This is a genomic window from Synechococcus sp. HJ21-Hayes, from assembly GCF_024345835.1.
Classification (GTDB): Bacteria; Cyanobacteriota; Cyanobacteriia; order PCC-6307; family Cyanobiaceae; genus Vulcanococcus.
In genome coordinates, this window is record NZ_JAGQBW010000005.1 from 56,171 (window position 1) to 109,804 (window position 53,634).

General features: G+C 67.9%; 57 protein-coding genes and 1 pseudogene (2 of these 58 only partly in view). 36 read left to right on the plus strand and 22 right to left on the minus strand.

The genetic code is table 11. From position 1 onward, the window contains the following. On the plus strand, positions 1 to 306 hold the 3' portion of the coding sequence (gene rplL / locus KBZ14_RS05385) for a 50S ribosomal protein L7/L12 (protein ID WP_255117282.1). Its footprint begins 78 nt before the window's first position; the window shows 306 of its 384 coding nt (coding positions 79-384); its start codon lies off the left edge, out of view; its stop codon occupies positions 304 to 306. Positions 307 to 583: 277 nt separating this feature from the next. Here the strand turns inward: rplL and KBZ14_RS05390 are convergent, their stop codons facing one another. After that, positions 584 to 1,279, minus strand: a complete 696-nt coding sequence (locus KBZ14_RS05390; protein WP_255117283.1) for a DUF3747 domain-containing protein — start codon at positions 1,277 to 1,279, stop codon at positions 584 to 586. A 62-nt stretch (positions 1,280 to 1,341) separates the two neighbouring features. On the opposite strand from KBZ14_RS05390, the gene KBZ14_RS05395 reads away from it, so the two are divergent. The 6 genes from KBZ14_RS05395 to KBZ14_RS05420 all read left to right on the plus strand — a co-directional run bounded on the left by KBZ14_RS05395 (position 1,342) and on the right by KBZ14_RS05420 (position 7,989). Further along, on the plus strand, positions 1,342 to 2,121 hold the full coding sequence (locus KBZ14_RS05395; protein ID WP_255117284.1) for a ribonuclease H family protein: 780 nt from the start codon (positions 1,342 to 1,344) through the stop codon (positions 2,119 to 2,121). Further along, positions 2,114 to 3,274 carry a quinone-dependent dihydroorotate dehydrogenase gene (locus KBZ14_RS05400; RefSeq protein WP_255117285.1) on the plus strand — a complete coding sequence of 387 codons (1,161 nt, stop codon included), beginning with the start codon at positions 2,114 to 2,116 and terminating at the stop codon, positions 3,272 to 3,274. Before KBZ14_RS05395 ends, KBZ14_RS05400 begins: the two co-directional genes overlap by 8 nt. Before the next feature lie 46 nt (positions 3,275 to 3,320). Next, the gene (pilM, locus tag KBZ14_RS05405) at positions 3,321 to 4,256 is read left to right on the plus strand and encodes a type IV pilus biogenesis protein PilM (protein ID WP_255117286.1); all 936 of its coding nucleotides are present in this window, start codon (positions 3,321 to 3,323) and stop codon (positions 4,254 to 4,256) included. Beyond that, the gene (locus tag KBZ14_RS05410) at positions 4,253 to 4,963 is read left to right on the plus strand and encodes a PilN domain-containing protein (RefSeq protein ID WP_255117287.1); all 711 of its coding nucleotides are present in this window, start codon (positions 4,253 to 4,255) and stop codon (positions 4,961 to 4,963) included. The genes pilM and KBZ14_RS05410 overlap by 4 nt, the downstream gene beginning before the upstream one ends. Then, the gene (locus KBZ14_RS05415) at positions 4,960 to 5,664 is read left to right on the plus strand and encodes a hypothetical protein (RefSeq protein ID WP_255117289.1); all 705 of its coding nucleotides are present in this window, start codon (positions 4,960 to 4,962) and stop codon (positions 5,662 to 5,664) included. Before KBZ14_RS05410 ends, KBZ14_RS05415 begins: the two co-directional genes overlap by 4 nt. A gap of 72 nt (positions 5,665 to 5,736) precedes the next feature. Further along, complete coding sequence (locus KBZ14_RS05420) at positions 5,737 to 7,989, plus strand: type II secretion system protein GspD (protein ID WP_255117290.1); 2,253 nt, start codon at positions 5,737 to 5,739, stop codon at positions 7,987 to 7,989. Here KBZ14_RS05420 and KBZ14_RS05425 read toward each other — a convergent pair. Further along, on the minus strand, positions 7,986 to 8,804 hold the full coding sequence (locus KBZ14_RS05425) for a pentapeptide repeat-containing protein (protein ID WP_255117291.1): 819 nt from the start codon (positions 8,802 to 8,804) through the stop codon (positions 7,986 to 7,988). The genes KBZ14_RS05420 and KBZ14_RS05425 overlap by 4 nt on opposite strands. 95 nt (positions 8,805 to 8,899) lie before the next feature. Between KBZ14_RS05425 and KBZ14_RS05430 the strand changes: the two genes are divergently transcribed. After that, the gene (locus KBZ14_RS05430) at positions 8,900 to 9,997 is read left to right on the plus strand and encodes a pyridoxal phosphate-dependent aminotransferase (protein WP_255117292.1); all 1,098 of its coding nucleotides are present in this window, start codon (positions 8,900 to 8,902) and stop codon (positions 9,995 to 9,997) included. 249 nt (positions 9,998 to 10,246) lie between these two features. Here KBZ14_RS05430 and KBZ14_RS05435 read toward each other — a convergent pair whose 3' ends face one another. Further along, positions 10,247 to 11,317, minus strand: a complete 1,071-nt coding sequence (locus tag KBZ14_RS05435; RefSeq protein ID WP_255117293.1) for a UDP-N-acetylglucosamine--N-acetylmuramyl-(pentapeptide) pyrophosphoryl-undecaprenol N-acetylglucosamine transferase — start codon at positions 11,315 to 11,317, stop codon at positions 10,247 to 10,249. 54 nt (positions 11,318 to 11,371) lie between these two features. Here KBZ14_RS05435 and KBZ14_RS05440 point away from each other — a divergent pair, with 54 nt between their 5' ends. Then, the gene (locus tag KBZ14_RS05440) at positions 11,372 to 12,118 is read left to right on the plus strand and encodes a DUF8623 domain-containing protein (RefSeq protein ID WP_255117294.1); all 747 of its coding nucleotides are present in this window, start codon (positions 11,372 to 11,374) and stop codon (positions 12,116 to 12,118) included. Here KBZ14_RS05440 and KBZ14_RS05445 read toward each other — a convergent pair. Next, on the minus strand, positions 12,108 to 12,977 hold the full coding sequence (locus tag KBZ14_RS05445; RefSeq protein ID WP_255117295.1) for an NAD(P)-dependent oxidoreductase: 870 nt from the start codon (positions 12,975 to 12,977) through the stop codon (positions 12,108 to 12,110). The genes KBZ14_RS05440 and KBZ14_RS05445 overlap by 11 nt on opposite strands. 13 nt (positions 12,978 to 12,990) lie before the next feature. Beyond that, positions 12,991 to 13,464, minus strand: coding sequence for an EF-hand domain-containing protein (locus KBZ14_RS05450; RefSeq protein WP_255117296.1), 474 nt, complete (start codon positions 13,462 to 13,464; stop codon positions 12,991 to 12,993). A gap of 132 nt (positions 13,465 to 13,596) precedes the next feature. Between KBZ14_RS05450 and KBZ14_RS05455 the strand changes: the two genes are divergently transcribed. From KBZ14_RS05455 to KBZ14_RS05465, 3 genes are all read left to right on the plus strand, one after another. Beyond that, entirely contained in the window at positions 13,597 to 14,322 is a 726-nt protein-coding gene (locus tag KBZ14_RS05455) for a response regulator (protein WP_255117297.1), read from the plus strand. Further along, positions 14,300 to 15,577 (plus strand): ATP-binding protein, encoded by a 1,278-nt coding sequence (locus KBZ14_RS05460; RefSeq protein WP_255117298.1) that lies wholly within the window; start codon positions 14,300 to 14,302, stop codon positions 15,575 to 15,577. Before KBZ14_RS05455 ends, KBZ14_RS05460 begins: the two co-directional genes overlap by 23 nt. A gap of 100 nt (positions 15,578 to 15,677) precedes the next feature. Continuing rightward, positions 15,678 to 16,088, plus strand: a complete 411-nt coding sequence (locus tag KBZ14_RS05465; protein WP_255117299.1) for a hypothetical protein — start codon at positions 15,678 to 15,680, stop codon at positions 16,086 to 16,088. A gap of 10 nt (positions 16,089 to 16,098) precedes the next feature. On the opposite strand, the gene KBZ14_RS05470 is transcribed toward KBZ14_RS05465, so the two are convergent. Continuing rightward, positions 16,099 to 17,307 carry a phosphoglycerate kinase gene (locus tag KBZ14_RS05470; RefSeq protein ID WP_255117300.1) on the minus strand — a complete coding sequence of 403 codons (1,209 nt, stop codon included), beginning with the start codon at positions 17,305 to 17,307 and terminating at the stop codon, positions 16,099 to 16,101. A gap of 146 nt (positions 17,308 to 17,453) precedes the next feature. On the opposite strand from KBZ14_RS05470, the gene KBZ14_RS05475 reads away from it, so the two are divergent. Genes KBZ14_RS05475 through KBZ14_RS05485 form a run of 3 tightly spaced genes read left to right on the plus strand, consistent with a single transcriptional unit; the run spans position 17,454 to position 19,782 of the window. Next, positions 17,454 to 17,831, plus strand: a complete 378-nt coding sequence (locus KBZ14_RS05475; protein WP_255117301.1) for a universal stress protein — start codon at positions 17,454 to 17,456, stop codon at positions 17,829 to 17,831. Further along, positions 17,831 to 18,808: a ribosome biogenesis GTPase YlqF gene (gene ylqF / locus KBZ14_RS05480; RefSeq protein ID WP_255117302.1), complete on the plus strand. Its 978-nt coding sequence runs from the start codon at positions 17,831 to 17,833 to the stop codon at positions 18,806 to 18,808. Before KBZ14_RS05475 ends, ylqF begins: the two co-directional genes overlap by 1 nt. Continuing rightward, positions 18,805 to 19,782 (plus strand): RluA family pseudouridine synthase, encoded by a 978-nt coding sequence (locus KBZ14_RS05485; RefSeq protein WP_255117303.1) that lies wholly within the window; start codon positions 18,805 to 18,807, stop codon positions 19,780 to 19,782. The genes ylqF and KBZ14_RS05485 overlap by 4 nt, the downstream gene beginning before the upstream one ends. On the opposite strand, the gene KBZ14_RS05490 is transcribed toward KBZ14_RS05485, so the two are convergent. Then, positions 19,736 to 21,331, minus strand: a complete 1,596-nt coding sequence (locus KBZ14_RS05490; protein ID WP_255117304.1) for an ABC transporter ATP-binding protein — start codon at positions 21,329 to 21,331, stop codon at positions 19,736 to 19,738. The two genes, KBZ14_RS05485 and KBZ14_RS05490, sit on opposite strands and share 47 nt — an antisense overlap. Before the next feature lie 98 nt (positions 21,332 to 21,429). Between KBZ14_RS05490 and KBZ14_RS05495 the strand changes: the two genes are divergently transcribed. From KBZ14_RS05495 to KBZ14_RS05535, 9 genes are all read left to right on the plus strand, one after another. Next, positions 21,430 to 23,739: a RelA/SpoT family protein gene (locus tag KBZ14_RS05495; protein WP_255117305.1), complete on the plus strand. Its 2,310-nt coding sequence runs from the start codon at positions 21,430 to 21,432 to the stop codon at positions 23,737 to 23,739. Positions 23,740 to 24,057: 318 nt separating this feature from the next. After that, entirely contained in the window at positions 24,058 to 24,252 is a 195-nt protein-coding gene (locus KBZ14_RS05500; protein ID WP_255117306.1) for a hypothetical protein, read from the plus strand. Between the two features lie 29 nt (positions 24,253 to 24,281). Further along, entirely contained in the window at positions 24,282 to 25,637 is a 1,356-nt protein-coding gene (mnmE, locus tag KBZ14_RS05505) for a tRNA uridine-5-carboxymethylaminomethyl(34) synthesis GTPase MnmE (protein ID WP_255117307.1), read from the plus strand. Between the two features lie 229 nt (positions 25,638 to 25,866). Further along, positions 25,867 to 26,724 carry a carboxylating nicotinate-nucleotide diphosphorylase gene (gene nadC / locus KBZ14_RS05510; protein ID WP_255117308.1) on the plus strand — a complete coding sequence of 286 codons (858 nt, stop codon included), beginning with the start codon at positions 25,867 to 25,869 and terminating at the stop codon, positions 26,722 to 26,724. A gap of 62 nt (positions 26,725 to 26,786) precedes the next feature. Then, on the plus strand, positions 26,787 to 27,737 hold the full coding sequence (gene grrP, locus KBZ14_RS05515) for an extracellular substrate binding-like orphan protein GrrP (RefSeq protein WP_255117309.1): 951 nt from the start codon (positions 26,787 to 26,789) through the stop codon (positions 27,735 to 27,737). A gap of 33 nt (positions 27,738 to 27,770) precedes the next feature. Continuing rightward, on the plus strand, positions 27,771 to 28,169 hold the full coding sequence (gene grrA / locus KBZ14_RS05520) for a GrrA/OscA1 family cyclophane-containing rSAM-modified RiPP (protein ID WP_255117310.1): 399 nt from the start codon (positions 27,771 to 27,773) through the stop codon (positions 28,167 to 28,169). Beyond that, the gene (grrM, locus tag KBZ14_RS05525; protein WP_255117311.1) at positions 28,169 to 29,362 is read left to right on the plus strand and encodes a cyclophane-forming radical SAM/SPASM peptide maturase GrrM/OscB; all 1,194 of its coding nucleotides are present in this window, start codon (positions 28,169 to 28,171) and stop codon (positions 29,360 to 29,362) included. Before grrA ends, grrM begins: the two co-directional genes overlap by 1 nt. Positions 29,363 to 29,433: 71 nt before the next feature. Beyond that, entirely contained in the window at positions 29,434 to 31,269 is a 1,836-nt protein-coding gene (gene argS, locus KBZ14_RS05530) for an arginine--tRNA ligase (protein WP_255117312.1), read from the plus strand. Continuing rightward, positions 31,269 to 32,408 (plus strand): pyridoxal phosphate-dependent aminotransferase, encoded by a 1,140-nt coding sequence (locus KBZ14_RS05535; protein WP_255117313.1) that lies wholly within the window; start codon positions 31,269 to 31,271, stop codon positions 32,406 to 32,408. Before argS ends, KBZ14_RS05535 begins: the two co-directional genes overlap by 1 nt. Here KBZ14_RS05535 and KBZ14_RS05540 read toward each other — a convergent pair whose 3' ends face one another. From KBZ14_RS05540 to prfB, 6 genes are all read right to left on the minus strand, one after another. Next, entirely contained in the window at positions 32,409 to 33,149 is a 741-nt protein-coding gene (locus tag KBZ14_RS05540; RefSeq protein WP_399210501.1) for an MBL fold metallo-hydrolase, read from the minus strand. Between the two features lie 26 nt (positions 33,150 to 33,175). After that, complete coding sequence (locus tag KBZ14_RS05545; RefSeq protein WP_255117314.1) at positions 33,176 to 33,781, minus strand: anthranilate synthase component II; 606 nt, start codon at positions 33,779 to 33,781, stop codon at positions 33,176 to 33,178. A 23-nt stretch (positions 33,782 to 33,804) separates the two neighbouring features. After that, complete coding sequence (locus tag KBZ14_RS05550; RefSeq protein WP_255117315.1) at positions 33,805 to 34,278, minus strand: diacylglycerol kinase family protein; 474 nt, start codon at positions 34,276 to 34,278, stop codon at positions 33,805 to 33,807. A 36-nt stretch (positions 34,279 to 34,314) separates the two neighbouring features. Then, positions 34,315 to 34,893 (minus strand): rRNA maturation RNase YbeY, encoded by a 579-nt coding sequence (gene ybeY, locus KBZ14_RS05555; RefSeq protein ID WP_255117316.1) that lies wholly within the window; start codon positions 34,891 to 34,893, stop codon positions 34,315 to 34,317. A 3-nt stretch (positions 34,894 to 34,896) separates the two neighbouring features. Then, positions 34,897 to 35,085, minus strand: a complete 189-nt coding sequence (locus tag KBZ14_RS05560; protein WP_255117317.1) for a DUF3285 domain-containing protein — start codon at positions 35,083 to 35,085, stop codon at positions 34,897 to 34,899. Beyond that, positions 35,078 to 36,203 (minus strand): peptide chain release factor 2 gene (gene prfB / locus KBZ14_RS05565; protein ID WP_255117318.1). Its coding sequence is split into 2 segments (ribosomal slippage): positions 35,078 to 36,127 and positions 36,129 to 36,203, totalling 1,125 coding nucleotides; the frame shifts between segments, so codons are not numbered across the junction. Before prfB ends, KBZ14_RS05560 begins: the two co-directional genes overlap by 8 nt. Positions 36,204 to 36,282: 79 nt before the next feature. Here prfB and grxC point away from each other — a divergent pair. Together grxC and gshB are read left to right on the plus strand one after the other, a co-directional pair. Beyond that, positions 36,283 to 36,543, plus strand: a complete 261-nt coding sequence (grxC, locus tag KBZ14_RS05570) for a glutaredoxin 3 (RefSeq protein ID WP_255117319.1) — start codon at positions 36,283 to 36,285, stop codon at positions 36,541 to 36,543. 2 nt (positions 36,544 to 36,545) lie between these two features. Then, a complete protein-coding gene (gene gshB / locus KBZ14_RS05575) occupies positions 36,546 to 37,538 on the plus strand; it encodes a glutathione synthase (RefSeq protein WP_255117320.1) in 993 nt (330 codons plus the stop codon). Here gshB and KBZ14_RS05580 read toward each other — a convergent pair. Then, the gene (locus KBZ14_RS05580) at positions 37,513 to 38,940 is read right to left on the minus strand and encodes an isochorismate synthase (protein WP_255117321.1); all 1,428 of its coding nucleotides are present in this window, start codon (positions 38,938 to 38,940) and stop codon (positions 37,513 to 37,515) included. The two genes, gshB and KBZ14_RS05580, sit on opposite strands and share 26 nt — an antisense overlap. 26 nt (positions 38,941 to 38,966) lie before the next feature. Between KBZ14_RS05580 and menA the strand changes: the two genes are divergently transcribed. Genes menA through KBZ14_RS05595 form a run of 3 tightly spaced genes read left to right on the plus strand, consistent with a single transcriptional unit; the run spans position 38,967 to position 42,132 of the window. Further along, positions 38,967 to 39,947, plus strand: a complete 981-nt coding sequence (gene menA / locus KBZ14_RS05585; protein ID WP_399210496.1) for a 2-carboxy-1,4-naphthoquinone phytyltransferase — start codon at positions 38,967 to 38,969, stop codon at positions 39,945 to 39,947. Next, positions 39,947 to 40,912, plus strand: a complete 966-nt coding sequence (locus KBZ14_RS05590) for an o-succinylbenzoate synthase (RefSeq protein ID WP_255117322.1) — start codon at positions 39,947 to 39,949, stop codon at positions 40,910 to 40,912. The genes menA and KBZ14_RS05590 overlap by 1 nt, the downstream gene beginning before the upstream one ends. After that, positions 40,909 to 42,132, plus strand: coding sequence for an AMP-binding protein (locus KBZ14_RS05595; protein WP_255117323.1), 1,224 nt, complete (start codon positions 40,909 to 40,911; stop codon positions 42,130 to 42,132). Before KBZ14_RS05590 ends, KBZ14_RS05595 begins: the two co-directional genes overlap by 4 nt. Here KBZ14_RS05595 and KBZ14_RS05600 read toward each other — a convergent pair. The 4 genes and pseudogenes from KBZ14_RS05600 to KBZ14_RS05610 form a co-directional block, all read right to left on the minus strand. Beyond that, positions 42,107 to 42,556: an acyl-CoA thioesterase gene (locus tag KBZ14_RS05600; RefSeq protein WP_255117401.1), complete on the minus strand. Its 450-nt coding sequence runs from the start codon at positions 42,554 to 42,556 to the stop codon at positions 42,107 to 42,109. The genes KBZ14_RS05595 and KBZ14_RS05600 overlap by 26 nt on opposite strands. A gap of 88 nt (positions 42,557 to 42,644) precedes the next feature. Further along, positions 42,645 to 42,800 (minus strand): hypothetical protein, encoded by a 156-nt coding sequence (locus KBZ14_RS15915; RefSeq protein ID WP_399210494.1) that lies wholly within the window; start codon positions 42,798 to 42,800, stop codon positions 42,645 to 42,647. Positions 42,801 to 42,836: 36 nt separating this feature from the next. Continuing rightward, positions 42,837 to 43,052, minus strand: a pseudogene (locus KBZ14_RS15920) (DUF2752 domain-containing protein); the annotation flags it as partial. Between the two features lies 1 nt (position 43,053). Next, complete coding sequence (locus KBZ14_RS05610) at positions 43,054 to 44,238, minus strand: NAD(P)H-quinone oxidoreductase subunit H (protein WP_255117324.1); 1,185 nt, start codon at positions 44,236 to 44,238, stop codon at positions 43,054 to 43,056. A 67-nt stretch (positions 44,239 to 44,305) separates the two neighbouring features. On the opposite strand from KBZ14_RS05610, the gene rsmH reads away from it, so the two are divergent. Continuing rightward, positions 44,306 to 45,187, plus strand: a complete 882-nt coding sequence (rsmH, locus tag KBZ14_RS05615) for a 16S rRNA (cytosine(1402)-N(4))-methyltransferase RsmH (protein ID WP_399210530.1) — start codon at positions 44,306 to 44,308, stop codon at positions 45,185 to 45,187. 3 nt (positions 45,188 to 45,190) lie between these two features. Here the strand turns inward: rsmH and KBZ14_RS05620 are convergent, their stop codons facing one another. Further along, complete coding sequence (locus KBZ14_RS05620; RefSeq protein WP_255117325.1) at positions 45,191 to 45,967, minus strand: hypothetical protein; 777 nt, start codon at positions 45,965 to 45,967, stop codon at positions 45,191 to 45,193. A 68-nt stretch (positions 45,968 to 46,035) separates the two neighbouring features. On the opposite strand from KBZ14_RS05620, the gene KBZ14_RS05625 reads away from it, so the two are divergent. Beyond that, positions 46,036 to 46,587, plus strand: coding sequence for a DUF456 family protein (locus tag KBZ14_RS05625; RefSeq protein ID WP_255117326.1), 552 nt, complete (start codon positions 46,036 to 46,038; stop codon positions 46,585 to 46,587). On the opposite strand, the gene KBZ14_RS05630 is transcribed toward KBZ14_RS05625, so the two are convergent. Beyond that, the gene (locus KBZ14_RS05630) at positions 46,559 to 47,713 is read right to left on the minus strand and encodes a cysteine desulfurase family protein (RefSeq protein ID WP_255117327.1); all 1,155 of its coding nucleotides are present in this window, start codon (positions 47,711 to 47,713) and stop codon (positions 46,559 to 46,561) included. The two genes, KBZ14_RS05625 and KBZ14_RS05630, sit on opposite strands and share 29 nt — an antisense overlap. 41 nt (positions 47,714 to 47,754) lie before the next feature. Between KBZ14_RS05630 and KBZ14_RS05635 the strand changes: the two genes are divergently transcribed. From KBZ14_RS05635 to KBZ14_RS05645, 3 genes are read left to right on the plus strand one after another with little or no spacing between them, the layout of a single operon-like run. Beyond that, positions 47,755 to 48,276: a hypothetical protein gene (locus KBZ14_RS05635; RefSeq protein ID WP_255117328.1), complete on the plus strand. Its 522-nt coding sequence runs from the start codon at positions 47,755 to 47,757 to the stop codon at positions 48,274 to 48,276. Positions 48,277 to 48,312: 36 nt separating this feature from the next. Further along, the gene (locus KBZ14_RS05640) at positions 48,313 to 49,062 is read left to right on the plus strand and encodes a response regulator transcription factor (protein ID WP_255117329.1); all 750 of its coding nucleotides are present in this window, start codon (positions 48,313 to 48,315) and stop codon (positions 49,060 to 49,062) included. Between the two features lie 5 nt (positions 49,063 to 49,067). Next, a complete protein-coding gene (locus tag KBZ14_RS05645) occupies positions 49,068 to 50,132 on the plus strand; it encodes a pseudouridine synthase (protein ID WP_255117330.1) in 1,065 nt (354 codons plus the stop codon). Here KBZ14_RS05645 and bchM read toward each other — a convergent pair. Further along, complete coding sequence (gene bchM / locus KBZ14_RS05650) at positions 50,096 to 50,809, minus strand: magnesium protoporphyrin IX methyltransferase (protein ID WP_255117331.1); 714 nt, start codon at positions 50,807 to 50,809, stop codon at positions 50,096 to 50,098. The two genes, KBZ14_RS05645 and bchM, sit on opposite strands and share 37 nt — an antisense overlap. Positions 50,810 to 50,851: 42 nt before the next feature. Then, positions 50,852 to 52,003 (minus strand): N-acetylglucosamine-6-phosphate deacetylase, encoded by a 1,152-nt coding sequence (locus KBZ14_RS05655; RefSeq protein WP_255117332.1) that lies wholly within the window; start codon positions 52,001 to 52,003, stop codon positions 50,852 to 50,854. 64 nt (positions 52,004 to 52,067) lie between these two features. On the opposite strand from KBZ14_RS05655, the gene purE reads away from it, so the two are divergent. Further along, positions 52,068 to 52,610, plus strand: coding sequence for a 5-(carboxyamino)imidazole ribonucleotide mutase (gene purE / locus KBZ14_RS05660; RefSeq protein WP_255117333.1), 543 nt, complete (start codon positions 52,068 to 52,070; stop codon positions 52,608 to 52,610). A 93-nt stretch (positions 52,611 to 52,703) separates the two neighbouring features. Then, a protein-coding gene (locus tag KBZ14_RS05665; protein WP_255117334.1) for an AI-2E family transporter crosses the window boundary here: on the plus strand, positions 52,704 to 53,634 show its 5' portion. The gene runs 152 nt beyond the window's last position; only the first 931 of its 1,083 coding nucleotides appear in the window; the start codon lies at positions 52,704 to 52,706; its stop codon lies off the right edge, out of view.

Consider the following 53,634-nt stretch of genomic DNA (forward strand, 5'->3'; position numbering starts at 1 on the left):
ATCGAAGAGGCCTTCGGTGTCTCCGCCGCCGCTTCTGCTGGCGTCGTGATGGCCGCTGCTCCTGCAGCTGCCGCTGAGGCTGTTGAAGAGAAGAGCGAGTTCGATGCCATCCTCGATGGTTTCGACGCCGCCGCCAAGATCAAGGTGCTGAAGGCCGTCCGCGAAGCCACTGGCCTCGGCCTGGGCGAAGCCAAGGCCCTGGTGGAAGGCGCTCCCTGCCCCATCAAGGAAGGTGTGTCCAAGGCTGACGCCGAGGCCATCAAGAAGGCCGTTGAAGAAGTGGGCGGCAAGGTCACCATCAAGTGATCGCCAGGGCGGGCCGCTCCGGCAGCCCGCCACCACGTCGTTCACCAGCCGGCTCCTGCGGGAGCCGGCTTTTTTGTGCTTCGGTCTGCCCAGCGCGGCCAATAAAAAAGCCCCGCCGACGGCAGGGCTTTGAGCAGGAACGCTTCTGGGAGTCTGTCCTCGTTTCGACCCCGGAAGTGGTGTCCCTCACTCCTCACACTCACAGATCATACCGTGAGAGAAAAACAACCAGCAAGGGGGGCGCATGCCGCAATCGCAACTGTCCGTGCCGGTTGGCTTATTCCCGGAAGGGGATCACCTCGAGGGCGATCGGGCCCTGGCTGATGCGGCCTGTGTCGTCGTTGTTGTTGCTGAGTGGCGGCGTGAGCGGGCGCAGCGGCACGCTGTTGGCGTTGGTCCTGCTTTGGCTGGCGGCAAGCAACTGGGCCAGGGGGGTGCCGTTGGCAAAATAGATGTGGCTGAGGGTCTGGCTGCCGTACACCCGGCGCTCCAAGGTCCAGCCGGGTTCGAGGCTGATGGGCACGAAGCCATCACGATCCCGTTGGTTCACGGTGCCGCGGCCCACCACCATCTCGTTGGCCTGGCTGGGGCTCATGGCCAGCAGCCGAAGGCTGGTGCCCTGCTGCTGCAGCCGCAGCCTGTAGCTGGTCGCGAGATCTTCCTGGCCGATGCGTAGTGAATAGCCGTTGCTGTCTAGGTAACGGCTACAGATGCCCGTGAAGTCGAAGCGGTTGAGGCTGGGATCCACCAGGCCGTCGGGCCGGGGTTCCCAGCAGCGCGGTGCGGCAGCGATTTGCTCGAGCACCAGCAGGGTCCAGTCGGTGCGGCCCACGGGCTTGCCCAGCACCGCGAAGCGCGTGCCATCCAGGCCCTGGCTGCTGAACAGGCCAGCCGCCAGGGCCTGGGGCTGCAGGGCCGCGGCCGTGATGCCGGCGAGGGAGAGGCCCAGGGAGGCCAGGTAGGTTCGCTTCATGGAGTGGTGTCCTCGACGCCGCCGGAGTAACGCGTTGTACCGGATTTTGTTGGAGCAGCCCAGTGGCGTCTAAGCCGCAATCCCCGCGGGTGGTGGCCGCCGCCTGTGATGGCGCCTGTAGTGGTAATCCGGGGCCCGGCGGCTGGGGATGCCTGCTGCGCTTCGAGGACGGCTCAGTGCAGGAGTTCGGGGCCCACGATCCGGCCACCACCAACAACCGCATGGAGCTCGCTGCCGCCCTCACGTTGCTGGAGAAGCTCAAGACGCTTCCCCGCCATCCGGATCTGACGATCCGGACCGACAGCAAATACCTGATCGATGGCTTCAGCAAGTGGATCAGCGGCTGGAAGCGCAAGGGCTGGCGTACGGCCTCTGGCAGCCCCGTGCTCAACCGCGACCTGTGGGAGGCCCTTGATGCCGCTCGCATCGCCGGTTTGCCCTTCACCTACGTGAAGGGTCACAGCGGCGATCCCGACAACGACCGCTGCGATGCCATCGCCGTGGCCTTCTCCAAGGGTGGCAAGCCCCAGCTGGCCCATGGGGAGTATGGCGGCCTGGTGCTGCCAGAGCCTGCGGCCACGGCCGATCAGGCGCCGCCGGCCCTGCAGCAGTTGCTCAGCCGCCTGGAGGTGGCCGATCGGTTGGCGGCCGGTGGCTACGGGCTCAGCCTGGTGGAGCTTGCCCAGCTGGTGGGGATGCCGCTCAAGAAGCTGGAGGTCAAGCAGGGCCCCTGGCCCTGGCGGGATTGGACTGTGGTGCCCTCGGCTGACGGCCGCTGGCGCTTGGAGCGTGGCGCGGCAGGATCGGGTGACGCGAGCAGCGGGGATGAAGGCCATGGCTGAGGCTGGAACCGGCGCCCTGTATCAGCGCTTCGTTGGGCCGCTGCTCAGTCGTGATGATGGCGCTGACGCCGAGCAGCTGAGCCAACTCACGCTCACCGCCTTGGGCCAGGCCTCGCTGCGGCGTCACTGGCCCCTGGTGAGCGGCAGCCTGGCCGGGCTCGGTGCCCAGCTGCAGCGCCGCGATCTGCGGCTAGAGCAGACCCTGTTCGGCTGCCGCTTCAGCAACCCCGTGGGACTAGCGGCCGGATTTGACAAGAACGCCGTGGCGGCCGGCATCTGGCATCTGTTCGGCTTCGGTTTTGCCGAGGTGGGCACCATCACCTGGCATCCCCAGACGGGTAATCCCAAGCCGCGCCTGTTTCGCCTGGCGGCGGAGCGGGCCGCCCTGAATCGGATGGGGTTCAACAACAACGGGGCCGAGGCGGCGCGTCGCACCCTGGAGCGCCAGGGGTTGCCCCCCGCCGGCCAGCGGCCGGCCGTGCTGGGCATCAACCTGGGCAAATCCAAGATCACGCCCCTGGATCTGGCGCCCGACGACTACGCCTCCTCCCTGGAGCTGCTGGCGTCGCTGGCCGACTATGCCGTGATCAACGTGAGCTCGCCCAACACCCCAGGACTGCGCGAATTGCAGGACGAGAGCCAGCTGCGGCGGCTGGTGGAGCGCCTGCGGCGGCTGCCTGCCTGCCCGCCGTTGCTGGTGAAGATCGCCCCCGACTTGGAGGATGAGGCCATCGATGCGATTGCCCGCCTGGCCTACGAGGAGGGCCTGGCCGGGTTGATTGCTGTGAACACGAGCCTCAACCGCCTGGGCCTGGAGGGGCGCCGCATCGCCCAGAGCGGCAAGACCCTCGGCGAAGAAGCCGGTGGCCTCAGCGGAGCCCCCCTGCGGGCCCGGGCCCTGGAGGTGATGCGTCGGCTGCGGGTCACCGCTGGGCCTGGCTTGCCCCTGATCGGCGTGGGCGGGATCGATTCCCCGGAGGCGGCCTGGGAGCGGATCACGGCCGGGGCTTCGCTGATTCAGCTCTATACGGGTTGGATCTATACCGGCCCCGAGCTGGTGCCAGCGATTCTTGAGGGCCTGAGCCAGCAGCTCGATCGCCATGGTTTCCGCAGCATCAGCGAGGCGGTGGGCAGTGGTGTGCCCTGGCAGTAGGTGATTTCGGCGATAACTTTTCGGTAGACGGGAGTCAAGGGCGTTGTTGCTCGCTGGAGTTCAGGAGCGTCTGGCCCCCTTTCAGGCCTGGTTATTCCCCAGGCGTGTGCTCCTGGAGTTGAGTGATCAGGCCATCACGGCCATGGCGCTGCGTCACGGCCAGGTGGTGTGGCTCGAGCGCATTCCCTTGCCTGAAGGCCTGTGCCAGGGGGGCGAGCCCCAGCAGCCCGAGGCCCTTGGCGACCTGATCGGCGATCTGCTGATTGAACGGGGGTGGGCCCTGGCCCATGTGCGGGCCCTTTTGCCAGCGGCGGCAAGCCATTGCCGCCTGGTGCAATGGCCAGACGGCCAATGGCCTGCTGATCCGGAGGCCGTGCTGCTGGAGCGCCAGGCGCAGCTGGCCCTGCCGGTTCCCCTGCAGGAGGCTGATCTGCGCCTGGTGCCGCTGGCGTTGGAACCGCCCACCTCACTGCTGGTGGCGGTGCCCGCCGATCTGCTGGAGGCCTGGATTGCGGTGTTCGCCACGGCGGGGGTGGCGTTGGATGGGCTGGAGGCTGCGCCCCTGTGCCTGTGCCGCGGGGTGGAGCCACTGTTGCGTGATGCTCCCGGTGATCAGCTCACCGCTTTGGTGGAGCTGGGCGCCCAGGGCAGCCAGCTGCTGCTGGTGCGCCAGGGTCTGCCGGTGTACGAGCGGCGCTGGCCCGCTGCCCTGGAGCCCGCAGAGCTGGCTGCTCAGATCCGCCAGTGTCTGAGCTTCTGGCGCCAGCAGGATCCCGGAGCGGCTCACTTGCAGGTGCTGCTGCATGGCCCCCGGGCGGCCGCCCCTGGCTTTGCCGCGGCCCTGCAGACTCCGGCCAGCGTGGTGGATCCCCTGGCCCTGGGGTGGTTGCAGCCCGCAGAGAGGGCCCGATCCAGTGCAGCGCCGGCTGGCGTGGAGTTGCTGGGGCTCTGGGGGCTGGTGATGGCGGAGCAGAGCCCATGAGCGGGATGCTGCCGGGTTCTCTGGATCTGCTGCACCAGCGGCGCCTCGAGCGGGGTCTGCCGCCTGAGGGCCCTGCCCTGGTGTCGGCTCGGCGGTTGCTGCTGATCGGCGCCGCTGCGGGCCTCGGGGCTGTAGCGGCGGCCCTGCTGGTGTGGGCCTTCCTGGGGATGCGCCAGGGGCAGGTGTCGGCGGAGCTCGATGGCCTGCGGGCCATCCCTGCCGCCGTGCGCGGCCTGGAAGCCAAGGCCCAGGCGTCGCGGCTGCGGCTTCGCAAGTTGCAGGCCAGCAATGGGGCCCTGGCCAAGGGGCTGGTGGCCGTCTCCTCCGGTTCAGCCCTGGTCACGGAGCTGGCGGCGATCACCCCCGAGGGGGTGCAGCTCACCGAGGCGGTGGTGACCGGTTCGGCCCTGCAGCTCAAGGGCGTGGCCCGGGATCCGGAGGCGTTTCGGCGGGTGAATGCCCTGCAGCTGCTGCTGAAGCAATCGCCGTTGTTTGTGGCCGAGAGCGTGCAGGTGCTCAAGTTGGCGCGGGAGCAGGAGGCGGGAGGCACAGCGGCGAAAGGGGCGGTGCCGCTGGTGGCCTGGGAGCTGGCAGCTGAGTTTGCCCAGCTCAGCCCCGCGGCCCAGCGGAGCCTGCTGCAGCGGCTGGACGCCGATGGCATGGCCAGGCGCCTGCAGGTGTTGGCCCGGGCGGGGGTGCTGCCATGACCAACCTCACCCCCGGAGCCCAGCTCCGGCCCAGCCGGAAGCAGGTGTTGCTGGCTGCCCCGGCCCTGCTGGGGGTGCTGCTGGCCCTGGGTGTGGCTGCTGGCCTGGTTTGGCCGGCCTGGCGGCGCTTGCAGCAGGATCAGCGGGAGCTCAGTCAGCTGCATGAGCAGCAGCAGCGCCTCCCCCTGCTGCGCCGCCAGATCGCCAAGGCCCTGGAGAACGAGGAGCAGGGCCAGGCCATGAGGGAGCAGATCCTGGGGCTGATTGCCGGCAGTGGCGAGATCTCCACCTTCATGACCCAGCTGGCCGTGGAGGCCCAGAGCAGCGGAGTGCAGTTGGATGGCTATGAACCCGTGGTGATCCAGGCGGAGGCCCAGCCGAAGGGGGGTGCAACGCAGAGCCGGGAGCAGCAGAAGGAGGTGCCCAGGCCTACGGATCCGCTGCTGGCACCGGGCCTTGAGAAAACCACCCTGCTGCTCACGGCCCGGGGCACGGCTCCCCAATTGCAGGATTTCCTGAGGCGCCTGGAGGCCCTGAGCCTGCTGGTTGTGCAGAGCGATCTGAGCCTGAAGGCGGAGAGCCCAGAGCCGGGGGCGAAGACGTCCCAGACCAGGCGTGGGCAAACCAGCTTGAAGCTCAACCTTGGCCTCTATGCCAAGGGCGGTGAGCCCCCTGCGTTTCGGGCCGCCACACCGCCCTGAGCCAGGCACGCTCGCACTGGTGGCCAGCGGTGAGCACCGGTACCATCCGCCAAAACCCTGGTGTTCTCAAGCGTGGTGGTTCGTGGTCGTCACCGCCTGATCCTGGTCTTGCTGGCGGCAGGCGTTGCGATCAACCCGCTGCAGGCGGCGCCCCTGTCGGTGCAGCCGGCATCTGCCGCTGGGAGTGGCCCTCTGGCCCTCAGCCTGCGCCGTAGTACCGGGGCTGTGGAGATTGTGATTGAGGGCACGGGGCTAGCACCCGTGCTGCAACAGGGCACCACGGCCGGTGGTGGCTGGGCAGGGCAGTTGCGCACGGCCACGCCCTCTGGCCTGCGGCTGGGGCCCCAGCGCCTTTCGCTGCCGGAGGCGGGGCTGCAGCTGGTGAGCTTTCAGGGTTCTGGCAATACCTTTCAAATTCAAGTGGAACCGATGCCAGGTGCACCCTTGGGCCGGCCCGTGGTGAGTGCCGATGGTCGCAACCTGGTGATCACCTTCGCCACGGTGTCCCAGGTTTCTGAACAAACCGCGCGCCTGGATCTGCGTACACCGGGCGCCGTGCCGCAGCCCAGTTATGCACCGCCGCTGCAGCCCCGAGCCGTGGCGCCACCGCTGGGCGATATGGCGGTGGGGAGCATGGTGCTGCGCAATCGCAGCTTCCTGAATGTGAGTGGCCCGGCTGTCTCGATGACGATGCGCAATGCCCCGGCCCGTGATGTGTTGATGGCCTTGGCCCAGATGGGTGGCTATGGGTTTGTCTATGTGGATGATGTCGCGTCCACAGGCACCTCGCCGGCAGCTGGAGCGACAACGGGCACCGGATCCGCCATGCCACCGCAGGTCCGTCTAGTGTCCATTGCCTTTCGAGGGGAAAGTTATGCCAGAGCCCTGAATTCCGTATTGCTGGCGGCTGGCCTGCAGGGCAAGATGGAGGGGAATATGATCCTGGCCGGACCATCGGTGCTGGGTAAAACTTTCGGCGCTCAGCTGTCCAAGGTGTATCGCCTGAATCAGGCCACAGCGGCCTCGGCGGCAGACTATCTGGCCAGTCTCGGGGCCATGATCACGAAGGTGACACTGATCACCAACACGGTGAGCCAGGGACAGTCTCAGGCTAACCAGGTGGCCGGGGCACCCGACTCACAGCAGACGCAGACCCAGCGAATTACCACCACTGAAACCTATGGCGCCAGCGCCGGTCCATTGAAGGGGGTAACGGGTACAACCGATTCACGCCTGCAGACCATCACGTTGGTGGGAGATCCCCAGGTGGTTGCGGTGGCTGAGAGCTACCTCAGGCAAATTGATCTCCGCCAGAGGCAGGTGGCGTTGTCGGTGAGAATTTTGGATGTCACGCTCCGAAATGATGCAGATATTAAAAATAGTTTCGCCTTTCGCTATGGTAACAATTTTATTGTGAGTGAAGAGGGTCGTCTAATAGGCGCGTTCAACGATCGGCTGCCTCCGGCATTGGGTCAGTTTGATGCGATGAGTGGTGGGGCTTCAAGTGCTAAGCCTGTTTATGTTGGCAAGGATGAATCTAGCGTTGCTCGGTCTCCTTTGGCCCCCTCGCCCATCAATCCTTCGGCGGCATACTCGCCGAACAACTTTTATGATTTAGTTCGAGCCCAGGTGCAGTCAGAAAGCACGAAGGTTTTGGCTAGCCCAACGTTGATTCTCAGTGAAAATCCGGAGCCGATTCAGGGTGGTCAAGCCGTGGCTGCTGGCTCCGCTGGCGGTGATAATGCCGTCCTAAATACGGCATCCATTGGGCGACCATTTGCCAACGAATCCTTTGTGACTGTTGGAACCCAGGTGATTACGGATTACGCCGTCCAGGCGGGCCAAAACGGTGCTCCAAATACCTGCCAGCCTAAATTCGGCACTTCCGGCCTCACTTTCGGGGCGAAGGTCTCTAAGATTGATGATAATGGCTTTGTAACTTTCTCTCTGTCCCCGGCTGTTTCTGCGGTGGCTGATACCCCGCAGCAGATCCAGGGTTGTGGCAATGTCAGTATCCTAAGGGTCCGTCGTCTGGATACGGGCGATGTGCGTGTTCGTGATGGCCAAACACTTATCCTTACGGGTGTGATTGCCGATGAAGATAGGCAGGCGGTGACCAAATGGCCGGTTCTGGGAGATATCCCTTTTGTGGGTCAGTTCTTCCGCTCTTCTTCCAATGCTCGTCAGAAAAATGAGCTGGTGATTATGGTCACCCCGCGTATTGTTAATGATGGGGATGGCGGTGTCTATGGCTATGGCTATCGGCCGGCAACTCTCGACTCGCGCAGATTTCTGGCGGGGCCCCCTGCGGGTTCCGCTTTTTAGAGGCCTGTTGGTACTAAGGCCTTGGCGGCGATCGGAGCCAGAAATTGGAAGGCTGCCATCGCCCCGCCCAGGAGTTGAGCTCCTATGCCATTGCCCCCCTTGGCTTGTTTCGGAGGAGTTATGAGCTGTTTGGACGCCTTCTCAAGCTCGCTGGCTTGGGCGAGATCACCTGCTTGCCGGTAGAGCAAGGCGGCGTAGTTGAGATCCTGGGCTGCGAGTTGGTTGTTGCCCTGTTCGCTGCGGGTGATGCCTCGGGCTACCCAGCTGATGGCGGCATCGGGTTGTTTGCGGATTGCCTCACCGAAGAAGGTCTCTGCTTCGGGATGGCGTCCCTGTTGGGCGGCGGCCACGCCGGCGTTATGGAGCTCGGCGTAGCTCTGCTGGCTTGGGTTCACTCCACGGGCCTGTTGCCAGTGGCTGCGGCTCAGGGCCTGGGGATCCATGCGGGCGCCACTCAGATCGGAACGGCGGAGATCAGTGCCCTCCAAAGTGCTGCCGCGTAGGTCTGCCCCTCGCAGCGAGGCTCCTTCCAGGCTGGTGAAACTGAGATTGGCGCCCCGCAGATCGGCGCCATCCAGCTGGGCTCCACTCAGGTTGGCACGTTGCAACTGGGCGCCATTCAGCTGGGCATCCCGCAGATCCGCGTGCACTAGATCCGCATCCTGGAGCTTGCAGTTCTTGCAACTCCGCAGCTCCAGCAGTTGGATCAGCTGCTGGGGATTGGCCGCCACGGCAGGCCGGTTGAGCATCGCCCCAACGCCGGTTGCCAGGGGCAGCGACAGGGTCAGGGGGAGCAGGCGATGCAGCCGCGGCATCAGTTGGTCAAGGGGTACGCCGTTCTAACGGTCTTGGCGGTTGACGTCGATCCGGCACGATCCATCAGGCTGGTGTCCACTACAAGGCGTCGCCTGTGCCCGAGCCCCACGGCGGCAACCTCGATGCGGTGGCGCGGCGCTTGGGCTGCCGGCCCGATCAGCTGCTCGATGCCAGTGCCTCCCTGGTGCCCTTCGCCCCGCCACGGCTGCTCCGGCGGGCTCTGCGCCAGGCGGCTCTCAAGCCCTACCCCGATCGCAGCTACCGGTCCTTGCGAGCGGTGATCGCCACCCTGCATCGGCTGGATCCGGACTGGGTGCTGCCTGGCAATGGTGCGGCGGAGCTGTTCACCTGGGTGGCCCGTGATGCTGCTGCCGTTGGCCCAAGCCTGCTGCCGCAGCCGGGGTTCGCCGACTACCGGCGGGCCCTGCGCTGTTGGGAGGGCGCGGTGGAGCCCTGGCCGTTGCCGTTGGATTGGCGCGCTGCGGCTTCTGAAAACCTGACGCCATTGCCGCCGGCTGGCCCCGGCTCGGCCCGGGCCGTGTGGATCACCAATCCCCATAACCCCACCGGGCAGCTCTGGAGCCGCGCCAGCCTGGAGCCACTGCTCCGGCGCTTCGCGCTGGTGATCTGTGATGAGGCCTTTCTGCCCCTGGTGCCGGGGGGTGAGGCGCAGTCGCTGGTGCCGCTGCTGGCCAATCACCCCAACCTGGTGGTGATCCGCAGCCTCACCAAGCTGTTTGCCATTGCCGGTCTGCGGTTGGGCTATGCCCTCGGCGATCCGCAACGGCTGCGGTGTTGGGCCGCCTGCCGCGACCCATGGCCCGTGAACAGCCTGGCGGCCGCGGCTGGGGAGGCCCTGATGGGCCAGCCGCACCTCTATGACCACTGGTGCGCTCGCGTGCAGGCCTGGGTGGTTGGTGAGGGCGTCTGGTTGAACCAGCAGCTGCAGGCCATCCCTGGGCTGGAGCCGCTGCCGTCTGCCGCGAACTACCTGCTGGTGCGAGGTGGGAGGGACGCTCAGCCCTGCAGCCTGGAGCCCCTGCGCCAGCGGTTGGAGCAGCGCCATCGCATCCTGCTGCGCGATTGCCGTTCCTTCGAGGGGCTCGGCGAAAATTGGCTCCGCATCGGTTACCAGAGCCGCCGGAATAACCGCCGCATCATCCGGGCTCTACGCCAAGAGCTGGCCTGCTGAGGGGAAGGCGACTGCTGCGCCATCACGAGTCTTGGCCCATGGCCACGCCTGCACCTACGGGTTTCGTGGTGCCGGCCACTCCCTGGCTGGAGCCTCAGCGCTTGCCGGATGCCGTTGATCTGGGCCCGGGGTTTGACGCGGGGCCGCTTCAGTAGCGGCGGGCGGCGTTGTTGAACCAGCCTGATGTGTAGGCGTTGCTGGCCTTCGGGTCCTGTGGCCGCGGCGAGGCGGACATCACGGGCAACGGCATCACAGCGCCATCAGCAACCCTGCCAAAAGCTGATCCGCATCGCGCACGGCCAGTCGTTGCATGCCGGCCTGCAGCTTGTTCAGGGGATCCACGCTGGCGCCTGAGCCCCGCAGCTTCGGGCCCAGCAGTCGCCAGATGGCCTGCTCCAGGGCCGGATGTTCTGGCGGGTGCTGCCACACGATCACGGCGGCCCCCAGGGCGGCCGCAGCGCCGGCGTTGGCGTCCTGGTGCTGGTCGGCGGCCTGGGGGAAGGGCACCAGGATCGAGGGGCTGCCGCACACCGCCAGTTCGCTGAGGCTGCCGGCCCCGGCGCGGCTGATCACCAGATCGGCGTGTTGCAGCAGTCCAGCCATCTCCTCGCTGAAGGGTCGCTCTGCGTAGCCCGGGTGGTGTGGCTGGCCGTTGTCGGGGTCGTTGCTGCCGCTCAGGTGCACCACGCGCACCCCCGCCGCCAGCAATCGGGGCAGCAGCGGCCGCACCATGCGGTTGAGCCCCACGGCGCCTTGGCTGCCGCCCATCACCACCAGCAACGGGCCCGCGCCCGTGGGCACCCAAGTGGGCAGCAGCGCGGGTTGCAGGAAGGTTTTGCGCACCGGGGTGCCGGTAACCCGGGGCTTGCCATGGGACAACTGCTCGGCGGCCTGGGGCAGCCCCACCGCCACGTGGGTGCAGAGCCGACCCAGCAGGCGGGTGACCCGGCCAGGGATGGCATTCGATTCATGCAGCACCACCGGGACGCCACACCAGCGGGCCGCCAGGATTGCCGGGGCGGCGATGTAGCCGCCGGTGCTGAACACCACCCGGATGCGCTCCCGGCGGATCAGCTGCCGCACGCTCACGGTGGAGCCCAGCAGCCGCGCCAGCTGCCAGAGCTTGTGCAACCCCTGGCCCTGCAGGCCGCCGGCGCGGATGGTGTGGAGCTGATAGGTCTGCGGCACCAGCTGGCGCTCCAGCCGGTCGGGCACCCCCAGCCAGTGGATGGTCCAGTCCGGTGGCAGGGCCTCGGCCACGGCCAGGGCCGGGAACAGGTGCCCGCCGGTGCCGCTCGCAGCAATCAGGAGCCTGGACATGGGCAGCGGCGGCAAGCGGGCCTAACTTAAAAGCCAGATCCCGCTTTGCCTGTCGTGCGCTTTCGCCCTCTCCTGCCGGCAGTTCTTGTGCTGGCGGGTGTTGTGGTTGGCGGAGTGCAGCCGGGGGCTCTGCGGGCTGCCCCCAGCCTGGAGGCCCTGCAGACGGCCCTCAACACACCTGGGCCAGGCGCGCTGGGGGCGGTGCTCGAGGCCGGCCCGGGCCTCAATCCGCAGGAGGTGGAGGCTCGCCAGGCTGCCCTGCGCCAGCGCTTCCCCGATGCCCGTTGGACCGTTCGCCCTGGCACCCCACTGCGTGATGGCCGCTCCACCACGGAGGTGGTGGTGCAGGGCACACGCCAGTTGGGGGCCTACGCCTTCCGTTTTGAGGCGCGTCAGCAGCTGGTGCTGGGCGGCAGTGCGGCCCGCTTCAATCGCCAGCAGGTGATCCGCGAAAGCTCCATGCTGCGTAGCGGCGATGCCGATCTGGGCGTCAGCCTGCTGATTCCCGATGCCGTGCTCACGGGCCAGCGCTACGACCTGGACGTCATCTTCGATGACCCCCTGGAGGGCTCCGTGGCGGCCGGAGCGATCAAGTCGGTAAGCGGGGCTGAGCTGATCAGCTTGGAGACCCCGAACCTGGAGTTGGAGGCCCTCGGCGGCGGTGGCCTGTTCAAAACCGTGCAGGCGCCCTACCAACCCGGCACCCAAACCTGGGCCGTGCTGTTGGTGCACCCCAAGGGGATCGTGAGTGCCACCAAGCAGGTGCGGGTGGTGGCCGACCAATCAGGCCTCAATCTCTAGGCTGAAACCAGCGGGCTAGGGCGGACACATCTTCATCGCCATGGCCGGCGTCCAGTAGGGCTGCTTCCATGGCCGCCACCTGGGCGGTGATGGGCAGGTCTAGTTGCTGTCCCGCGGCGGCCTCCAGGGCGATGGTGAGGTCTTTGTGGTGTAGGGCCAGGCGGAAGCCAAGCGGGTAGGTGTTCTCGATCATCTGGCGGCTGCGGTGCTCGAGGGCCCAGGAGCCGGCTGCCCCCTGCCTGAGAGCTTCCACTAGCTCGGCCTGGGGAAGCCCCAGGCGTTGGGCCAAGGCCAGGGCTTCGGCTACGGCGGCATAGCTGCCTGCCACCAGCACCTGGTTCACCGCCTTGGCTTCCTGGCCACAGCCCACCGACCCGAAGTGGCTGATGCTGCGACCAATCACCTCCAACAGGGGCCGTGCCCGTTCCAGATCCGCCGCGCCGCCGCCCACCAGCACCGAGAGGGTGCCGGCCTTGGCGCCCTCGGTGCCGCCCGTGACCGGCGCATCCAGATAGGCCACCCCCTGCTCCTGCAGCTGCTGGGCCAGGCGGCGGCTGGTGGCAGGGCCGATGGTGGAGGTGTCGATCACCAGGGCCCCTGGGCGCAGGGGCGCCGCCGCTAGCACCTCCACCACGGCGGCGTCATCGCTGAGGCAGAGCATCACTACCTCGGCCTCGGCCACCGCGGCGGCGGGGGTGGCCGCCCGCTGGGCCCCCTCGGCGGCCAGGGCCTCTTCCTTGACCCGGGTGCGGTTGTGCACGGTGAGGTGGACACCAGCCCGTAGCAGGTTGGCGGCCATCGGTTGGCCGAGGCATCCCAGCCCCAGGAAGGCAACGCTGGGCAGGCTTGGGGCCGGCATGGAGGCATGGGGCTCAGGAGCCGCCAGCTTGCCGCCTGCGCAGATTCATCAGTTCTTCGCGGCTGATGCCGCCATCACCATTGCTGTCAATGGCGTTGAAGCGCCGCTCCAGCCAGGGGTAGCCATCGGCTTCCTGGTGATCGATCACGCCGTTGCCGTTGCGGTCGGCCGCGGTGAAGAACTGCCGCGCCCGCTCTCCGTAGGCGGCGGGATTGGCTGGAGTGAGGTCGCCTGGCACCAGGTAGCCCCGCCCCTGGCGATCCAGCCGTTGGAAATGGCGCTGTAGGTAGGGATGGCCCTGCACCTCGCTGGGGGTCAGGCGTCGATCACCATTGCGGTCCAGCCGCTCGAACAGCCGTTCCAGTCGCCGTTGGTAGCTCTCCAGTTCGCCACCGGTCTGTGCCTGCATCGGCCTGCACCACACCAACAGCAGTCCAAAAGCCAGCACCGCAGTGAGCCTGGAGGCGATCACGCTTGGCTGCAGCACCCCCATGCCCCAAGGCTATGAGTGCCCGGCCATCGTCGACAGCCCTGAGGCGCTGAACCGATGACTGGATCCTTCTGCCGCTGACCCGGCGCCCGGATCTCCATACAGTCGGACCAGCGGCCGGTTGCCCGGATGGGCAAGTCACAGCACATCTGGGTGGTGGACGACGATCCCGAACAGCGGCGTTTGCTCGGCACCTACCTCACCGACCAGGGCTACGACGTGCGTTGCCTCTCCACCGGCGAGCAGCTGATGGCCCGGCTGGAGAGCCAGAGGCCCGATCTGGTGGTGCTTGATGTGATGCTCCCTGGCGAGGATGGCCTCACCCTGCTGCGGCGTCTGCGTGACGGTGGCGACGACCTGCCGGTGGTGATGCTCACCGCCAAGGGGGATGCCGTGGATCGGATCATCGGCCTGGAGCAAGGGGCCGACGACTACTTGGGCAAGCCCTTCCTGCCCAGGGAACTCACGGCCCGCATCGAGGCCGTGTTGCGGCGCCGGGTGGCCCTGCCTGCTGGCACCCCCCTGGCGGAGGGCCAGCAGGTGGCCTTCGGCGACAACGTGCTCGATCTGGCGGCCCGGGTGCTGCAGCGCGGCGGGGAGCCGGTGGTGATGACCAGCGGTGAGTTCAGCCTGCTGCTGGCCTTTGTGCAGCACCCCCACCGGCCCCTCTCGCGGGAGCGGCTGATCGAGTTGGCCCGTGGCCCCGGTTCCGACACCGATAGCCGCAGCATGGACGTGCAGGTGTCACGCGTTCGACGACTGGTGGAGCCCGATCCCACTCGGCCTCGCTACCTGCAGACCGTCTGGGGCTATGGCTACGTGTTCGTGCCCGATGGCCAGCCCCGCACCCGTTAGGTATGCCCTGGTGGGGGCTGGGGTGTCGGCCCTCAGCCTGGTGCTGCTCCAAGCCCTGCTCGCTCAGCGCTTGGAGCGGGCCCAGATCGCCCAGATGGGCCCCGAGGTGGCGTTCAACCTGCGGCTGGGGGAGCTGGCCCTCGAGCGCCTGCCGCCTGCTGCCCTCTCCCGTTTAAGTGGCCTGCCCCTGCGGGTAGGGGAGCTGCCCCCCACCGGTGGGGATGGCCGCCTGGCGGTGCAGGCGGAGCGTCTGCAGCAGGCTCTGTGCCGGCAGCTCTCCCACTGTCCTCCCGTGTTGCCCGCGGCTGGGGATCCCCGGGGTGTGTGGGTGGCGTTGCTTTCGCCTCTCGAGCCGGTGTGGCTGTTTGCGCCGATGCGCTCACCCCAGCGCTGGCCCCTGGATCCGCTGCTGCTTGGTCTGGCCTTGCTGGGGGGCAGCGTGTCGGCCTCGTTGTTGTTCCTCTGGGTTGAGGTGCAACGGCCTCTCCAGCGTTTGGAGCAAGCCCTCAGCCAGGTGGGGCTGGCGGCACGGCCGGCTCCGCTGGCGGCCCAGGGCACCGGCGCGGTGCGGCGGCTCACGGGGCGGTTCAACGCCATGGTGCAGCGCTTGGACCAGACTGAGCGAGAGCGCGAGACGATGCTCGCCGGCATCGCCCACGATCTCAAGAGCCCCATCACGCGTTTGCGCCTCCGGCTCGGGTTGGCCCGGCCGGATCCGGCCGATCTTCAGCGCTCTGAGGCGGATCTCGATGCCCTTGAGCGCATCACGGCCCAGTTCCTGTTGTTTGCCGGCGGCGTGGATGCGGAGCCGCCGGTGGAGGTGCCCTTGGAGCAGCTGTTGGCAGAGCTGAGTGCCGCCATTGATCCCTGTGAGCTGCAGCTGGATCTTGAGCCGATGCAACGCTGGGTTCAGCCCACTGCGCTTGGCAGGGCCGTGGGCAACCTGCTGGATAACGCCCTAAGCCATGGTCAGAGGCCGCTGCGGTTGCTGCTGCGCCCAGGGCTGCCGGAGGGGGAGGGGTTCCGGATTGCGGTGTGGGATTGCGGTGCGGGGATCGCGCCCGATCAGTGGGGCCAGGCCCTGATGCCCTTCCAACGGCTGGATCGCGCCCGTGGGGGCCTGGGCCATTGCGGGCTGGGCCTGGCCATCGCTGCACGGGTGGCGGCAGCCCATGGCGGTGGGCTGGAGGCCCAGCGCAGCGAGCAGGGCTTTGCCGTGGTGCTGCAGGGGCGCTCGCTGCAGCCAGCAGCGTGAGCGGTGCTCAGTTAGTTCTGGTCATCGATCAGATCAGCGGCAGTCAGGTTTGGGTTAGATCCGCTGCTGAACCTGGGGGAGTCGCCTGTTGAGCGTTCCCATGCCTTCCCGTCTCCGTTCCTGGCCCGCCCTGGCCGCCCTTCTGGTGCTGAGCGGGGGCAGTGTTCTGGCGCAGCAGCCGGCACCACCATCCCAACGGCAGGAGCGTTGGCAGGGCCGGCAGCGCCAGCGGGTCGAAGCCCTCACCAAGCTCAGCCCCCAGCAGCGCCGCGACTACGTGAGGGCCCAGCGAGACCTGGAGCAGCGTTTCCACAGCCAGCGGCTGACGCTGCTGGATCAGAGCGGCACCTGTCTGGAGCAGGCCCAAGGCCAGCTAGCAGTGGAGCGTTGTCTGGAGCGCCTGCAAAGCGGTCGCCTGCAGCTACGTCGTGAGGAGATGACGCTGATGCAGGAGCTGCACCAGCGTTTCGGCCTGCCCGTTGGCAAGGGAGGCCGGCAACCCGCGGGCTGAAGGCGGAGGTTCAGGCGGCTTCGTCGAGGGCGGCCACTCCGGGCAGCACCTTGCCTTCCAGCAGCTCCAGGCTGGCGCCACCACCGGTGGAGATGTGGGACATCTTGTCGGCCACGCCCACCTTCTCCACGGCGGCCACGGAGTCACCGCCGCCGATGATCGTGCAGCAGCCCTTGGCGCTCAGGTCGGCCAGGGTGTGGGCGATGCCATTGGTGCCGGCGGCGAACTTGTCGAACTCGAACACGCCCATGGGGCCGTTCCAGATCACGGTCTTGCAGTCGGCCAGTGCTTCCTGGAAGGCCTTGATCGAGTCGGGGCCGATGTCCAGGCCCATCCAGCCATCGGGGATGGCGTTGATGGATACGGTCTGGCTGTTGGCGTCGGGGGCGAAGTTGTCGGCCAGCACCACATCGGTAGGCAGCAGCAGCTGAACGCCCTTGGCGGCTGCCTTGGCCTCCAGTTCCTTGGCCAGCTCCAGCTTGTCCTCTTCCACCAGGCTCTTGCCCACCGCCAGGCCGCGGGCCTTGTAGAAGGTGAAGATCATCCCGCCGCCGATCAGCACCTTGTCGCACTTGTCGATCAGGGCCTCGAGCACGCCGATCTTGGAGCTCACCTTGGAGCCGCCCACGATGGCGGCGAGGGGGCGCTTGGGCTCATCGATGGCGCCCTGCAGGTACTGCAGCTCCTTCTCCATCAGATAGCCGGCCACGCTGGGGCTGAGGTATTGGGTCACGCCCTCGGTGGAGGCATGGGCGCGGTGGGCGGCGCCGAAGGCGTCGTTCACGTACACATCGGCTAGGCCGGCCAGCTGCTTGGCGAAATCGCCCTCGTTCTTCTCTTCTTCGGCGAAGAAGCGCACGTTCTCCAGCAGCACCACATCCCCTTCGGCCATGGCGGCCACCTTGGCTTCGGCATCGGCGCCGATGCAGCTGTCGGTCTTCACCACGGGCTTGCCCAGCAGCTCAGCCAGGCGGGCCGCCACGGGGGTGAGGCGCATGGCCTCGTTCACCTGGCCCTTGGGGCGGCCGAAGTGGGCCGCCAGGATCACCTTGGAGCCCTTGGCGGTGAGGGCATTAATGGTGGGCAGAGCAGCCCGGATGCGCGTGTCATCGGTGATGGCACCGGCGTCATCGAGAGGAACGTTGAAGTCAACCCGGACCAGCACGCGCTTGCCGCGCAGGTCATCAGCGGAGAGGCTGGCCAGGGAGCGCTTCGCCATGGGGTCGAAAGGGGGATTCGGTCGGGCGAATTTAGCGGGCGGGTCAAGAGGGGCAGGCTGTAGGGCTCTGGCCTCGTTGATCCCCTCCACACGATGAGCGCGGCCTTGCCAGGGCGCTAGACAGAGGGGGCACCGGCCGGTTGGCCATGTTCGAGATTGTTCTGTTCCCCATCGACCGCAGCCGCCAGGCTGCCGAAACCGCTGCCACGGCCTTGAAATTGGCGCAGCAGCACGACAGCCGCCTGGTGGTGCTGTCGGTGGTGGAGCCCGGGCAGGACGATCCCGCTGCCGTGGCAGAGCTGCTGGAGCAGGCCCGCAGCCGTTTTCACGAGCAGGGCGTGAGCTGCGAGGTGATTGAGCGGGAGGGGAAGCCGGCCTTCGTGATCTGCGATGTGGCCGATGAGATCAATGCTGATGTGATCGTGATGGGCACCCGCGGCCTCAGCCTCGAGGCCGACGAGGCCCCGAGCACCGCCTCCCGGGTGATTCAGCTGGCGCCCTGCCCCGTGCTGGTGGTGCCGTGATGGAGGCTGAACTGCTCAGCAGTGCCGCCCCGGCGATCCAGTGGTATCCCGGGCATATCGCCAAGGCGGAGCGTTCCCTCACCGACAACCTGGCGAAGGTGGATCTGGTGATTGAGGTACGGGACGCCCGCATCCCCATGGCCACCAGCCATCCCCGCCTGCAGCGCTGGATCAAGGGCAAGCAGCACCTGCTGGTGGTGAATCGGCGCGACATGATCAGCCCGGAGGCCCGCCAGTTGTGGGAGTCGTGGTTTCGGGCCCATGGGCAGACGCCCTGGTGGTGTGATGCCAAGGCCGGCACCGGTGTGAAGCAACTGCAGCAGGCGGCGATCCGGGCCGGCGCGGCTCTCAACGCCCGCCGCGCCGGTCGCGGCATGAAGCCCAGGCCCGTGCGGGCGTTGATGCTGGGCTTCCCCAACGTGGGGAAGTCGGCCCTGATCAATCGCCTGGTGCGCCAGAAGGTGGTGGACAGTGCCCGCCGGGCCGGAGTGACTCGCAGCCTGCGTTGGGTGCGGCTGGGGCAGGACCTTGACCTGCTGGATGCCCCAGGGGTGTTGCCACCCAGGCTGGATGACCAGCTGGCGGCCCTGCGCCTCGCCCTGTGCGACGACATCGGCCAGGCCGCCTACGACGGTGAAGCGGTGGCCATGGCCTTCGTGCGGGTACTGGCGGCACTGGAACCTGTACTGGCTGCGGGTGTGCCCGCTGGGTTGCTGGAGCGCCGCTATGGGGTGCCGTTGCAGGCGCTCGCGGCAGCGGCTGCCTGCTCTGAGGCGCCTTTTGAGGGTTCTGTACAGGCTGTACAGAATGCCGGAGAGCGCCCTGCAGGCATTCCCCCCGATGCCGCCGCCTGGTTGGAGGCCGCGGCTACGCGCCATACCAGCGGCGACACGGCTCGTATGGCCCAGCGCCTGCTCGACGACTTCCGCCGCGGCGTGCTCGGCCCCATTGCCCTGGAGCTGCCGCGCCAGCCATGAGTGGGTTCGGAGAAGGCGAAGGCGAGTTGCTCACGCTCAGCTATCCCAAGCCGCTCCCCATGCGGCTGGATCGCTGGTTGGTGGCCCAGCGGCCCGAGCAGAGCCGTGCGCGCATCCAGAAATTCATCGATGCCGGCTATGTGCGGGTGAACGGCGTCACCGGCCGCGCCAAGACCCCCTTGCGCCAGCACGACACGGTGGAACTGTGGATGCCGCCACCCGAGCCCCTGCCCTACCTGCTGGCCCAGGACATCCCCCTGGATGTGCTGTTTGAAGACCAGCACCTGATCGTGCTCAACAAGCCCGCCGGCCTCACGGTGCACCCGGCGCCTGGCAACAAGGACGGCACCCTGGTGAACGGCCTCCTGCACCACTGCCCCGACCTACCCGGCATCGGTGGTGAACTGCGCCCAGGCATCGTGCACCGCCTCGACAAGGACACCACCGGTTGCATCGTGGTGGCCAAGAGTCAGGAGGCACTGGTGAAGCTGCAGGTGCAGATCCAGCAGCGGGTGGCCTCGCGCAACTACGTGGCGGTCGTGCATGGCGTGCCCGCCGCTGACCATGGCACTATCGTGGGCGCCATCGGCCGCCATCCCGCCGATCGCAAGAAATATGCGGTGTTGCACGACGACACCGGCCGCCACGCCTGCACCCACTGGACCCTGCTGGAGCGGCTGGGCGATTATTCGCTGCTGCGCTTCAAGCTGGACACCGGCCGCACCCACCAGATTCGGGTTCACTGTGCCCATATCGGCCATCCGATCGTGGGGGATCCCACCTACAGCCGGTGCCGCAAGTTGCCGATGGCCCTGCCGGGGCAGGCCCTGCATGCGATCCAGCTGGGGCTGGATCACCCGATCACCCGTGAGCGGATGTTGTTTGAAGCGCCGCTGCCGCAGGTGATGGAGAAGTTGCTCGCGCTGCTCAGGCGGCGGGCAGGCGCGGACAGGCTTCCACCAGCGTGCGCGTGATCGGCGCCTGGGGGGCAGCCAACAGCTGATCCCCAGGCCCCTCCTCCACGATTCGGCCGCCATCCAGCACGATCACCCGCTGGCAGAAGCCACTGGCCACCGCCAGATCGTGCGTCACGAACAGCATCCCCAGGCCCAGGCGTTGCTGCAGCTCCCGCAGCAGCTCCAGCACCTCGGCCTGCACTTCGGCATCGAGCATGCTCACGCTCTCGTCGCAGAGCAACACCTGGGGATCGAGCACCAGGGCGCGGGCGATGGCCACCCGCTGTTGCTGGCCGCCGGAGAGCTGGCGGGGCAGGCGGTGTTCAAAAGCCTCCGGTGGGTTCAGCCCCACGGCGGCCAGCAGCTCGCGTGCCCGCTCCCGGGCATCGGCGCGGCTGGCGAGCCGATGGATTAGCAGGGGATCGGCGATGGCCTGGCCCACCGTCATGGCCGGGTTCAGGCAGGCCAAGGGGTCCTGGAACACCATCTGGATGCAACGGCGGGCCCGGCGGTTCAGCGCCTGCCCCCGCAGCCGCACGCTGCCGCCCCGCACAGGCACCAGCCCCATCAGGGCACGACACAGGGTGCTTTTGCCGCAGCCTGAGGCTCCCACGACCCCAATGGTTTCGCCCTCGTGCAGCCGCAGGCTCACGCCATCCACCGCTTTGTACCAGCGCTGCTGCCAGGGCAGGGAGGGCAGCGGATGCCAGCAACGCAGGGCCTCCAGCTCCAGTAGCACCGGTGTGGCCGCAGGAGCGGCCGGGGTGGGGCTGCCCTCCCGGCTGCGGGCGGCCGCCACCAGCCGTTGGGCCAGGGCGGATTGGGGCTGGCTCAGTAGTTGCCAGGCCGGGGCCTGCTCCACCAGCTGGCCGCGATCCAGCACGGCGATCTGCTGGCACCAGCGGCCCGCCATGGCCAGGTCGTGGGTGATCAGCAGCAGGGCACTGCCCGATTCCTCGCACAGCGCGCTGAGTTCCCCCATCACCTGCCCTGCCACCGCCACATCCAGGCTGGTGGTGGGTTCATCGGCGATCACCAGTGGTGGCTCCAGGGCCATGGCCAGGGCGATGGCCAGGCGCTGGCGCATGCCGCCACTGAATTGATGGGGATAACTGCTGTAGCGGTCGGCCCGGATGCCCACCCGCTCCAATAGATCCTCCGCCCGCAGCCGCAGCTGCCGGCGCGTCCAGCGGGGCCGATGGTCGGCCAGGGTGTCGCTCAGGTGCTCCCCGATGGTGAGCAGGGGATTGAGCCGGGTCATGGGGTCCTGGAACACCAGGCCCACCGCTTCGCCGCGCAGGTGGCGCAGGGCCGAGCGTCGCAGCTGGCGCGGGTCTTGACCCGCGAGTTGCAGCGCGCCGCTGCAGGTGCTGCCCTGCGGAAGCAGTTGCAACACGGCCCGCGCCACGGTGCTCTTGCCACAGCCGGAAGGCCCCACCAGGGCGAGGCGTTCCCCCGGGTGCAGGCTCAGATCCAGCCCGTTGAGGGTGGGGGTGTCAATGCCGGGGTACTGCACCACCAACTGCTTCAGGGTAAGCACCGGGCCGGTCATGGAGGGCGCGGCCATGGCGGGCGAGCAGGGTGGCTCCAGCTTGGACTGCGAACCAGCACTCGCGGGTGGTTTGTTTCGCCCGCTGCATACGATGGTTTGAAACGCAGTGCGCCATGCTCCACGCGGTGCCAGCCACGGCCGAAGCAGCTGCATCTGTGCCGCCCCTGCCCCTGGGACGCCGGCAGATTCGCACCCTGGACGACTACGGCATCCCCTTGCCGGAGTGGCTGCAGCGCTGCCTGGATCACGTGCCCCCGGGGACCGGCGAGAGCTGTCCCACCGATGCCGAGGCCCTGCTGGCTTCGGCTTTTGATTTCGCCTTTCAGCTCCATGATGGTCAGGTGCGGGCTAGCGGGGAGCCCTACATCTGCCATCCGGTGGCGGTTGCCGATCTATTGCGCGATATCGGTGCCAGTGCTGGTGTGATCGCGGCCGGCTTCCTCCACGACGTGGTGGAAGACACCGATGTGACCCCCGAGGAGATCGAGCAGCACTTCGGTGCTGAGGTGCGGGGCCTGGTGGAAGGCGTTACCAAGTTGGGCGGCATTCACTTCACCAACAAAACAGAGGCGCAGGCTGAAAACCTGCGGCGCATGTTCCTGGCTATGGCCAGTGATATCCGTGTGGTGTTGGTGAAGCTGGCCGATCGCCTCCACAACATGCGCACCCTCGGGGCCCTCAAGCCTGAGAAGCAGCAGCGCATTGCCCGTGAAACCCGCGAGATCTACGGTCCGCTGGCCAACCGCCTGGGCATCGGCCGGCTCAAGTGGGAACTGGAAGATCTGGCTTTCAAAATCCTTGAGCCGGAGGCCTTCCGCGAGATCCAGCAGCAAGTGGCCACCAAGCGCAGTGAGCGGGAGGAGCGGCTCGGGGTCACGGTGCAGCTGCTGCGCGATCGCCTTGCCGCCGCTGGCTTGAACGACTGCGATGTGAGTGGCCGGCCGAAGCACCTCTATGGCATCTGGAGCAAGATGCAGCGCCAGCAGAAGGCCTTCCACGAGATCTACGACGTGGCAGCCCTGCGAATCCTCACCCCCAACCTGGAGAGCTGCTACCGAGCTCTGGCGGTGGTGCACGACACCTTCCGGCCCATTCCCGGTCGCTTTAAGGACTACATCGGCCTGCCCAAGCCCAATGGCTACCAGTCGTTGCATACGGCGGTGATCGGTCGCCATCGGCCGATTGAGGTGCAGATCCGCACGGCGGACATGCATCAGGTAGCGGAATTCGGCATTGCTGCTCACTGGAAATACAAGGAGGGCGGCTCGCCAGCAGCCACAGGCAATGATGCCGAGCGCTTCAACTGGCTGCGGCAGCTGGTGGATTGGCAGAAGGATGGCGTTGGCGAGGACAGCAACGACTTTCTGCGATCCATCAAGGAAGACTTGTTCGATGAAGAGGTGTTCGTGTTCACCCCCAGCGGCGATGTGGTGGGGCTGCGCAAGGGATCCACGGCCGTGGACTTCGCTTATCGCATCCACTCCGAGGTGGGTAATCACTGTCAGGGTGTTCGCATCAACGATCGCCTCTGTCCCCTGGCCACGCCCCTGCAGAACGGCGACTTCGTGCAGGTGATTACCGCCAAGAGTGCTCACCCCAGCCTGGATTGGCTCAATTTCGTGGCCACCCCCACGGCGCGCAATCGCATCCGCCAGTGGTACAAGAAAAGCCACCGCGAGGACAACATCCTGCGGGGCACTGCGATGCTCGAACGGGAGCTCGGGCGTGATGGCTTCGATGCTCTTCTGCACGGCGAGGCCATGGCCAAGGTGGCCCGCCGCTGCAACCTGGTGGGTACGGAAGATCTGCTGGCTGCCATCGGCTTCGGCGGGGTCACCCTGCACCAAGTGCTCAACCGCTTGCGGGAGGAGCTACGCCTGGCCACCGCGGCGGCAGCGCCTGTCCTGAGCAACGAAGAGTTGGCCCGCAATGTGTCGGGGCAAGGCCACCAGCCCCCCGCATCCCACGGCGATGCCAGCCCGATCCTGGGCCTGGAGGGCCTGGAATACCGCATGGGTGGCTGCTGCAGCCCCCTGCCGGGCGAGCCGATCGTGGCCACCGTGGCCCTGGGCAATCACGGCATCACCATTCACCGCCAGGACTGCGCCAATCTCACGCCGGTGCCCGTCGAGCGGCGGTTGCCGGTGCGCTGGAACTCCCTGGCCGACGACCAGCGGCGCCGTTATCCGGTGCAGCTGCGCATCGAGGTGCTGGACCGGGTGGGCGTGCTCAAGGACATCCTCACGCGCCTCTCGGATAGCCGGATCAATGTGAGCGATGCTCGGGTGCGCACGAATCCCGGCAAGCCCGCCCGCATCGACCTGCGGGTGGAACTCGCCAGTGCCGCCCAGCTGCGCACCACCATGGATCAGATCCGCTCGATGGCCGATGTGCTCGACCTGGCCCGCACGGGCATTGGTTGAGGGCTGGTGACGGCCCCGCACACCTTGTTCGGGTTCAGGGCAGGGTGAAGCCCGAGGTGTTCAGGTGCTTGAGATCCAGCAGCACAACCGTGAGCCAACCCAGCAGGGCCAACCCTCCGATCGCGCCGAGGGCCACCAGTAAGGCGACGAGTGCCGACCGTGGGGACCCGTTGTCGTTCGCCACGCTCGTGCCCTGTAGATAGGGGATCCTCCCACGCCTGCAGGTTGGCGTCTGCCGACACGGCGCTGGCTGGGTGTGCAGCACTACAGCGTGTCGCCTGCGTCGCTCGTACAACAGCGCCACACCGGGGCGTTGCCATGACCTCCGACCAAGCCGCTCAACTGATCGACGACACCCTGGATCGGGTGCATCAGCGCCTGCTGGAGCTGGAAGCGGCCCAGCAGCGGTGGGCCCATCGTGCCCTTGCCGAGGAGTTCCGCGAATGGCGTCATCCCGTTGGTGGCCACATCGATCTGATGGTGTGCCCGGGCTTCCCCTCCGGCGGCAGTTGAGACTGGCCTAACGGGTTCCCACAGCTGCCTTGATTGAGGACACCATCGCGGCGGTTGCCACGGCCGTTGCCGCCGGTGAAGGCAGCGTTGCAATCGTGCGGATATCGGGGCCTGCAGCTTCGGCCATCGGGCAGGGCCTGTTTGTGGCCCCCGGCCATCAGCCCTGGCACAGCCATCGGGTGCTCTATGGCCACGTGGTGGATCCCGCCACGGCGGAACGGGTGGATGAGGCCCTGCTTCTGTGGATGCAGGCCCCGCGCAGTTTCACCCGTGAGGATGTGGTGGAGCTCCACTGCCACGGCGGCTTGGTGGCGGTGCAGCGGGTGCTGGAGCTGGTGCTGGCGGCCGGAGCCCGCCGGGCCGAGCCCGGGGAGTTCAGCCAGCGGGCTTTTCTCAACGGCCGGCTCGACCTCACCCGCGCCGAGGCGATCAGCGAGATGATCACCGCCCGCAGCCGCCGGGCCGCCCAGCTGGCCATGGCCGGCATCGACGGCGGCCTGCAGCAGCGCATCGGCGGCCTGCGGGGGCGGTTGCTGGACCAGTTGGCGGAGCTGGAGGCCCGGGTGGATTTCGAGGAGGATCTGCCCCCTCTCGATGGCGCCGCGGTGGTAGCGGACTTGGTGGATGTGCGGGCTGCGCTGGAGCAGCTGGTGGTGGAGGCCCGCCAGGGGGAGCTGCTGCGCGACGGCCTGCGGGTAGCGATCGTGGGTCGTCCCAATGTGGGCAAATCGAGCCTGCTCAACCTGCTCAGCCGCCGCGAGCGGGCAATCGTGACCGACCTGCCCGGCACCACCCGCGACCTGCTCGAGAGCGAGCTGGTGCTTGACGGCGTGCCGCTCACCCTGCTCGATACCGCCGGCATCCGCCCCACCAGCGACCGGGTGGAGCAGCTGGGCATCGAGCGTTCGCGCCAGGCCTTAGCGGCGGCCGATGTGGTGCTGCTGCTCTTTGACCTCTCCCTGGGCTGGACGGCGGACGATGAGCAGCTGCGCCAGCTGGTGCCCGAGGGGGCCGTTCTGCTAGTGGCCGGTAACAAGGCGGATCTGGCCGGAGCTGATCGCGCCCCACTGATGCCGCCCCATGTGGCCTTCAGCGCCCTTACTGGCGAGGGCCGCGATCAGCTCGTGGCTGAGCTGCTGCGCCGCTGTGGCGCCGGCCCCCTGGAGGGGGTGCAGGTGGCCCTCAATGTCCGCCAGCGGGATCTGGCGGCGGCGGCGGCGATGAGTCTGGGGGCCTCGCTTGAGGCGGCCGAACAGCAGCTGCCCTGGGATTTCTGGACGATTGATCTGCGGGCGGCCGTGCGCTCCCTCGGCGAGATCACGGGTGAGGAGGTGAGTGAAGCGGTGCTGGATCGAGTGTTTGCCCGCTTCTGTATTGGCAAATAGCTGAGCCTCCTGGGACCAGCCTGGCGGCCAGGAATGCCAGGGCCATCACGGCCGCGGTGCCGGGAACCGTGAGGCTCAGCGCCACCGCTGCAGCCAGGGGACCAAGGCAATCACTGGTTGGTGAGTTCGATTCAAGTCGTCCACGAGAATTTGGCAATCTTTGTCGTATTGGGCCGGCCCCGGCAGCTCCATGGCCTCGCATCATGGGGAGGCCTGGCCCCGAGGGGCAATGACCATCGCTCGCCTGCCCTTCACTCCCCAGCTGGAGCAGCAGCTGCGCGCCTGGCTGGCGGAAGATCTCGGTCGCGGCGACCTCACGGCGGCCGCCCTGGCCGGCAGCACTGGCAGGGCCCATTGGTTGGCGAAAGCTGATGGGGTGTTCTGCGGCGGCGTGCTGGTGGAGCCGCTGTTCCGCCTGCTGGATCCAGGCGTGCAGTTCCGCCTGCTCGTGGCCGATGGCGAGCCGGTGGCAGCTGGCCAGCGGCTGCTGGAGCTGGAGGGCCCGGCCGCGGCCCTGGTGGCCGGCGAGCGCACCGCCCTGAACCTGGCCATGCGGCTCTCCGGTATCGCCACCGCTACGGCGGCCCTGGTGGCGGCTCTGGCGGGCACGGGTGTGGCCTTGGCCGACACCCGGAAAACCAGCCCCGGCCTGCGGGTGCTGGAGAAGTACGCGGTGCGCTGCGGTGGTGGCCTCAACCACCGGCTGGGCCTCGATGACGCCGCCATGCTCAAGGAGAACCACCTGGCCTGGGCGGGGGGGGTTGCTGCCGCGATTGCGGCGGTACGGGCCCAGGCGCCTTGGCCGGCGACGGTGATCGTGGAGGCGGAGACGGCGGCGGAGGCGGCGGCGGCGGTGCGTGCCGGAGCCGATGGGGTGCTGCTCGATGAATTCCTCCCCGGTGAGCTACTCGCATTGGTACCCCAGTTGCGGGCGTTGGCCCAGGGGCGGCGGTTGGTGCTGGAGGCCTCTGGGGTTCAACCCGACCAGCTGCGGGCTTACGCGACCACGGGCATTGATCTGATCTCCACCAGTGCGCCGATCACCCGCAGCGTTTGGCTTGATCTGAGCATGCGCTTTGCGGCTTGAGTCGGCGCGTTGGCAGTGGGGCCTGCGGTCTGCATACTGCGTTCAGTACACGTCGAGGCTGTGTGGCTGCACAACTCCTCACCACCGGATCGAGGCCCTGGCGCCGGGTTGCGGCAGGCCTCGGAGCCTTGGGCATCCTGGCGGTCATGCCGGCGGCGGCTCAGGCTGAGGGCGCTGTGCAGCGGGCGGCGCGCACCGGCCAGCTCGTGCTGAGTGGCTTGGCCGATGTGCCCCCCCTAGTGGTGACAGCTCCCCAGGGGCAACCCAGTGGCTACGGCATCTTGGTGGCCGATCGCATCGCGGCCGAACTCTCCCGTGCCGTGGGCAAGCCGGTGACGGTGCGCTTTGCGCCGGTGGGTGATCCCGCCAGCCTGGTGGGCAGCATTAAGAAGGGCCAGTCGGATCTCGCCTGCGGCTTTCCGTTCAGCTGGGAGCTGGACATGCAGGTGGACTTTTCATTGCCAATCGGGCTTTCAGGGTTGAGGTTGCTGGCACCGGCCGGTCGTTTCGATGGCAGCCCTGTAGCCCTGGCCGGCCGGAAGATCGGGGTGGTGCGCCAATCGTTGGGTGAGACCGAGCTGAAAGGTATGCAACCCAACGCTACGGCGGTTGCCTTTGACAACCTTCAGGCGGCGGTGGCGGCCCTAAAAGCTGGAAACGTCGACGGCGTGGTCGGTGACACCATTGTGCTGGCCGGTTTGGTGCGTCAACAGGGTTTGAAGGGCTTGGCCTTGACCCCCGATTTCCCTTACGAGGCCTATGCCGTGAGTTGCGTGCTGGCCGAAAATGATTCCAGCTTCCGCAATCTGGTCAACCTAGCGATCGCCAGGCTGTTGCAGGGCTACCTCGACGGCCAGCCGGACACGGTTGCCGCGGTGAACCGTTGGCTGGGGCCGGGCAGCGCAGTGGGGCTGCCCGAAGCCACGATTCGCACCAGCTTCGAGGCGGTGTTGTTGGGGGTTGAGACGATCCGTCCGATTTTGGAAGACCAGGCCGCTCCCACCGCTCGCTAACCGGTTCGCTCATTCCCCTCCTCCGTTGCTGACATGGCGTTGTTCAATCGCTCCCATCTGTTTGGCCTGTTGCTGCTGGTCTCCCTGCCGCTCGATGGGGCGGCGGCCCTAGCCCTGGCCAGCGTCCAGGACGTCCCCGCGAGCCGAAGCATCGAGGAACGGCTGAGCAGGATTGCGGCGGCCGTGCAGGAGCGTGAGGGTTCGCTGGGAGCGGCGGAGGGCCCAACAGGTGTTGCCGACGACGCCCTCTCCTACGTGTTCGTGAACGGTTCCGGGCTGGGTTGGGGCAACGGTGGTTTCAACAATGGCGGCTTCTACAACGGTGGATTTGATAACGGCGGTTTCACGAACGGCGGCTTCTACAACGGGGGCTTCCGTAATGGCGGTTTCCGCAATGGCGGCTTCTTCAACGGCGGCCGCTACTGGCGCTGATGCCTGCTCCGCTCGCTGACGTGACTGCGGAGGTCGGCCAGGTCTATGGGCCTGTGAGGCTGTTGGTGGTGCAACCCACCCCCTACTGCAACCTCGATTGCGACTACTGCTACTTGCCTGAGCGGGGTGATCGCAGTCGGCTGTCGTTTGAGGTTCTGGAGGTCGCCCTGGAGCGGGTGCTGGACAGCCCCTACTTCGGGGGGGAGTTCACTCTGCTCTGGCATGCGGGCGAACCGCTGATGGTGCCGATCGCCTTTTATGACGAAGCCACGGAGCGGATTCACCGGCTGTTGGAACGACGCGGCCTGCCCCCCGGCACGATCGTGCAGTCGCTTCAGACCAACGCCACTGTGATCAACGCCGCCTGGTGCGACTGTTTCACGCGCAACGGCATCCACGTGGGCGTGAGTATGGATGGACCAGCCTTCCTGCACGATGCCCACCGGGTCACCCGCACCGGCCTGCCCACCCATGCCGCCGTTATGCGTGGCATCGACTGGTTGGTGCGGCGGGGAGTTCCCTTTCAAGTGATCTGCGTGCTCACCGCTGATGCCCTTGACCACGCCGATGCCATCGCCGACTTCTTCCTTCAGCACGGCATCACTGAGGTGGGCTTCAACATGGAGGAGACGGAGGGGGCGAATAGCCGCTCCAGCCTCGATGCCGGCGGCGCCGGGCAGATGGCCCTGGAGCAGCGTTACCGAGCGTTCATGGCGCGGCTTTGGCAGCGCAGTCGCGAGCTGTCTGGACGCCTCCGCATTCGGGAGTTCGACGGCATCGCCAGCCTGGCCTGCAGCCAGGCACGCATGGTGCAAACCGACATGAACACGCCCTTCGTGATCGTCAATGTCGACGCCCGTGGCCAGGTGTCCACCTTCGATCCCGAATTGCTGTCGGTCAATACGCCTCATTATGGCGACTTCTCCTTTGGCAACGTGCTCGTCGACAGCCTCGAAGCTTTGGCTGGCTCCGACAAGTTCCGTCGGGTTGCCGCGGAGATCCGGGCGGGGGTTGAGCTGTGCCGCGCTAGTTGTGAGCACTTCGGGCTTTGTGGTGGTGGCACCGGCAGCAACAAGTATTGGGAGCACGGCCGCTTCGACTGCACCCAAACTCAGCACTGCCGCTACCGCATCCAGCTGGTGGCCGACGTGGTGCTGGAGGGTCTGGAGCATGAGCTAGGCCTGAGCGCCTAAGCGGCTTCGGGAGAGGGGGGCTAACGGCCTCCGCGGGATGATCAAAGAGAAACCTGCTACGGCATGGCCCCATGCTCCGCATCGCCCAAACCCTGAACGGCCAGTTGCGTGCGGCCATGGAACGGGCCTTCCCCGAGGCGGCGCACCAGGCTCACGCGGGTGGGCAGCCCCTCGATCCCCAGCTGGCGCCGGCCTCGAAGCCGGAATTCGGGGATTTCCAGGCCAATGGCGCCCTGCCCTTGGCCAAGCCCCTGGGTCAGCCGCCCCGGGCCATCGCCACGGCGATCGTGGAGCAGCTGGCGGCCGATTCGGCCTTTGATCAGCTCTGCGAGCCGCCCCAGATCGCCGGCCCCGGCTTCATCAACCTCACCCTGCGGCCCGAGCGGCTGGCGGCTGAGCTGCAGGCCCGGCTGGGGGATCCGCGGCTGGGGGTGCCGAGTGTTGCGGAGGCTGGCGGTGGGGGCCTAGCTCCCGTGATTGTGGACTTCTCCAGCCCCAACATCGCCAAGGAGATGCACGTGGGGCACCTGCGCTCCACGATCATTGGCGACTCCCTGGCCCGGGTGCTGGAGTTCCGCGGCCACCCGGTGCTGCGCCTCAACCACGTGGGCGATTGGGGCACCCAGTTCGGGATGCTGATCACCCACCTCAAGCAGGTGGCACCCGAGGCCCTCACCACCGCCGATGCGGTGGACCTGGGCGATCTGGTGGCCTTCTACCGCCAGGCCAAGGCCCGCTTCGACGAGGACGAGGCCTTCCAGACCACCTCCCGGGAGGAAGTGGTGAAGCTGCAGAGCGGCGATCCCATCAGCCGCAAGGCCTGGCAGCTGCTCTGTGATCAGAGCCGCCGTGAATTCCAGAAGATCTACGACCGGCTCGACATCCGGCTCAGCGAACGCGGCGAATCGTTTTACAACCCCTACCTGGAGGCAGTGGTCGTCGATCTGGATGCCTCCGGGTTGCTGGTGACTGACGACGGGGCCCGCTGTGTGTTCCTCGAGGGGGTGAGCGGCAAGGACGGCAAACCCTTGCCGGTGATCGTGCAGAAGAGGGATGGCGGTTTCAACTACGCCACCACCGACCTGGCCGCCATTCGCTATCGCTTCGGCGCGGCTCCCGATGGGGATGGCGCCCGGCGGGTGATTTACGTGACCGATGCCGGCCAGGCCAATCACTTCGCCGGCGTGTTCCAGGTGGCCCGTAGGGCCGGTTGGATCCCCGCCGATGGCCGCCTTGAGCACGTGCCCTTTGGCCTGGTGCAGGGCGAGGACGGCAAGAAGCTGAAAACCCGGGCCGGCGACACGGTGCGGCTCCGGGATCTGCTGGATGAGGCGGTGGAGCGGGCCGAGGCCGACCTGCAACGGCGCCTGGCGGAGGAGGAGCGCACGGAAGACGAGGCCTTCATCCAGCACGTGGCCACCACCGTGGGCCTGGCCGCTGTGAAGTACGCCGACCTTAGCCAGAACCGGATCACCAATTACCAGTTCAGCTTTGACCGCATGCTGGCGTTGCAGGGGAATACCGCCCCCTACTTGCTCTATGCCGTGGTGCGCATCGCTGGCATCGCCCGCAAGGGTGGAAACCTGGAGGCCGGTGGCTCTCAAGCTGCTGGATCCGGAGGCCCAGCCGCCCTCACCTTCACGGAACCGCAGGAATGGGCCCTAGTGCGGGAACTGCTCAAGCTCGATGGCGTGATCGCCGAGGTGGAGGAGGAGTTGCTGCCCAATCGTCTCTGCACCTACCTGTTCGAGCTGAGCCAGGTGTTCAACCGCTTCTACGACCAGGTGCCGGTGCTCAAGGCCGAAGAGCCCGCCCGTTCCTCCCGCCTGGCCCTCTGCCGCCTCACCGCCGACACCCTCCGGCTGGGGCTGGGTCTGCTCGGCATTCCCACCTTGGAGCGGATGTGATGAACCCACAGCAGAGGTCGAATCTGCCGGGGCCACAGCTCCCCCATCCCCGCCCGGAGGTGGAGAACCTCAAGGCCTACAGCGCTCCGCTGGAGGGTCGGCGTGGATTGCTGCGGCTTGACTTCAACGAGAACACGGTGGGCCCGAGCCCCCGGGTGGTGGAGGCGATCCGCGCGATTCCCGCCGATCACTACGCCATCTATCCCGAATATGATGGCCTGCGGGAGGCGGTGCTGGCCAACCTGGCCCTGCAGCTGGAGCCCAGCCAGATCGGCCTGTTCAACGGCGTGGATGCGGCGATTCACGCCATCTTTCACGCCTACGGCGACCGGGGGGAGACGTTGCTCACCACCAGTCCCACCTTCGGGTACTACACCCCCTGCGCCCAGATGCAGGGCATGGCGATCAAGGCAATTCCCTACCGGTTGCCTGATTTCGCCTTCCCGCTGGAGGAGTTGCGCACGGCGTTGCTGGGAGAAGGAGTGCCCGGTTGGCGCGCCCCGCGGATCCTGTTGATCTGCAATCCCAATAACCCCACCGGCACGCGCCTGGCACCGGAACCGATTCTCGAGTTGGCCGCGGCGGCCCCGGGCACCCTGGTGGTGGTGGATGAGCTCTACGAGGCCTTCACAGGCGACAGCGTGCTGCCCCTGGCGGATTTCGCGGCCACCCCCAACCTGTTGGTGCTGCGCTCCCTGGCCAAAACCGCTGGCTTGGCAGGCCTGCGGATCGGTTTTGCCATCGGGGCGGCGGCCGTGGTGGACCGGATCGCCCGGGTCACCGGCCCCTACGACATCAACAGCTTTGCGGTGACGGCAGCCCATGCCGCCCTCGAGGATCAGCCCTACACCGATGCCTACGTGGCCGAGGTGCTTCATGCCCGCGCCTGGTTGGTGGAGCAGCTCCAAGCCGCTGGCGTGCGCCATCACGCTGCTGGGGGCAACTACCTGCTGGTGTGGCCGAGGCAGGTTCCTGCCGATGTGGATGCGGCCCTGCGCCGGGCTGGCATCCTGGTGCGTTCCATGGCCGGCAAGCCCCTGATCGATGGCTCCCTGCGGGTGAGCCTGGGCACCATCGCCCAGATGCAGCAGTTCTGGCAGGCCTATGCCCGCATCGAGGGCCTGCTGCCGCCGGTGTGATCAGCGCATCACGTCGATCTGGGTGGTGTCGGAGAGCTTGGCGGGCAGGCTGAGCACCCGGCCCACCCGCTTCACAGGGGTTCCGGCCATGGCTTTCAGGAACGGCTCCACGCTGCCCTGATCGCAGTTGGCCGGTGTGGTGCCACTCACGTATTGCACCGGGATCACCCGGCGGGGAGCCAGCTCGCGCACCACGGCGGCGGCTTCGGCGCCGTCGTAAACCTTGGCGCCGCCGCCCACGCCGATGATCAGCACATCGGGTTTGCCGAGCAGCACCTTGTCCTCGGGCTTGAGCTGGGCGGCGGTGCCGCCGAGATGGGCGAAGTCGAGGCCGCCCTGCTTCCAGCGCCACAGGGTGGCATTGCCAAAGCGACGGCCACCGAAGCGGTCGTGGGGAGCCGCAATGCCCTCAATCCTGAGGCCTCCTACCCGGTAAGAACCTGGGCTGCTCAGCAGCCGTCCGCTGGCCACCGGAGCGCCCTCATCCAGCAGGCGGCTGCTGGCCAGGATCACCGTGGCACCCACCCGTGGTTCCGCCAGTCCGGCGGCGCAGCCCACGGCTTTGAACGGATTGAGCAACACGCTGGTGCCCCCGCCTTGAATCAGCAGTGCGCTGTGGCCGTAGCTGGTGATCGTCACGCCCCCTTCGGCCTGAACGGCCCGCGGGGCCAGGCTGGCTCCGGCCAGGGCACTGAGGGCCCCTACCGTTGCCACGCGGGAGGCCAGGGAGCGGAACGGCACGGCGGCTGGTGCAGGTTGGCGCGAACCTAGCAGTGGTGGCCTGAGGCGGCCTGGGCCAGGAAGTTGGCCAGCAGTTGATGTCCCTCCTGGGTGAGCACGCTCTCGGGATGGAATTGCACCCCCTGCAGGTGAGGGTAAGCGCGGTGGCGAAGGCCCATGATTGTGCCGTCCTCCAGCCAGGCGGTGATCTCCAGGCAGTCGGGCAGGCTCTCGCGCTCGGCGATCAAGCTGTGGTAACGGGTGGCGGTGAGGGGATTGGATAGGCCGGCGAACACCCCCTGGCCGGCGTGCAACACCGGTGAGGTCTTGCCGTGCATCAACTCCTTGGCGCGCACCACCTTGCCGCCATACACCTGGGCGATGGACTGGTGCCCCAGGCACACCCCCAGGGTGGGGATGTTGGGGCTGAGCTCCTGTAACACCTGCAGGCACACGCCTGATTGGTCGGGGTCGCCGGGGCCGGGGGAAATCAGGATCGCGTCAGGGGCCAGCTCGCGGATCTGCTCGAGGCTGAGGGCGTCATTGCGTTCCACCCGCAGATCGGCGCTGATTGGGTGGTCCACGGCCAGCTCCCCGAGGTACTGCACCAGGTTGAAGGTGAAGCTGTCGTAGTTGTCGAGAACGAGAAGCATCAGGCCGGCCGCCAGGCCACCATTCAAACGCCCAGGCGCGCCAACAGCGGCGGCAGTAGCAGCAGCCCCGCAATCAGCAGTGAGGCCAGGGCCGCCACCAGCACAGCGGCAGCCGCACAGTCCTTGGCGATGCGGGCCAGGGGGTGAAAGCGGCGGCCGATGGCCAGATCCACCACGGCTTCGGTGGCGGTGTTAAGCAGTTCCAGCACCAGCACGGCGGTCACGGTGAGCACCAGCACCGCCAGCTGCCCCAGGGGCAGTTGCAGCCAGAGCCCCATGGCAAACACCACGGCGCCGGTCACCACGTGGATGCGGAAGTTGCGCTGGCTGCGGAAGCCATAGAGCAAGCCCTGGGCGGCGTAGCGGAAGCTGGCGGGTAGATCGCCGGCCACCTGCCACGCCCCCAGGCGCCGCACCTTCCCCGGCGGGGGGGGGACCTCCGTGAGCTCCTGCAGGGTCGGTCGCCGGGGCTGGTTCGGATCCTGGGGAACGAACATGCGCAAAGGCGCCCTAGGGACACTCAGGACCGCACACTACCGCTGCTGGCCAGTAGCGAGTAGCTGCTCCTGGCGCGCCAACATCGCCGCCAGGCTCGAGTCATCGGGGTGGTCCCAGCCCACCAGGTGCAGCAGGCCGTGGGTCGCCAGGAACAGCACTTCCTCGCGGAGGCTGTAGCCGTGGTCGGGTGCCTGGCGCGCCGCGGTTTCCAGGGAGATCACGATGTCGCCCAGTTCCAGGGGCTCCAGCGCGTCTTCGTCGCGCTCGTCGTTCGCCCAGCTCGGCATCGGCGGCGCGTCATCAAGGCCGTCGTCCTGGGCGGCAAAGGCCAACACGTCGGTGGGGCCGGTTTTGTCGCGCCAGTCCTGGTTGAGGGCGGCGATCTCGGTATCGCCCACCAGGCTCAGCCCGAGGCTGTAGGCGGGGGCCTGCAGGCTCTCGGGCAGATCGGACGCCAGCTGGGCCAGCCAGGTGCTGATGAAGCCGTGCCAGAGCTCAGCCCCCGCCAGGGGGTCAGCCATGGCGCCGGCCGCCGTGAGCAGCTCGGCGGGCAGGCTGTCGTCGGCCTCAAACGCGAGGTCTAGGTCGGGCAGGGGGGCAGCGGGCTCGGCCATGGATCAGCTGCCGGGCAGTTGGGGGCGCCCCAGCCAGGCCACCAGCACGATCAAGCCGATGAAGCCGGCCGCCGTGAGCCCGAAGTGCAGCAGGCTCAGGCGGCCCTTGCGCACCATGTTGCGCATGGCCAGCTTGGTGAAGCTGGGGTTCTCGCCGCTCGGCTGCGGGGTTTGGGGGTTGGGGTCAGTCATCGCTGGAGGTTCCCACCTCAACGCCGGCATGCAACAGGCTCTGGATGAAGGGATCGAGATCCCCGTCCATTACGCCCTGCACGTCGGTGGTCTCGTGCTGGGTGCGCAGATCCTTCACCATTTGGTAAGGGTGGAACACATAGTTGCGGATCTGGTTGCCCCAGGCTGCCTCCACGATGTCGCCGCGGATGTCGGCGATCTCGGCGGCGCGCTGCTCCTGGGCGATCACCAGCAGCTTGGCCATCAGCAGCGCCATCGCCTTCTCCTTGTTTTGGAGTTGGGAGCGCTCCTGGGTGCAGCGCACGAACAGGCCGGTGGGGATGTGCAGGATGCGCACGGCCGTTTCCACCTTGTTCACGTTCTGGCCGCCGGCACCACCGGAGCGGGAGGTGGTGATCTCTAGGTCCTTGTCGGGGATGTCGAGCTTCACGTCCTGCTCGATCTTGGGCATTACCTCCACGCCGGCGAAGCTGGTCTGCCGCTTGTCGTTGGCGTTGAAGGGGGAAATGCGCACCAGCCGGTGGGTGCCCTTCTCATTGCGCAGGTAGCCGTAGGCGTAGCGCCCCTCAATCTCGAGAGTGCAGCTCTTGATGCCGGCCTCCTCCCCATCACTGAGTTCCGCCACCGACACCTTCATGCCGTGGTCTTCCGCCCAGCGGGTGTACATGCGCATCAGCATCAGGGCCCAGTCCTGGGCATCGGTGCCGCCGGCACCGGCGTTGATGTTGATCACGGCGCCCTCCTTGTCGTAGGTGCCGGAGAGCAGGCGTTCGAGCTCCCAGCGATCCAGGTCGCTCTTCAGGCTTTGCAGGCCTCCATTGGCCTCCGCCAGCAGGTCGTCGTCGGGTTCGAGGTCGTAGAGCTCGAGGGTGGCCTCGGCATCGGCCACGGCCGCCTGCCACTGGCCCAATTGCTCCAGCTGGGCCTTCACTTCATCCAGCTGGCGCATCTTGGCCTGGGCCTGCTTCTGGTCGTCCCAGAAGTCGGGCTGGGAGGCCAGTTGTTCGAGGTCCAGCTGTCGGGCTTTCAGAGCCGGTACGTCAAAGACAGTCCTGGGCATTGCCCAGGCGGTCAGTGAGCTCGGAGAGATCGCGCTTGAAGTCGGTGAGGTCGAGCACCGGGGGGATGTTGAACGTTGGCCTGACCGTACCTAACGACCGGCGCTTCTAGGATCCAGCCACTGGTCTGGAGGCCCCGATGGCGGCAATGGTTGAGATCTACACCTGGCGGGCCTGCCCGTTCTGCATTCGGGCCAAGGCTTTGCTGGATCGCAAGGGCGTGGCCTACACGGAATTCGCCATTGATGGCGATGAAGCGGCACGCACCGTTATGGCAGCCAAGAGCGGCGGACGCCGCAGCGTGCCCCAGACCTTCATCAACGGCGAGCACGTGGGCGGCTGCGACGACCTGCATGCCCTCGAGCGCTCCGGCCAGCTCGACGCCCTGCTGGGGGCCTGAGTTTGACGCCGATTGACACCGGGCGGGAGCCCCAGCTGTTCGTGGTCGATCCGATCGCCCGGCTGCGTCCCACCAAGGATTCGAGTGTGGCCCTGATGCAGGCAGCCCAGCGGGCCGGCCAGCAGGTGTGGGTGTGCACGCCGGCCCAGTTGGCTGTGCATGGCCGGGATCCGGCCCATGAACCCCTGGTGCTGGCCCAGCCCGTGCGGCTGGCCGAGATCTCCCCAACGGCCACGGGTTGGGACCTGCCCGACCCCTGGTTTGAGGCAGGCGATCCCCGCTGGCTGCCGCTGGCCCAGTTCCCCCGGGTGTGGATGCGCAAGGACCCGCCGGTGGATGAGGCCTATCTCTATGCCACCCATCTGCTCGAGCTGGCCGAGCGTCTGGGGGTGCGGGTGCTCAATCGTCCGGCCTCGCTGCGGGCCTGGAACGAGAAGCTCGGAGCCCTGCGCTGGAGCCGTCTGATGGCGCCCTCCCTGGTGAGCAGCGATGCCCAGCAGCTGGAAGCCTTCGCCGTTGACCATGGCGACGTGGTGCTCAAGCCGCTTGGCGGACGGGCCGGCCAGGGGGTGGTGCGCAGCCACGGGGGAGCGCCCGGCCTCAAGGCTCTGTTGGAGCTGGTGACCAACCAGCAGCAGTTGCCGGTGATGGTGCAGGCCTTCTTGCCGGCTGTGACGGCCGGCGACAAGCGCATCCTGCTGGTGGATGGGGAGCCCCTTGGGGCGGTGAACCGCAAGCCGGCCGCCGGTGAATTCCGCAGCAATCTGGCGGTGGGGGGTGAGCCGGAGGCCAGCGAGCTCACCGATCAGGAGCGGCGGATCTGTGCCGAACTGGCCCCGGCCCTGCAGGCCGAGGGCCTGTTTTTCGTGGGCATCGATGTGATCGATGGCCGGCTCAGCGAGATCAACGTCACCAGCCCCACGGGGGTGCGGGAGGTGGAGCGCCTGGGGGGCATCCCCCTGGCCGACCTCACCATGGAGCGCTTGCTGGCCTGAGCGGCAGGCTCAGCTGCTGTTGCAGCACCCCCAGCTTGAGGGCCACCTCCTGTAGTTCCCGCTCCGGCACCGAGCCCTGCACCAGGCCGGCCCCAGCGGTGAGCTCCAGGCGCTGGCCCCGCAGGCTGCCGCTGCGGATGGCCACCCGTAACTCAGTGTCGCCGGCACTGTCGATCCAGCCGATGGGGGCGGCGTAGAACCCCCGCTCGAAGGGCTCCAGGCTGCGCAGGGCGGCCATGGCTTCGCGCCGCGGTAGGCCTGCCACCGCCGGGGTGGGGTGCAGGGCCCCGGCCAGGGCGAGGGGTTGCTGCTCCCCCAGGGCTGCGGTGATGGGGGTGTGGAGGTGCACCAGTTGGCCGTGACGGGCCAGTCGGGGGTGGCGTGGGCGGCGGGTGGCCAGGCCTGCCTGCTGCAGCACCTCGGTGATGGCCTCCACCACCAGCTCGTGCTCGCGGCGGTCCTTGTCGGAGCGGGTGAGTTGATCGGCGGCCGGGCCGATCGGGGCGGTGCCGGCGAGGGCATCACTGCGCAATTGGCCCTGGCGCACCGTGAGCAACCGTTCCGGCGAGGCTCCCAACAGGGCGGCTCCGTCGCCCTGTTGCCAGAGGAAACGGCAGCTGCCGGGTTGGCGCTGGCGCAGATGGGCCAGCAGTTGCAGGGGGTCGAGGGGGCGCTCCAGCAGCAGTTGCTGGCGCACCGCCAGCACCAGCTTGCGCAGGCATCCCGATTCCACCAGTTCCAGGCCCCGCTCCACGGCTGAGCGATACCCCTCCTGCCATGGGGAACTGGTGGTGATGGCCGGGCTGCTGCTGTGAGGATCGCTGCAGGGATCGGCGGGCAGGGCGGCCAGCAGGCGGGCCTGCTCCCACAGTTCCTCCGCCAGGGAGCGGGCCGTCACATCGCCGCCCAGGTTGCGTTGCAGCCGCAGCCAGCAATGACGCCCCTGGCGGCTCAGTTGCCAGCGGGGCAGCACCGCCTGCACGCCGGGCATGCCCTCGCCCTCCTGCAGAGGACTGTCAAAGAAGGAAAAGGCCAGGAGCACCCGTGGCCGGGCCAGGGGCGGACAGTCCTGGGGGGCGGCTAGGCGGTTGAGGCTCACGGCGCTGAAGCGCTGGGCCAGCTCAAAGCGGCGCGGACCACTGAGCTCGAGGCTGTTGGTGCGGCCGCTGGCGGCCAGGCAGAGGCCCGGAGCGCTGTCCCATAGGAAGCGGAAGCGCTCCAGCCCGCCCAGGTGGGGCAGCAGTGCCATGGGGTCGCGGCCGGCTAGCGGCAACGCCAGGCTCAACACGCCATCCCCCTCCAGCTGGCGGGCCCCCTGGGCCGCGGCAGCCAGCAGATCGGAGAAGCTGGTTGTGACGCTGGGTGGAGCCTGCACCGGGGGCGGGCCGAAGCGGCTGCTCAAATGTATGGGCCTTCCCCCACCCCCCGTTGCCGGCACCCACGTCCGAGCCCCAGGTCGTCGCAAGCCTTCACGCCGATGGTGGCCCGGATCGCCGCCGCCTGTGGAAGGCGGCGATCAAGTGGCCGATGTATGCGGTGGCGGTGATGCCGGTGTTGCTGGCGGCCGGTTGGCGGGCTGGTGCCGGCCTGCCGGTGCGTCTGGATCAGCTGCTGGTGTTCTTGCTGGCGGCGGTGCTGCTGCTGGCCTGGGAAAACCTCGCCAATGATGTGTTTGACGCCGAAACCGGTGTGGACATCCACGGCAAGCCCCACTCCCTTGTGAACCTCACCGGCCGCCGCGATCGCGTGGTGATCTGGGCGAATGGGGCCTTGCTGCTGGGGCTTGGGCTGATGGCCCTGGTGGCCCTGCGCAGCAGCCCGGTGGTGCTGGCCCTGGTGCTGGCCTGCTGCGGCATCGGCTACGCCTACCAAGGGCCGCCGTTCCGTCTCGGCTATCGCGGCCTGGGCGAACCCCTCTGCTGGCTTGCCTTCGGGCCTTTGGCTACCGCCGCTGGCCTGCTGGCCCTGGCGCCGGCGGCTGAGGCCGCTGCTGAGGGTGTGCCCTGGCGGACGGCCATCGCGTTGGGCAGCGGCCCCGCCCTGGCCACCACCCTGGTGTTGTTCTGCTCCCACTTCCATCAGGTGGAGGAGGACGCGGCCCATGGCAAGCGCTCCCCCGTGGTGCGCCTGGGCACCGCCCGGGCCGCGGCGCTGGTGCCTTGGTTTGTGGCCGGCAGCCTGGCTCTGCAGTGGGCCCCCGTGCTGGTGGGCCAGTGGCCCCTCACCGCCTTGCTGGGGGTGGCCGGGTTGCCGCCCGCCCAGGCCCTGATCCGCCTATTGCGCCAGCACCACCGGGAGCCCGAACGCATTGTGGGCAGCAAGTTTCTGGCCCTGCGTTTTCAGGCCCTTAATGGTCTCGGTTTTGCCCTGGGGCTGGCCATGGCCCCCCTGCTGTTGGCCGGCCGGTGATGGCCCAGGGCCCCTTGCAGCTGGCCTGGCGGCCCTTCAGCTTTGCGTTGCCGCGCAGCATGGTCACGGCCCATGGCGCCCTGGCGCAGCGGCGCGGCTGGTTGCTGCGGCTGCAGGCCAGCGATGGCCGCGTGGGCTGGGGGGAGGCGGCGCCCCTGGTGGGTGAGGCCCCTCACCCCGAACACCTGGGCGGCTGCATCGAGCGGCCCGAGCTGGAGCAGCGGTTGGCGGGCTTGCCCGCCTCCCTGGCCTGTGCCTGTGGCATGGCCCTGGCGGAACTGGATGGACTGGGCAGTGCCCAGAGCGGTGGCTGGCTGCCAGCGCCCCCCTCGGCCCATCTCCTGCCGGCCGGTGAGGCGATGCTGCCAGCCCTGGAGCAGGCCCTGGCTTCGGCCTCGTCCGCCGGCCATCTCCTGGTGGTGAAGTGGAAGGTGGCGGCGGCAGACGATCTCGTGGAACGACGACTGCTGCTGGAGCTGCTCGATGGGTTGCCCCCATCGGCACGGCTGCGGCTGGATGCCAATGGCGGATGGGATCGCGCCACCGCCAGCTGGTGGGCCGACCTGCTGGTGGAAGATCCGCGGCTGGATTGGCTGGAGCAGCCCCTGCCGCCCGCGGATCATGTGGGCCTGGAGGCCTTGGCGGCTTACCTCCCCGTTGCCCTCGATGAATCGCTGCGGGTGCGCCCTGCGCTGATGCTGCAGGGCTGGAGCGGTTGGCAGGTGCGCCGCCCTGCCGTGGAGGGCGACCCCCGGCCCCTGCTGGCCTCCCTGGCGGCGGGAACCCCCCAGCTGATGGTGAGCACAGCCCTGGAAACGGGCATTGGCCGCCGGTTGGTGGCCCACCTGGCGGCCCTGCAGGCCCAGGGGCCCACACCCACGGCTCCAGGCCTGGCCCCTGGCTGGCGGCCCCAGGGTGCCCTGTTCAGCGCTGAGCCTCAGCAGGTGTGGGAGGCGGCGGCATGACCCGTCCGGTTCCGTTGCTCAGCAGCGAGGGCGATCCAGCCCTGCTCGCCCAGCAGCTCGACGCCCACTGGTCCAGAGGCGACACCGTGGCCCTGGCCACAGCTCTGGAGCGCCAGATCCTGCAGGCGGCCCTGCCGCCCGAACTCCTCGATGGCTGGGGGCCGGCGGTGGTGTTGGGCACGGGCGGCAGCTCGGGCCGCCGCCGCTGGTGTGTACAGCCCCTGTCCCACCTGGAGGCCGCCGCTGATGCCACGGGGCGCTGGCTGTTGGCGCTGGGGCTAGATCCAACGGCCGTGGAGCTGTTCAACCCTTTGCCCCTGCACCACATCAGTGGCCTGATGCCCCTGGTGCGGGCCCGGCGGTGGGGAGCTCCGCTGCGCTGGTTGGCCGCCGCCGCGATGCGTGATCCTGCCCGATTGGCGGTTGAGCAGCCCCTGCCAGCCGGGCGCAGGGCCGTGCTGTCGCTCGTGCCCCTACAGCTACAGCGCCTGATCGAGCACCCTGCCGGCCTGGCCTGGCTGCGGGGTTTTGCCCTGATCTGGGTGGGTGGTGCGGGCCTGGCTCCAGGCCTGGCGGAGCAGGGCCGCCGGGAGGGTTTGCGGTTGTCGCCCTGCTACGGCAGTACGGAAACCGGAGCCATGGTTTGCGCCCTGCCGCCGGAGCGGTTTCTGGCAGGCGTGGCCGGGTGTGGGCTGCCCTTGCCCCATGGGGCCCTGCAGCTGGAACCCCACAGCGGCGCCCTGCAGATCTGTGCCAGCAGCCTGGCGGCAGGATTTGTGGAGGAGGGCCAGTGGTGGCCCCTTCCCCTGGAGCAGGGCTGGTGGACCAGCGGTGATCGGGCAGTTCTGCAGCCGGAGGGGGTGCAGCTGTTGGGCCGCCTGGACGGGGCGATCAACAGTGGTGGGGAGACGGTGTTCCCCGAGCAGGTGGAACAGCGCCTGAGGCAGCTGGCCCATTCAGACGGCCTGCCCCTGGAGGCGCTGTTGCTGGTGGGCTGTAGGGATGCTGTCTGGGGGGAGCGGCTAGTGGCCCTAGTGCGGCCGGGTGGGCACGGCTTGCGCGAGCGCCTGGCCCTGCTGGCCCGTGAGCTGCCGCCCAGCCAGCGGCCACAGCGCTGGCTGCATTGTTCGGATCTGGCCCCCACGACCCTGGGTAAGTGGGAGCGAGGCCGCTGGACCGACTGGGTGGCGAGACTTAGAGCGGCCGAATCCCAGCCGTGAGGCTTGAGGCTTCCAGCCAGCGGTTGATGCTCTCGGGCAGAGAGCAACGTTGGCGGCTGTCGCTGCTGATGGCGAGATGGCGGGTTAGGCCTGTGGCTACCTCAGTGCCGTTGCTGCTGAAGCTGTAGTGGAGTTTGAAACAGCCGGCGTCCAGACGCTGGGGGTCGAGGGTGATGGCGAGGGGATCGCCGCACACCAGCGGTCTGCGGAAGTCTGCGCTGCAGTGCACGATCGGCAGCGCTATCTCCGGGCTCTGGGCTGGGCTGGGGAAGAGGCTGGCGGCAGGGATGCCGAAGCGCTCCAGGCTTTCCTCATAGGCCTCATGGCACCACTGCAGCAGCCGTGCGAAGTGCATCACGCCAGCGGCATCGGTGTCGCCGAAGCGCACAGTGCGGCAGAGCACAAGCCAGTCGTGGGGGTCCATGGGCCCGAGGCCACTCCAGCAATGGTGAACCATGGCGCACCATTGCTGGAGGCTGCTGATCGGGAGCCCCCGCCACCACCGCTCCGAATTAGCAGGGCAGGAGCAGCTGCCTCACCCCCCAGTAGCCGAACAGCGCTAGAGCCAACGCGATGCCTGTGCGGCGTTGCCACGGCCGCCAGCGCGCCGGCAACAACCGTTGATGCCACAGGCTCCAGGCGCTCCAAGCCAGCAGGCCCACCGCCATCGCTGGGCCGAAGGCATGCAGTTGCAGCGAGCTGGTGAGGTGCCCCTGCAGGGCTTCGGCGGTAGCCCTGGTGAGAAAGCAGGTAGGACAGGGAATCCCCGTGAGTGCGCGGATCGGGCACGACCAGCCCGGTAGGGATGGGTGCCCACCCTTGAGCCAAAGCGCGCCAGTGAGTGTCCCAGGCAGCAGAAACCCTGCGTGGCGGAGCTGGCGAAAAAAGCGATTCAGGATGACCGTGGGCTGGGGCCGCAGATCAGCGGTCCACTGAGCCCATGATCACGTCGATCGAGCCGAGGATCGCCATGATGTCGGCCACCTTGGCCCCCTTGAGAATGTGGGGCAGGATCTGCAGATTGCTGAAATCGGCGGCACGAATCTTGAAGCGCCATGGCGTCACGTCGTCGTTGCCCTGGATGAACACGCCGACCTCACCCTTGCCGGATTCGAGCCGCGTGTAGAGCTCGCCACGGGGGATCTTGAAGGTGGGTGCCACCTTTTTGGCAACGATCTGATAATCGAAGCCGGCGAATTCACTGCCCTTGCCTTCGGCCATCCGATGGGCCTCTAGGTTTTCCGTGGGACCTCCGGGGATCATGGCGCAGGCCTGGCGCAGGATCTTCAGGGACTCGCGCATTTCCTGAATGCGCACCTGGTAGCGGGCGTAGCAGTCGCCCTCGGTGCGCCAGGCCACGTCCCAGTCGAAGTCGTCGTAGCACTCGTAGTGATCCACCTTGCGCAGGTCCCAGGGCACGCCTGAGGCGCGCAGCATCGGGCCCGACAGGCTCCAGTTGATCGCCATCTCGCGGCTGATCACGCCCAGTCCTTCGATTCGACGACGGAAGATCGGGTTGTTGGTGATCAGTTTTTCGTATTCATCGATCTTAGGGCCGAACCAATCGCAGAAGTCCAGGCACTTCTCCAGCCAGCCGTAGGGGAGGTCGGCGGCTACCCCACCGATGCGGAAGTAGTTGTTGTTGATGAGCCGCTGGCCGGTGGCCGCTTCCCATAGGTCGTAGATCATCTCCCGCTCGCGGAAGATGTAGAAGAAGGGCGTCTGCGCGCCCACATCGGCCAGGAAGGGGCCAAGCCAGAGCAGGTGGTTGGCGATGCGGTTGAGCTCCAGCATCAACACGCGGATGTAGCTGGCGCGCTTCGGCACCGGCACATTGGCCAGCCGCTCCGGGGCGTTCACCACGATCGCCTCGTAGAACATGCCGGCCGCATAGTCCATGCGGCTCACGTAAGGCACGAACATCACGTTCGTGCGGTTCTCAGCGATCTTCTCCATGCCGCGGTGGAGGTAGCCGATCACCGGCTCGCAGTCCACCACGTCCTCGCCGTCGAGGGTCACCACGAGCCGCAGCACCCCGTGCATGGAGGGGTGATGGGGGCCGAAGTTCACCACCATCGGCTCCGTGCGCGTTTCCAGCTGCGTCATGGGGCCGGGGCCTGAGGAATCGAATGCCGGGATCTTAGGAAGGAAGAGCCCGTTGCTTTGTCGGTCCCTGGCGCAGGTCTTCGATCACGTGCCGGTGCTGGCGGAGCAGGTGCTGGCTAGCTTCCAGGAGCTGCCGGCAGCGGGCGGCCTCCTGATCGACTGCACCCTGGGGGGCGGAGGCCACAGCGCCTTGCTGTTGCAGGCCCATCCCCAGCTGCGCCTTGTGGGTCTGGATCAGGACCCCACCGCCCGCGCCGCTGCTGCGGAGCGCCTGGCAGCCTTTGGCGATCGGGTCACGATCGTGGCCACGAACTTCGCTGATTACTGCCCCGCCGAGCCCGCTCTGGCGGTGTTGGCTGATCTGGGGGTGAGCAGTCCCCAATTGGATGTGGCGGCGCGGGGCTTCAGCTTCCGCAGCGACGGTCCGCTGGACATGCGCATGAACACCGAGGCCGGTGAAACGGCGGCGGCGTTGATCGAGCGCCTTGATGAAGCCGCCCTAGCGGATCTGATCTATGCCTATGGCGAGGAGCGGCTCTCCCGCCGCATTGCCCGAAAGATCAAGGAGCACCTTGCCGAGCAGGGCCCCTTCAGTGGCACCGCCGGATTGGCCTACGTGATCGCTGGTTGTTACCCGCCCAAGGCGCGGCGGGGCCGCATCCATCCCGCCACCCGCAGCTTTCAGGCCCTGCGCATTGCCGTGAACCAGGAGCTGGAGGTGCTGGATCGCCTGCTGGCCCAGGCGCCCGATTGGCTGCAGCCGGGTGGCCTGTTCGGCGTGATCAGCTTCCACTCGCTGGAGGATCGCCGGGTGAAAACGGCGTTTGTGGGCGATGGGCGCCTACAGCGCGTGACCCGTAAACCCCTCACGGCCACGGAGGAGGAGGAAAGCTCCAACCCCCGCAGCCGCTCGGCAAAATTGCGGGTCGCCCGTCGGCGCGAGCCCTGAGCCTCAGCCCTCGGAGGCGGAGAGCAGGCCGGTGTGGTCCTGGCTGCCAAACAGCTGGCGGTAGGCGGCGGTGCTGATGCAGATCATCACGGGCACCACCACAAACAGGCCGCCGTAGCTGAACAGGGCGGCGATGCCATGGATGATGGCCTCCACAATGGCGAGCCACAGCACCATCCACCAGCTGGGATTCACGCCCTTAAGGCCGGCCTGCAGGGTTTCCGCAGGACGTTTCACGCCGAACAGGGAGAGCTGAATCAGGAACTTCTGGGTGATCAGGAACCAGATGTAGAAGATCCCGAACACAATCACCGGCAGGGCGGTCAGGGCTGCATTCAGGTTGCCGAGGCCCGTGCCGATCAGCCCGGCGATGAGGGCCACGAGGCCCACCACGATGGCGAGGAGAATGGCCGATAGCAGCAGGCGGCCACTGGCGGCCCCATCCCAGCGGGTGAAATGGCGGAAGGAGGGTTTGGTGCCTTCCAGGCTCAGCCAGGCCCCACGGCTCAAGCCCACCACGGCCCAGAGGGCCACCACCACATAGCCAACGAGGCCCACTACCAGGCTGATGCCGGCGGCCACGGGGTGGAGAACGGCAGGTTCCGGCCCGTTCAGGCGCACGGCGCCGGCCACCAGCAGGGCGGCGAAGGGAGTCATCACCACCAGCACCAGGGCCTGGAACAGCAGGAAGGCCCAGGGGGCACGGCAGAAGGCGTGCCAGCCGTCTTCGACGGCCCGCAACACTTGAAGGTTGTTGGTGCCGGGGGTGGGAAGGCCCATGATCCATGGCGAGATGGTCAGAACGTAGCGATGGCCACGGTTTTTGCCAGGGGGGTTGTCAGGTTTTGATGAGCAGCAGCGATTGGGCCTGGTGGGCTGCCCTGCTGATCCAGGTGTTGGCCATCCCCGGCACCCTGTTCCCGGTGTTGCCTGGCCTGGTGCTGTTGCCCGTCGGTGCCCTGCTGTGGTGCTGGGTGGTGGGTTTCGCCGTGGGCTGGCCCACCCTGGCGCTGGCAGTGGTGCTGCTGCTTCTGGGCTGGGGCGCTGATCTGTTGGGGGTGCTGTTGGGGGCCGCCCGGCTGCAGGCCAGCCGCTGGGCCTATGTCGGCGCGGCCGCTGGCCTGGTGTTGGGCCTGGTGGGGCTGCTGCCGGCCCTGCCCCTGGGGGGTCCCTTGCTGGGGGCTCTGGTGGGGCCATTGCTGGGTGCCGCCTTGGGGGAACTGTTGGCGGAACTGGGGGCGCGGCGCCGCGCCGGTGTCGAGCTGCTGCGCCGTTCAGTTGTGGTGGGATTGGCGGTGGTGAGCGGCATGCTCGTGAGCAAGCTGGCCCAGGTGCTGCTGGCCCTGATTGGCGTGTTGGGTTTTGTGGTCCTCAGCCTCTGGGGGCCCGCAGGCGTGTAACGGCTGCCGTCACCGCCGCGATGGCCTGGTCGATCTCTGCCGCGTAGGTTCCGCGCCCCAGGCCAAAGCGAATCGAGGCCTCGGCTTCGGAGCGGCTCAGGCCGAGGGCGGCGAGCACGTGGGAGGGCGAACCGCTGCTGCAGGCGGAGCCGCCGCTCACCGCCAGGTCATGGCGCAGAGCGCTGTGCAGGGCCGTGCCGTTCACGCCGCCCACGCTCACGTTCAGGTTGTGGGCCAGCCGGGGGGTGGCGGCGCCGTTGAGGCGGATGTCGCCGAGCTGCTCGAGCCCGGTCAGGAGTCGGTCCCGCAGGGCAGCGAGCCGCTCGGCCCGGGCGTCGCGATCCGCGGCCGCCAGCTCCAGGGCTTTGGCCAGGCCCACGATCAGGGGCACCGGCAGCGTGCCGGCCCGCAGACCCCGCTCCTGACCACCGCCGTGCAGTTGGGGGGCCAGCACCACGTTGGGGGCGAGCACCAGGGCGCCGATGCCCTTGGGCCCGTAGAGCTTGTGGCCGCTGAAGCTCAGCAGGTGGATTCCCAGCGCGGCCGGCTGCAAGGCGATGTGCCCCACGGCCTGGGCTCCATCGGAGTGGAACAAAATCCCTCGGCGGCGGCAGAGGGCGCCGATGGCCGCCAGGGGCTGTAGCACGCCAATCTCATTGTTGGCGGCCATCACGCTCACCGCCAAGGTGCTGGGTTGTAGTGCCGCCTCCAGCTCGGCTAGATCCACCAGGCCATCCCCCTGCACCTGCAGCACGCTGAGTTCGAAGCCCAGCTGCCCCAGGTAGCGCAGGGGGTCGAGCACGGCCCGGTGCTCCGTGGCGAGCGTGATCAGATGGCGGCGCGAGCCCCCCGCCGCCAGTTCGGCCTCCGCCAGGCCCTTGAGGGCGAGGTTGTTGGCCTCGGTAGCGCCGCTGGTGAATACCACCGCTTCAGGGGCCACCCCCAGGTGGTTAGCGATCTGGGCGCGGGCCTGCTCCGCGGCGGCGGTAGCTAGTAGGCCTGGCCGGTGCAGGCGGCTGGCGGGATTGGCGAACTCGGTACTCCACCAGGGCGCCATCGCCTCCACCACCGCCGGATCGCACGGGGTGGTGGCCTGGTGGTCGAGGTAGGTGACGGCAGTTGGCATGCCGCTCCATGCTGGCAAGCACGGCTGCTCCGTGCCCTCCCATGGCTCGTTCTCTTGCTCCCCTGGTGGCTCCGGGGCTGTTGGTGGTTGGCCTGGCGGCGGCGGGATTCTGGCCGGTATCAGCGGATCAGGGCAGTCTCTCCAATCCCCAGGAGCAGCGCCCTCAGGGCCTGGTGCTGCTGCGGCAATGGCAAACCATGGAGGGCGAGCATGCCATCGGCGTCTACGGCGCCAAAGTGGATCCGGCGGAGGCCACGGCCCGCACCATTGTTGTGTGGCTTGAAACGCCCACGGGTGTGAAACTCGCCACCGACACCCTGCGTTGCAGTCCGGCGGCGCCCATGCGGCTCACCCGCCAGGGCCGGGCCTTGCTGATCAAGGAGCTCAACCCCGGCGGCGGCGTGACGGACGCCAACCGCCTCGATCATCAGATCTGGTGGGCGGCCTGTTTCCCGGCGCAGGCCGGCAAGGATCCCGCCACTCTGGGGGCCGTGGCACGCCAGTTGGGCTACTCCGGCCAACTGCGCGAGCAGCAGCAGGTGCTTCCCGGCAACCCTCGATAGATTGCGGCCACAGCCTTCGTGCACCCCAGCGGGCCCATGAGCCTCGATCCCGATCTCCAGCCCGCCCCAGACGCCAGCGCCGAGCTGCCGGCTCCTTCCCCAGCGCGGCTTCTGCTGGTGGACGACGAGCCCGGCCTGCGCACCGCTGTGCAGACCTACCTCGAAGATGAGGGCTTCCAGGTGACCACCGCCGTCGATGGTGAGGACGGCTGGACCAAGGCCCAGGAACTGCTGCCCGACCTGGTGATCAGCGACGTGATGATGCCCCGCCTCGATGGCTACGGGCTGCTCAAGAAGCTGCGGGCCGATGAGCGCCTCGGTGGCACGCCGGTGATTTTTCTCACTGCCAAGGGGATGACGGCCGATCGCATCGAGGGGTTTCAGGCCGGCGCCGACGACTACATCCCCAAGCCCTTCGATCCCGATGAGCTGGTGGCCCGGGTGCACAACGTGGTGCGCCGTCAGGAGCGACTGCTGGCGGAGGCCGCCCGCTACGCCGATGCTGATATCGGCCAGATGGCCAAGCAGATCACCGAGATCCGCTCGATGCTCACCGGCAGTGGCTCGAAAAAGGCTGCCGGTCCCGTGCGCCACGAGTTCACTCCCCGCGAGGCCTCGGTGCTGCAGCTGGTGGCCGAGGGAATGATGAACAAGGAGATCGCAAGGCGGCTGGAAACGTCGATCCGGAATGTGGAGAAGTACGTGAGCCGCCTGTTCACCAAAACCGGCACCGCCAGCCGCACGGAACTGGTGCGCTACGCCCTCGAACACGGCCTGGTGGACTGAGCGGCTTGCCCGACACCCAGCCATCCCTGTCTCCTGGCTGGTTGCCGGCAGCCCTGAATCAGGGCCACACCTATCGCGATCGGGTGCGGCCGGAGGATCTGCCGGCCGCTGCGGTGGAGACCCCGCTGCTGGTGAGTGCCTTCTACGCCGTCCGCTACCGCCACTCGGATCGGGCGGTGTGGAGCGAGCGGCTGCTGGCTGGCGAGATCTGGCGGAACGGCCAACAGCTCCGGGCCGATGGGCCCCTCGGCGCCGGTGATCGGCTGCAGTGGCATCGGCCCCCCTGGCAGGAGCCCGCCGTGCCGGTGCTGCCCCAGGCCGCCGTGGTGTTCGACGACGGTGACCTGCTGGTGCTCAACAAGCCCAGTGGCCTGCCGGTGCTCCCTGCCGGTGGCTTTCTCGCGCACACGCTGTTGGCCCAGCTGGAGCGGCTCTGGCCCGGGGCCCGGCCCGTGCATCGCCTGGGACGCTTCACCAGCGGCCTGCTGGTGTGTGCCCGCCAACCGGCCACGCGGGCCTGGTTGAGCGCTCTGTTGCGGGACAGCACGGGCGGCGGCGCTGGCGTACCCGCAGATCGGTGCCGCAAGCTCTACCGCGCCCTCACGGCTCCCTTGCCGCCTGATTGGTCGGTGGCCGAGAGCCGCCCCCTCACCACGGCCATCGGCCGCCGTCCCCATCCCCTGCTGGGGCAGATCTGGTGTGCTGTTTCCGCGCACGAACCCGGCGCCTTGGCGGCCAGCAGCCAACTCACCCTGTTGGAACGCCGCTCGGAGGCATGCCTGGTGGAGGTGGCGATTGCCAGTGGCCGACCCCACCAGATCCGGATTCACACGGCGGCCATGGGAGCGCCTTTACTGGGTGATCCGCTTTATCTGCCTGGTGGTGCGGCCTGCCCGGAGGTGGTGCCTGGAGCCGGTGGCTATCACCTCCATGCCCACCGTCTCCGGTTGGTCACCACGGCTGGAGAGCACTTGGCACTCGAGGCCCCGCTGGCGCCATATCTCGAGCGCAATGGACCGGGCCGCTGCGATGATCAGGCCCGTTCGAAGGCGATCAGGCGGGAGAAGTAAAACGGGGCCTTGTTGAGGCTGCGGCGCACGGGTTTGAAGCCGGCTTCGGCGGCGGCGGCCACGATGCCGGCCTCCCTAAGGGTGTAGGCGCGGGTGGTCTTGCTGGGGCCGGGGAACAGCTGGCCGATGCCCTTGAGCAGCGCCAGCAGCGGCGTGTAGGGGGCAAAGCTCACGATCAGGTTGCGTTCTGCCATCGAGGCCAGATGGCGCACCATGTCTTCAGCGGGCTGCTGGGGGTAGTGGATGAACACGTCCAGGCAGATCACCGTGTCGTAGCGGCCGCTGAGGCTCTCGAGATCGGAAGCCAGGAAGCTGATGCGGCCCGGGGCGATGCCGGCGTCGCCGGCGCGGCGCTCCGCCTCCTGCACCATCGCGGCCGACAGATCCGAGGCGGCGATCGAGCCGGCGCCCAGCTGGGCCAGGGGCAGGGTTAGGCTGCCCACGCCACAGCCGGCATCGCAGAAGCTGCGTGCGGCCAGGTTCCCCTGCTCCTGCAGCCAGGCCAGCACGTTGTCCACCGTTTTCTGGTGGCCGATCCGGATGTTGCGCTGCACCCGGTTCACGTCATCGCTTTCGCTGTAGATGCGGTTCCAGCGATCGAAACCGGTGGTTTCGAAGTAGCCCTTCACCTCAGCCTTTTCGGTCTGTTTGGCGTCTAGCAGCTGCTCGGCGGGCATCGGGTTGGGCCTGGGCGTGGGGGGATGTGGCGCGGATCCTATTCAGGCCGCCCGTTGCCAGAGCAAGTCCGTGCCGTCGCCGCTCCAGCGCAGGGTCTCCTGGAGGGGCAGTCCCAACAGCAGCTGCTCGATGGGGCGGCTGTCCCCCAGCACTCGCCGCGGCAGCACCGTGGCGGCGGCGATGGCCAAAGGGGCGTCGCCACTCCAGCGGGCCAGGCGGCCCACGGCCTCCAGCAGCGGCAGGGTCACCCCCGCCAGGGTGCCGTCCTCCAGGCGGCAGCTGCCCTGCGCCACGATCAGGGGCCGCTCATCCCAGCGGTGGGTGCCATCGGCCAGGCCGTAGGGCGCCAGGGCATCACTCACCAGCACCACTTGCTGGGGGAGCAGGCGCTGCAGCAGCACCGCCATGGAAGGGGCCACATGCACCCCATCGGCAATCAGTCCCAGGGCCACATCGCCCCGCAGGGCGGCGGCGGCAATTGGGCCCGGGGCCCGGTGGTGCAGGCCCGCCATGGCGTTGAGGGCATGGGTCACCATGCCCACGCCGGCCTGGAAGGCGGTGGCGGCCTGCTGCTCGTTGGCTTCGCTGTGGCCCAGGCTCACCACGATGCCCTGAGCCCGTAGGGCCGCGATCACCTCAGCGGCTCCTTCCAGCTCCGGCGCCAGGGTCATCAGGTCAATGTCCTGCTCGAAGCCGCCGATCCGTTCCTGCAGGGCCGCCAGGCTTGGCGTCGCCAGGTGCTGTGCCGGGTGGGCACCCCGGCGGGCCCTGGCCAGGAACGGACCCTCCAGGTGGGCCCCCAGCAACAGGCAGCGCCCGGGCCGGTGGCTCTCGCGGGCCTCCCGCAACACCGTCAGGGCCTGGCGCAGGTCGGCCACACCGCAGGTGACCAGCGTGGGACAGATGGCCTCCACGCCGTCGCGCCAGAGCAGCTCCAGCAGCTCTACCAGTCGGGGTAGATCACGGGGCGTGAGCTCCGGGAAGGCCAGGCCCAGGCCTCCGTTGATCTGGAGGTCGATGCCGGCGGGGCTGAGCCAGTCGCCCTGCCAGTCGTCGCCGGCGGCGCAGCTGCCCGGCGCCAGGGGTTCCACCACGGTGATCTGTTGCAGGGCGTCGAGGCCCACCCGCCACTGCCGCGGGCTGCCGCCTGGGGGCATCGCCTCCGGCAGGCGTACATTGCTGAGCCAGCGCATGGCGGTGCGGTTGAGGCCGGGGACGGGAGGATGCCATCCTCGCTGCCTTCTGGGGGTCTTGCCCATGGCCGATCACAGCACCGCATCCGCTACGCCGCGGGTGGCCGTGGTGATGGGCAGTGATTCCGATCTGCCCACCATGCAGCCGGCGGTAGAGATGCTCGAGCGCTTCGGCGTGGCCTGCGAGGTGCGGGTGCTCTCGGCCCATCGCACGCCCCTGGAGATGGTGGCCTTCGCCCAGCAGGCTGCCGGCCGCGGCTTCCAGGTGATCATTGCCGGCGCCGGTGGCGCCGCCCACCTGCCGGGCATGGTGGCCTCGCTCACCACTCTGCCGGTGATCGGTGTGCCGGTCCAGACCCGGGCGCTCTCAGGGGTGGATTCGCTCCACTCGATTGTGCAGATGCCTGCGGGCATTCCCGTGGCCACTGTGGCCATCGGCAATGGGGCCAACGCGGGTCTGCTGGCCGCCCAGATCCTCGCCATCGCCGATGCACCGCTGAGCGAGCGCGTGGCGGCCTACCGCCAGGGCCTGCACGATCAGGTGGTGGCCAAAGATGCCAAGTTGCTCGAGCTGGGCAGCGCCGCCTACCTGGCCCAGATGCCCTAGGCCCGGAACCAACAGTCCTGCTGAATAGCGGCCGCTGCCTTGGCAGGCCTAGGTCATGGCCGCCAAGCTGAGGGCCTAAGCCCCTGGACGCCCATGCTTGAGCGGCTGGTTCTTCCCCTATGGCTGAGGCTCAGTCTTGCCCTGCCGCTGTTGGTGCTCAATCTGTGGGTGCTGCGCCAGTTGTTGGTGCCCCTGGCGCCATTCCCGGCCCTGTTCCTGGGGGCTGCGCTGATTGCGTTTCTGCTCGATCTGCCGACCCGTTGGCTCCATGCCCGGGGCCTGCCCCGGGGGCTGGCTGTGCTGGCGGTGGTTGGTCTGGGACTGGGGCTGCTGGTGCTCGCGGCCATCTGGCTGGTGCCCCGCTTGATCGAGCAGCTGGGGGAATTGATCAATGCCTTGCCCGCCTGGTTGGTGCAAGGGGAGCACTGGCTGGATCAGCTGGAGGGCTGGGCTGCAGAGCGGCGGCTGCCCACGGAGTTCACCAACCTCAGCAGCACCCTGCTGGCCAGGGCCAGCCAGCTGGCGAGTCAGCTCAGCCAGCGCCTGCTGGGTTTGCTGGGGGCCACCTTGAGCCTCACCGTGAACACGGTGATCGTGGCGGTACTGGCGGTGTTTCTGCTGCTGGGAGGTGAAACCATCGTGGCGGGTTTGTCCCGCTGGCTGCCCCAGAGAGCCCGGGAGCTGGTGCTGACGACCCTTGGCCGCACCTTCCGGGGCTATTTCGCTGGCCAGGTGGTGCTGGCCCTGATCCTCAGTGCGGCCCAGATGGTGGTGTTCACCTTGCTGGGGATTCCCTATGGCGTGCTGTTCGCCGTGGTGATTGGCCTCACCACCCTGATTCCCTATGCCAGTGCTCTCACCATCGTTCTAGTGAGCACCCTGCTGGCCCTGGATGACCCACGCACCGGTGCGGAGGTGCTGGCGGCTGCCATCACAGTGGGGCAGGTGGTGGATCAGGTGATCCAGCCCCGGCTGATGGGCAGCATCGTGGGCTTGCAGCCCGCCTGGTTGTTGGTGTGTCTGC

Bases quoted from the DNA above. Each gene is read 5' to 3' on its own strand.
- KBZ14_RS15915 (WP_399210494.1), bottom strand. From the start codon at position 42,800: ATGGCGGTGGGCCTGCTGGCTTGGAGCGCCTGGAGCCTGTGGCATCAA.
- KBZ14_RS05475 (WP_255117301.1), top strand. From the start codon at position 17,454: ATGTTCGAGATTGTTCTGTTCCCCATCGACCGCAGCCGCCAGGCTGCC.
- KBZ14_RS05455 (WP_255117297.1), top strand. From the start codon at position 13,597: ATGGGCAAGTCACAGCACATCTGGGTGGTGGACGACGATCCCGAACAG.
- KBZ14_RS05445 (WP_255117295.1), bottom strand. From the start codon at position 12,977: ATGCCGGCCCCAAGCCTGCCCAGCGTTGCCTTCCTGGGGCTGGGATGC.
- KBZ14_RS05635 (WP_255117328.1), top strand. From the start codon at position 47,755: ATGGCTCGTTCTCTTGCTCCCCTGGTGGCTCCGGGGCTGTTGGTGGTT.
- KBZ14_RS05465 (WP_255117299.1), top strand. From the start codon at position 15,678: ATGCCTTCCCGTCTCCGTTCCTGGCCCGCCCTGGCCGCCCTTCTGGTG.
- KBZ14_RS05550 (WP_255117315.1), bottom strand. From the start codon at position 34,278: ATGTTCGTTCCCCAGGATCCGAACCAGCCCCGGCGACCGACCCTGCAG.
- KBZ14_RS05410 (WP_255117287.1), top strand. From the start codon at position 4,253: ATGAGCGGGATGCTGCCGGGTTCTCTGGATCTGCTGCACCAGCGGCGC.
- KBZ14_RS05490 (WP_255117304.1), bottom strand. From the start codon at position 21,331: ATGGCCGCGCCCTCCATGACCGGCCCGGTGCTTACCCTGAAGCAGTTG.
- KBZ14_RS05485 (WP_255117303.1), top strand. From the start codon at position 18,805: ATGAGTGGGTTCGGAGAAGGCGAAGGCGAGTTGCTCACGCTCAGCTAT.
- KBZ14_RS05600 (WP_255117401.1), bottom strand. From the start codon at position 42,556: ATGGACCCCCACGACTGGCTTGTGCTCTGCCGCACTGTGCGCTTCGGC.
- KBZ14_RS05590 (WP_255117322.1), top strand. From the start codon at position 39,947: ATGGCCCAGGGCCCCTTGCAGCTGGCCTGGCGGCCCTTCAGCTTTGCG.
- KBZ14_RS05630 (WP_255117327.1), bottom strand. From the start codon at position 47,713: ATGCCAACTGCCGTCACCTACCTCGACCACCAGGCCACCACCCCGTGC.
- argS (WP_255117312.1), top strand. From the start codon at position 29,434: ATGCTCCGCATCGCCCAAACCCTGAACGGCCAGTTGCGTGCGGCCATG.
- KBZ14_RS05545 (WP_255117314.1), bottom strand. From the start codon at position 33,781: ATGCTTCTCGTTCTCGACAACTACGACAGCTTCACCTTCAACCTGGTG.
- KBZ14_RS05640 (WP_255117329.1), top strand. From the start codon at position 48,313: ATGAGCCTCGATCCCGATCTCCAGCCCGCCCCAGACGCCAGCGCCGAG.
- KBZ14_RS05560 (WP_255117317.1), bottom strand. From the start codon at position 35,085: ATGACTGACCCCAACCCCCAAACCCCGCAGCCGAGCGGCGAGAACCCC.
- grrM (WP_255117311.1), top strand. From the start codon at position 28,169: ATGCCTGCTCCGCTCGCTGACGTGACTGCGGAGGTCGGCCAGGTCTAT.
- KBZ14_RS05620 (WP_255117325.1), bottom strand. From the start codon at position 45,967: ATGGGCCTTCCCACCCCCGGCACCAACAACCTTCAAGTGTTGCGGGCC.
- grrA (WP_255117310.1), top strand. From the start codon at position 27,771: ATGGCGTTGTTCAATCGCTCCCATCTGTTTGGCCTGTTGCTGCTGGTC.
- KBZ14_RS05595 (WP_255117323.1), top strand. From the start codon at position 40,909: ATGACCCGTCCGGTTCCGTTGCTCAGCAGCGAGGGCGATCCAGCCCTG.
- KBZ14_RS05535 (WP_255117313.1), top strand. From the start codon at position 31,269: ATGAACCCACAGCAGAGGTCGAATCTGCCGGGGCCACAGCTCCCCCAT.
- ybeY (WP_255117316.1), bottom strand. From the start codon at position 34,893: ATGGCCGAGCCCGCTGCCCCCCTGCCCGACCTAGACCTCGCGTTTGAG.
- KBZ14_RS05495 (WP_255117305.1), top strand. From the start codon at position 21,430: ATGCTCCACGCGGTGCCAGCCACGGCCGAAGCAGCTGCATCTGTGCCG.
- KBZ14_RS05390 (WP_255117283.1), bottom strand. From the start codon at position 1,279: ATGAAGCGAACCTACCTGGCCTCCCTGGGCCTCTCCCTCGCCGGCATC.
- KBZ14_RS05435 (WP_255117293.1), bottom strand. From the start codon at position 11,317: ATGTCCAGGCTCCTGATTGCTGCGAGCGGCACCGGCGGGCACCTGTTC.
- KBZ14_RS05500 (WP_255117306.1), top strand. From the start codon at position 24,058: ATGACCTCCGACCAAGCCGCTCAACTGATCGACGACACCCTGGATCGG.
- bchM (WP_255117331.1), bottom strand. From the start codon at position 50,809: ATGCCCGCCGAGCAGCTGCTAGACGCCAAACAGACCGAAAAGGCTGAG.
- ylqF (WP_255117302.1), top strand. From the start codon at position 17,831: ATGGAGGCTGAACTGCTCAGCAGTGCCGCCCCGGCGATCCAGTGGTAT.
- KBZ14_RS05610 (WP_255117324.1), bottom strand. From the start codon at position 44,238: ATGACGCAGCTGGAAACGCGCACGGAGCCGATGGTGGTGAACTTCGGC.
- KBZ14_RS05625 (WP_255117326.1), top strand. From the start codon at position 46,036: ATGAGCAGCAGCGATTGGGCCTGGTGGGCTGCCCTGCTGATCCAGGTG.
- KBZ14_RS05415 (WP_255117289.1), top strand. From the start codon at position 4,960: ATGACCAACCTCACCCCCGGAGCCCAGCTCCGGCCCAGCCGGAAGCAG.
- KBZ14_RS05655 (WP_255117332.1), bottom strand. From the start codon at position 52,003: ATGCGCTGGCTCAGCAATGTACGCCTGCCGGAGGCGATGCCCCCAGGC.
- KBZ14_RS05460 (WP_255117298.1), top strand. From the start codon at position 14,300: ATGGCCAGCCCCGCACCCGTTAGGTATGCCCTGGTGGGGGCTGGGGTG.
- nadC (WP_255117308.1), top strand. From the start codon at position 25,867: ATGACCATCGCTCGCCTGCCCTTCACTCCCCAGCTGGAGCAGCAGCTG.
- purE (WP_255117333.1), top strand. From the start codon at position 52,068: ATGGCCGATCACAGCACCGCATCCGCTACGCCGCGGGTGGCCGTGGTG.
- KBZ14_RS05470 (WP_255117300.1), bottom strand. From the start codon at position 17,307: ATGGCGAAGCGCTCCCTGGCCAGCCTCTCCGCTGATGACCTGCGCGGC.
- KBZ14_RS05425 (WP_255117291.1), bottom strand. From the start codon at position 8,804: ATGCCGCGGCTGCATCGCCTGCTCCCCCTGACCCTGTCGCTGCCCCTG.
- KBZ14_RS05400 (WP_255117285.1), top strand. From the start codon at position 2,114: ATGGCTGAGGCTGGAACCGGCGCCCTGTATCAGCGCTTCGTTGGGCCG.
- grxC (WP_255117319.1), top strand. From the start codon at position 36,283: ATGGCGGCAATGGTTGAGATCTACACCTGGCGGGCCTGCCCGTTCTGC.